Annotated in this window: 45 protein-coding genes and 2 pseudogenes (1 of these 47 running past the window's edge); 38 read left to right on the top strand and 9 right to left on the bottom strand. The window is 39.3% G+C overall.

Going from position 1 to position 57671, the window contains the following annotated elements; translation table 11 throughout:
- The 4 genes from KHB02_RS11655 to KHB02_RS11640 form a co-directional block, all read left to right on the top strand.
- Positions 1 to 626 carry the end of an MmgE/PrpD family protein gene (locus KHB02_RS11655; RefSeq protein ID WP_213140647.1) on the top strand. Its footprint begins 793 nt before the window's first position, so the window shows 626 of its 1419 coding nt (coding positions 794–1419); its start codon lies off the left edge, out of view; its stop codon occupies positions 624 to 626.
- 11 nt (positions 627 to 637) lie between these two features.
- Positions 638 to 1678, top strand: coding sequence for a TRAP transporter substrate-binding protein (locus KHB02_RS11650; protein ID WP_213140646.1), 1041 nt, complete (start codon positions 638 to 640; stop codon positions 1676 to 1678).
- A 94-nt stretch (positions 1679 to 1772) separates the two neighbouring features.
- Positions 1773 to 2279: a TRAP transporter small permease gene (locus tag KHB02_RS11645; RefSeq protein WP_213140645.1), complete on the top strand. Its 507-nt coding sequence runs from the start codon at positions 1773 to 1775 to the stop codon at positions 2277 to 2279.
- Position 2280: 1 nt separating this feature from the next.
- A complete protein-coding gene (locus KHB02_RS11640; protein WP_213140644.1) occupies positions 2281 to 3561 on the top strand; it encodes a TRAP transporter large permease in 1281 nt (426 codons plus the stop codon).
- A 93-nt stretch (positions 3562 to 3654) separates the two neighbouring features.
- Here KHB02_RS11640 and KHB02_RS11635 read toward each other — a convergent pair whose 3' ends face one another.
- Positions 3655 to 4557 (bottom strand): LysR family transcriptional regulator, encoded by a 903-nt coding sequence (locus KHB02_RS11635; RefSeq protein ID WP_213140643.1) that lies wholly within the window; start codon positions 4555 to 4557, stop codon positions 3655 to 3657.
- 308 nt (positions 4558 to 4865) lie between these two features.
- On the opposite strand from KHB02_RS11635, the gene KHB02_RS11630 reads away from it, so the two are divergent.
- The 7 genes from KHB02_RS11630 to KHB02_RS11600 all read left to right on the top strand — a co-directional run bounded on the left by KHB02_RS11630 (position 4866) and on the right by KHB02_RS11600 (position 17070).
- Positions 4866 to 6311, top strand: coding sequence for a DEAD/DEAH box helicase (locus KHB02_RS11630; RefSeq protein ID WP_213140642.1), 1446 nt, complete (start codon positions 4866 to 4868; stop codon positions 6309 to 6311).
- Between the two features lie 225 nt (positions 6312 to 6536).
- Complete coding sequence (locus KHB02_RS29910; RefSeq protein WP_213140641.1) at positions 6537 to 7610, top strand: Wadjet anti-phage system protein JetD domain-containing protein; 1074 nt, start codon at positions 6537 to 6539, stop codon at positions 7608 to 7610.
- Complete coding sequence (locus KHB02_RS11620; protein ID WP_241113825.1) at positions 7601 to 9115, top strand: hypothetical protein; 1515 nt, start codon at positions 7601 to 7603, stop codon at positions 9113 to 9115. The genes KHB02_RS29910 and KHB02_RS11620 overlap by 10 nt, the downstream gene beginning before the upstream one ends.
- Positions 9112 to 9858 (top strand): DUF6063 family protein, encoded by a 747-nt coding sequence (locus KHB02_RS11615; protein WP_213140639.1) that lies wholly within the window; start codon positions 9112 to 9114, stop codon positions 9856 to 9858. The genes KHB02_RS11620 and KHB02_RS11615 overlap by 4 nt, the downstream gene beginning before the upstream one ends.
- Complete coding sequence (locus KHB02_RS11610) at positions 9836 to 14305, top strand: coiled-coil domain-containing protein (RefSeq protein WP_213140638.1); 4470 nt, start codon at positions 9836 to 9838, stop codon at positions 14303 to 14305. Before KHB02_RS11615 ends, KHB02_RS11610 begins: the two co-directional genes overlap by 23 nt.
- Positions 14306 to 14438: 133 nt before the next feature.
- Positions 14439 to 14891, top strand: a complete 453-nt coding sequence (locus tag KHB02_RS11605) for a S1 domain-containing RNA-binding protein (protein WP_213140637.1) — start codon at positions 14439 to 14441, stop codon at positions 14889 to 14891.
- Between the two features lie 691 nt (positions 14892 to 15582).
- Positions 15583 to 17070: a class I adenylate-forming enzyme family protein gene (locus tag KHB02_RS11600; RefSeq protein ID WP_213140636.1), complete on the top strand. Its 1488-nt coding sequence runs from the start codon at positions 15583 to 15585 to the stop codon at positions 17068 to 17070.
- 150 nt (positions 17071 to 17220) lie between these two features.
- Here KHB02_RS11600 and KHB02_RS11595 read toward each other — a convergent pair.
- Positions 17221 to 17679: pseudogene (locus KHB02_RS11595) on the bottom strand (GNAT family N-acetyltransferase).
- A gap of 113 nt (positions 17680 to 17792) precedes the next feature.
- Between KHB02_RS11595 and KHB02_RS11590 the strand changes: the two are divergent.
- The 3 genes from KHB02_RS11590 (at position 17793) to KHB02_RS11580 (ending at position 19376) form a co-directional block, all read left to right on the top strand.
- Positions 17793 to 18245, top strand: a complete 453-nt coding sequence (locus KHB02_RS11590; RefSeq protein ID WP_213140635.1) for a MarR family winged helix-turn-helix transcriptional regulator — start codon at positions 17793 to 17795, stop codon at positions 18243 to 18245.
- A gap of 17 nt (positions 18246 to 18262) precedes the next feature.
- Positions 18263 to 18781, top strand: coding sequence for a spermidine/spermine N(1)-acetyltransferase (paiA, locus tag KHB02_RS11585; protein WP_213140634.1), 519 nt, complete (start codon positions 18263 to 18265; stop codon positions 18779 to 18781).
- Between the two features lie 160 nt (positions 18782 to 18941).
- Entirely contained in the window at positions 18942 to 19376 is a 435-nt protein-coding gene (locus KHB02_RS11580; protein WP_213140633.1) for a DMT family transporter, read from the top strand.
- 204 nt (positions 19377 to 19580) lie between these two features.
- Here KHB02_RS11580 and KHB02_RS29905 read toward each other — a convergent pair whose 3' ends face one another.
- Both KHB02_RS29905 and KHB02_RS11570 read right to left on the bottom strand, forming a co-directional pair.
- The gene (locus tag KHB02_RS29905) at positions 19581 to 20315 is read right to left on the bottom strand and encodes an SH3 domain-containing protein (RefSeq protein ID WP_213140632.1); all 735 of its coding nucleotides are present in this window, start codon (positions 20313 to 20315) and stop codon (positions 19581 to 19583) included.
- A gap of 5 nt (positions 20316 to 20320) precedes the next feature.
- Positions 20321 to 21241, bottom strand: coding sequence for a hypothetical protein (locus KHB02_RS11570; RefSeq protein WP_213140631.1), 921 nt, complete (start codon positions 21239 to 21241; stop codon positions 20321 to 20323).
- 457 nt (positions 21242 to 21698) lie between these two features.
- On the opposite strand from KHB02_RS11570, the gene KHB02_RS11565 reads away from it, so the two are divergent.
- The 18 genes and pseudogenes from KHB02_RS11565 (at position 21699) to KHB02_RS11480 (ending at position 43833) form a co-directional block, all read left to right on the top strand.
- Entirely contained in the window at positions 21699 to 22502 is an 804-nt protein-coding gene (locus tag KHB02_RS11565) for an enoyl-CoA hydratase/isomerase family protein (protein ID WP_213140630.1), read from the top strand.
- A gap of 177 nt (positions 22503 to 22679) precedes the next feature.
- Positions 22680 to 22772, top strand: a pseudogene (locus tag KHB02_RS11560) (DNA replication protein DnaD); the annotation flags it as partial.
- 313 nt (positions 22773 to 23085) lie between these two features.
- The gene (locus KHB02_RS11555) at positions 23086 to 24642 is read left to right on the top strand and encodes a spore germination protein (protein ID WP_213116181.1); all 1557 of its coding nucleotides are present in this window, start codon (positions 23086 to 23088) and stop codon (positions 24640 to 24642) included.
- On the top strand, positions 24635 to 25750 hold the full coding sequence (locus KHB02_RS11550; RefSeq protein WP_241113824.1) for a GerAB/ArcD/ProY family transporter: 1116 nt from the start codon (positions 24635 to 24637) through the stop codon (positions 25748 to 25750). The genes KHB02_RS11555 and KHB02_RS11550 overlap by 8 nt, the downstream gene beginning before the upstream one ends.
- Positions 25747 to 26814: a Ger(x)C family spore germination protein gene (locus KHB02_RS11545; RefSeq protein ID WP_213140629.1), complete on the top strand. Its 1068-nt coding sequence runs from the start codon at positions 25747 to 25749 to the stop codon at positions 26812 to 26814. Before KHB02_RS11550 ends, KHB02_RS11545 begins: the two co-directional genes overlap by 4 nt.
- Before the next feature lie 219 nt (positions 26815 to 27033).
- Entirely contained in the window at positions 27034 to 28362 is a 1329-nt protein-coding gene (locus KHB02_RS11540; RefSeq protein WP_213140628.1) for a nucleobase:cation symporter-2 family protein, read from the top strand.
- Between the two features lie 60 nt (positions 28363 to 28422).
- Positions 28423 to 29034, top strand: coding sequence for a nucleotidyltransferase family protein (locus tag KHB02_RS11535; RefSeq protein ID WP_213140627.1), 612 nt, complete (start codon positions 28423 to 28425; stop codon positions 29032 to 29034).
- A 99-nt stretch (positions 29035 to 29133) separates the two neighbouring features.
- Positions 29134 to 31272, top strand: a complete 2139-nt coding sequence (locus KHB02_RS11530) for a xanthine dehydrogenase family protein molybdopterin-binding subunit (protein WP_213140626.1) — start codon at positions 29134 to 29136, stop codon at positions 31270 to 31272.
- A 20-nt stretch (positions 31273 to 31292) separates the two neighbouring features.
- Positions 31293 to 31769: a (2Fe-2S)-binding protein gene (locus tag KHB02_RS11525; RefSeq protein ID WP_213140625.1), complete on the top strand. Its 477-nt coding sequence runs from the start codon at positions 31293 to 31295 to the stop codon at positions 31767 to 31769.
- A complete protein-coding gene (locus KHB02_RS11520; protein ID WP_213140624.1) occupies positions 31754 to 32623 on the top strand; it encodes an FAD binding domain-containing protein in 870 nt (289 codons plus the stop codon). The genes KHB02_RS11525 and KHB02_RS11520 overlap by 16 nt, the downstream gene beginning before the upstream one ends.
- Before the next feature lie 144 nt (positions 32624 to 32767).
- The gene (locus KHB02_RS11515) at positions 32768 to 33565 is read left to right on the top strand and encodes an XdhC family protein (protein WP_213140623.1); all 798 of its coding nucleotides are present in this window, start codon (positions 32768 to 32770) and stop codon (positions 33563 to 33565) included.
- A gap of 386 nt (positions 33566 to 33951) precedes the next feature.
- A complete protein-coding gene (locus tag KHB02_RS11510; RefSeq protein WP_213140622.1) occupies positions 33952 to 35187 on the top strand; it encodes an ABC transporter substrate-binding protein in 1236 nt (411 codons plus the stop codon).
- Between the two features lie 88 nt (positions 35188 to 35275).
- Positions 35276 to 36208: a carbohydrate ABC transporter permease gene (locus KHB02_RS11505; protein WP_213140621.1), complete on the top strand. Its 933-nt coding sequence runs from the start codon at positions 35276 to 35278 to the stop codon at positions 36206 to 36208.
- Positions 36205 to 37026, top strand: coding sequence for a carbohydrate ABC transporter permease (locus tag KHB02_RS11500; RefSeq protein ID WP_213140620.1), 822 nt, complete (start codon positions 36205 to 36207; stop codon positions 37024 to 37026). The genes KHB02_RS11505 and KHB02_RS11500 overlap by 4 nt, the downstream gene beginning before the upstream one ends.
- 59 nt (positions 37027 to 37085) lie before the next feature.
- Positions 37086 to 40145 carry a glycoside hydrolase family 2 TIM barrel-domain containing protein gene (locus tag KHB02_RS11495; protein WP_213140619.1) on the top strand — a complete coding sequence of 1020 codons (3060 nt, stop codon included), beginning with the start codon at positions 37086 to 37088 and terminating at the stop codon, positions 40143 to 40145.
- 49 nt (positions 40146 to 40194) lie between these two features.
- Positions 40195 to 41871: an amylo-alpha-1,6-glucosidase gene (locus KHB02_RS11490; RefSeq protein WP_213140618.1), complete on the top strand. Its 1677-nt coding sequence runs from the start codon at positions 40195 to 40197 to the stop codon at positions 41869 to 41871.
- Complete coding sequence (locus KHB02_RS11485; protein ID WP_213140617.1) at positions 41872 to 42753, top strand: DMT family transporter; 882 nt, start codon at positions 41872 to 41874, stop codon at positions 42751 to 42753. It begins immediately after the preceding gene.
- A gap of 81 nt (positions 42754 to 42834) precedes the next feature.
- Positions 42835 to 43833, top strand: a complete 999-nt coding sequence (locus KHB02_RS11480) for a LacI family DNA-binding transcriptional regulator (RefSeq protein WP_213140616.1) — start codon at positions 42835 to 42837, stop codon at positions 43831 to 43833.
- 104 nt (positions 43834 to 43937) lie between these two features.
- On the opposite strand, the gene katG is transcribed toward KHB02_RS11480, so the two are convergent.
- The 3 genes from katG to KHB02_RS11465 form a co-directional block, all read right to left on the bottom strand.
- A complete protein-coding gene (gene katG, locus KHB02_RS11475) occupies positions 43938 to 46154 on the bottom strand; it encodes a catalase/peroxidase HPI (protein ID WP_213140615.1) in 2217 nt (738 codons plus the stop codon).
- A gap of 578 nt (positions 46155 to 46732) precedes the next feature.
- Positions 46733 to 47404: a YjbE family putative metal transport protein gene (locus KHB02_RS11470; protein ID WP_213140614.1), complete on the bottom strand. Its 672-nt coding sequence runs from the start codon at positions 47402 to 47404 to the stop codon at positions 46733 to 46735.
- A 182-nt stretch (positions 47405 to 47586) separates the two neighbouring features.
- Entirely contained in the window at positions 47587 to 49002 is a 1416-nt protein-coding gene (locus KHB02_RS11465) for a PQQ-dependent sugar dehydrogenase (RefSeq protein ID WP_213140613.1), read from the bottom strand.
- A gap of 277 nt (positions 49003 to 49279) precedes the next feature.
- Here KHB02_RS11465 and KHB02_RS11460 point away from each other — a divergent pair, with 277 nt between their 5' ends.
- A complete protein-coding gene (locus tag KHB02_RS11460; RefSeq protein ID WP_241113823.1) occupies positions 49280 to 49921 on the top strand; it encodes a DNA-3-methyladenine glycosylase in 642 nt (213 codons plus the stop codon).
- Between the two features lie 139 nt (positions 49922 to 50060).
- On the opposite strand, the gene KHB02_RS11455 is transcribed toward KHB02_RS11460, so the two are convergent.
- A complete protein-coding gene (locus KHB02_RS11455) occupies positions 50061 to 50960 on the bottom strand; it encodes a DctP family TRAP transporter solute-binding subunit (protein ID WP_213140611.1) in 900 nt (299 codons plus the stop codon).
- Positions 50961 to 51857: 897 nt separating this feature from the next.
- Here KHB02_RS11455 and KHB02_RS11450 point away from each other — a divergent pair.
- From KHB02_RS11450 to KHB02_RS11435, 4 genes are all read left to right on the top strand, one after another.
- Positions 51858 to 52685 carry an electron transfer flavoprotein subunit beta/FixA family protein gene (locus KHB02_RS11450; protein ID WP_213140610.1) on the top strand — a complete coding sequence of 276 codons (828 nt, stop codon included), beginning with the start codon at positions 51858 to 51860 and terminating at the stop codon, positions 52683 to 52685.
- On the top strand, positions 52686 to 53717 hold the full coding sequence (locus KHB02_RS11445; protein ID WP_213140609.1) for an electron transfer flavoprotein subunit alpha/FixB family protein: 1032 nt from the start codon (positions 52686 to 52688) through the stop codon (positions 53715 to 53717).
- A gap of 157 nt (positions 53718 to 53874) precedes the next feature.
- On the top strand, positions 53875 to 55011 hold the full coding sequence (locus KHB02_RS11440; protein ID WP_213140608.1) for a GerMN domain-containing protein: 1137 nt from the start codon (positions 53875 to 53877) through the stop codon (positions 55009 to 55011).
- A 234-nt stretch (positions 55012 to 55245) separates the two neighbouring features.
- Positions 55246 to 55428 carry a Fur-regulated basic protein FbpA gene (locus KHB02_RS11435; RefSeq protein ID WP_213140607.1) on the top strand — a complete coding sequence of 61 codons (183 nt, stop codon included), beginning with the start codon at positions 55246 to 55248 and terminating at the stop codon, positions 55426 to 55428.
- Between the two features lie 63 nt (positions 55429 to 55491).
- On the opposite strand, the gene KHB02_RS11430 is transcribed toward KHB02_RS11435, so the two are convergent.
- Positions 55492 to 55923, bottom strand: a complete 432-nt coding sequence (locus tag KHB02_RS11430) for a MarR family winged helix-turn-helix transcriptional regulator (RefSeq protein ID WP_213140606.1) — start codon at positions 55921 to 55923, stop codon at positions 55492 to 55494.
- A gap of 140 nt (positions 55924 to 56063) precedes the next feature.
- On the opposite strand from KHB02_RS11430, the gene KHB02_RS11425 reads away from it, so the two are divergent.
- Positions 56064 to 57575 (top strand): MDR family MFS transporter, encoded by a 1512-nt coding sequence (locus KHB02_RS11425; RefSeq protein ID WP_241113822.1) that lies wholly within the window; start codon positions 56064 to 56066, stop codon positions 57573 to 57575.
- Positions 57576 to 57671 lie beyond the last annotated feature (96 nt).

The following is a 57671-nucleotide window of genomic DNA, read 5'->3' as shown; positions in this document are numbered from 1 at the left end:
TTTCTATTAAGAAGTTCCCATGCTGTTACCTCACACATCGAATGATTCAAGGGGCGTTGGATCTAAAGGATGAGTTTCAACTTGAATTAAGTGATGTAATGGGAATAAAAATTGTAACGCCGCCAGCCGGGCTGGTCGCATTAATACATCATCTCCCGAAAACAGGCTTGCAAGGAAAGTTTAGTGCTGAATATACCGTTTTAGCTGCAATCAGAGATGGTCATGTAGGATTATCTACGTTTGAAGATGATCATGTACAAACGCCTGAAATTCAACAACTTTTACCACAGGTTAAAGCCATCGAGGAGGAAGGTGAGATACTTCTAGGGCATGATTTAGAAAAAAATCCAATCCAGATTCTTGTCACAACGAAGAATGGAATATTGAAAAAAGACATTTTGCTTACACCAGGGTCTAAGGAAAGCCCGTTAAGTCAAGAGGATCTTCGTTTGAAATGGCAGGACTGTATCGCTCATTGGATAAAGAAATCAGGTATAGATAATTCCGCTTATCTGGGTGAAAGGGCTAGCAACCTATTTAATAAAGGTTTATTAATAGAGGATTATGATAAATTTGGTAGCTGGTTGAGAGAGTTGCGTGAATTTCATTTAATTAATAAAAAATAGGGAGGCTCAATATGATTAAATTTTGGAATAAAAGTATACTAATTGGTACGATTTTGCTTCTCATCCTTGCAGGATGCGGTAAATCCTCGGAAACCTCTTCAAAACAAAATGGGGACGCACAAAAAGAGATGGATGTACGAATTTCTTATAATTTGCCAGCCGAACATTCTACAGGGATTTATTTTGAAGAGCTAGCAAAGGAAATTAAGAAAAATACAGCAAATACCTCTATTAAATTGAATCCTCAAACCTTTCCAAACGGTCAGTTATATAATGACCAGCAATTACCAGATGCGGTAAGTAACGGAGCGGTTGAAATTGGACAATTAAACGTTGGTTTTCTTGCAGGGGAAGATGCAGAGCCTCTGCGTATTGTTGACTTACCTTTCCTATTTGATTCATGGGAAGCAGAGTGGGCAGCTGAGGATGGGGAATATGGAAAACTATTTGGTAAGCAGTTAGAAAAGTATAACATGAAAATGATTGGCTTTGCACAATACGGAACGGTGGAATTATATGCGAATAAGACAATAAAGTTACCTGAAAATCTAAAGGGATTAAAAATGAGGGCATTTGGCAAAGGGAACGCCCTTATGTTAGAAGAAATAGGGGCATCGCCCGTTAGTATGAGTTCCCAAGAAGTTTATCAGGCCATGCAGCAAGGGACCATAGATGGATACTCAACTGGACCATCATCTGTTGTAGACCGGGGACTTACCGAGGTAACAAAATATGGGACTGATATGCAAATACATTACCTTCCCTTCCAGTCGGTTGTAAATATGGATTGGTGGAATAAGCTTCCAGAGGATGTACAAAATGCAGTGCTAAAAGCTTCCGAGACAGCGCAGAAAGCTTCTCGCGAAAAGGCTAAAAGTGATGCTGAAGAGTATCTACAAAAACTTTCAGCTAAGGGATTGGAGCTTTATAAACCATCTGCGGAAGATCGGAAGAAATGGGTAGATTCAGTAAAGGGCCGTTATGATTATTATTTAAAAAAATCAGGAGATATGGGGAAACAGCTATATGATGCAGCTCAAAAGGCAAATTAACACGAATCAGTAAATTGCTACATTCATTGAATAATAGGTACGGGAGGATGGATCCTCCCGTACCAAAACTTTAAACAAGGAGGGTGAAAAGCAAATGCATATATTCTTAAAAATGATCTATAAGGTTCAACATACTTGCGTCTATATTTCAGCATCTTTAATGGCAATTTTAGCTATTTCTATTTTTTATGATGTAGTAGCAAGGTATATTTTTAATTCTCCTACAATCTGGGCAAATGAAGTTTCAACCTATATTTTACAATTTATTGTGTTTTTCACAATGGGTTGTATTCAAATGGAAGGAAAGCAGTTGCGTGTAACGTTTTTAATTGAAAGATTGAAGGGGACTCCACGAAAAATTTTGGAAGCCTTTTCAGCATTTCTAATACTTCCTTACTCCATTGTACTTGTAGTGTACGGATATCAATATACCAAAAATGCTTTTAGATTAGGTATGGGGTCACCTACCCTCCTTGAAATCCCTTTATGGATACCCTATTCATTTATCTGTATTGGTGGGGTTCTTCTTGTAATTGCAGCGGTATGTTCAGTAATCCAAGCCTGGATGCCAGAACAGCTTAAAACGGAAAGGGGTGTATAAAATGATATCTTTAACATCGATACTTATATTGCTAGCTGTTCTACTGATTTGTTTAATCTTAGGTGTACCTATTGGGTTTTCACTAGGACTGTCCGGTTTGTTAACGATTCTCTTCACGGTAGGCGATCAATTTATAATTCAAGTGCCTATGACTCTATACAAGTCATTATCTGAATTTGTTTTTGTAGCCATCCCACTATACATTCTGATGGGGGAGATTTTATATCAGGGTAAAAGTGGAGAACGTATATTTTGGGTAGCTAATTCATGGTTGCACCGAGTTCGTGGTGGAACCGGTGTTGCTACTGTTGCAGCTTATACCTTTTTTGCTGCCATTGTTGGATCGAGTATGACTTCCGTACTGACAATTGGAAAAATTGCTATTCCTGAAATGAAAAAACAAAAATATTCCAAGGGACTTACCTATGGTCTTTCGGCTATCGGTGGTTCTTTAGGTATCCTTATCCCGCCTAGTATTCCGCTTATTCTTTATGCATCATTGACTAATACATCACCGGGAAAGCTATTTATGGCGGGTATTATTCCTGGATTAATTTTAGCTTTCATTCTTTCCGTTTGGACGGCAATGAAAGCACCTCGGGGTCTCAATATTGATTCATCTCATTCGACAAGTGATCGACTGCGTAACACGCTTAAAGCTCTTCCTGATATGTTGCTGCCCGTGGTTGTTCTTGGTGGAATTTATAAAGGAATTTACACACCTACAGAAGCAGCTGCAGTTGGTGTGATTTATGCCTTAGTTTTAACAGTCTTTATTCATAAAAATTTAAGTATTAAGGACTTAGGGAATGTTCTAGTGGAATCTGTAAAAACTACGGCTATGCTTCTGAGCATCGTTGTTGGCGCACTCGTCTTTGGTGCCGCTCTAACTTTAGTGGGTCTTCCAAAGTATTTATCAGATGTACTAATTGGACTATCAGTAAGTCCAGTACTGGTCCTGCTCATTATGAATATCATCTGGATCATTATGGGTATGTTTTTAGAGGTGGTTTCTATATTATTAATTACGACACCTATCTTTTTTCCGATTGCAATGGCTATGGGATTTGATCCTGTTTGGTTCGGAATTATTATGGTATTAAATATGGAACTTGCTGTAATTACTCCACCCGTGGGGATGAACCTATTCGCTATCAAATCTATCATGCCCGAAGAACCTTTAGAATTAATCATGAAAAGTGTCTTACCATTCGCGTTATTTGCTGTACTAGTACTTGTTATTGTTTGGATTTTCCCTTCAGTAGCAATTGGTATTCTATAATGGTATAAAATATAATGTTCATACACTTTAATGTGGATAATTTCGAAGGGTCTTTCAAGAATATTATCCACATTTTTTTAATTTAGTCTTCTTTTAACCGGTGTATTTCGATTTGGTAACTCTTTTCATAATGTCGATAAAGGAACGCGCTGCTTTAGAAAGATACCTTCCATTCTTGTAGACAAACACGACTTTTCTCTTATGGTTGTTAGCCAAACGAACTGGCAAATAAACTAACGGTTGGGGAGCCGGCGTGTTTTTTATTACCATACCCGGGACGAAGGTAATTCCCATCCCTGTTGATACTAGAGAAAGACAAGTCAATATATTAATACTTTCGAATATAATCCTTGGTTCAAAACCAGCCTTTCTACATAGATTCTCCGTTTCTATTCTAAATGAAGACTCTTTTTTTAATAGGATAAAGAACTCATCTTGAAAATCATTCAAATTCACCTTTTTAGATTTGGCTAGAGGATGTGAAGGAGGAATGGCGAGATAAACATCGTCTTCTAGTATGGTTTCTATTTCAAGTTCTTTATGTGTTATGGGCATAGATTGTAAGCTAATTTCAACCAGCCCCCGTAACACCAGTAATTCTAGGTTGGGAGCATTATCTTCAAGTAGGACAAGTTCTATTCCAGGATATTTATTTTTAAATGCTGAAATGGCTTCAGGTAATAAGTATGCACCTGTTGTTGCCAAACTCCCAATACACAACTGACCTTTCTGCATATCGGTTACATCATCGATTTGTTTTTTTAACTGATTGAATTGATCATTTATTTTTAAGGCGTGTTCGACAAAAACTTTTCCTGTATAGGTCAGTTGGACTTCACCATGACCTCTATTGAATAATTGAGTACCAAGCTCATTTTCTAATTTCATAATTTGATAACTTAAGGAAGGCTGCGCCATATGAAGTTTTTCCGCCGCTTTTGAAAAATTTTTCTCATTTGCTAGCATAATCACATAGCGAAGGATTTTGGGTTCCAAGACTCTCACCCCACACCTATAGAATTTAGATATATATTAATCAAAATTTTATCTTAGACTCTATGGAAATACAATGAAATGAAATTAAATATTTATACAAATCAAAATATTTAATTTTTGTGGAATTTACTAAAGCCATTTTTGGGTTTTACTGCCCATTTTGAATCCCCCAGCTGCAACAGTGTTTTTCATTGTTCGTTTTTGCCCGCATTTCAAGTATAATGACTAATATTCAGATTATGCATATGATTTTTGTTCGAGAGAATCCTATAGATAAGCCGAATAATACATAAAAACGAGGTTAATACATGAGTGAAACTAGTTTTGAGGTTTATAATTTAAGCGATGAAATAAGAAGATCTTTAGAGGTATTAAAATATGAAGCTCCGACAGAGGTTCAGCGTAAGGTCATTCCGTTAGCATTGGCAAATCAAGATCTTGTTGTAAAATCTCAAACAGGCAGCGGTAAGACTGCGTCCTTTGGAATTCCTATTTGCGAACTGATTGAATGGGAAGAAAAAATGCCACAGGTCTTAATCCTTACACCAACCAGAGAACTGGCTGTTCAAGTTCGCGATGACATTACGAATATTGGAAGGTTTAAACGGATCAAAGCTATGGCTGTTTACGGAAAAGAACCTTTTACGAAACAAAAAGAAGAATTGAAACAAAAAAACCATGTAGTTGTTGGTACTCCAGGTCGTGTTATAGATCATATTGAAAGAGAAACTCTGATTCTTGATAAAATAAAGTATCTAATTATTGATGAAGCTGATGAAATGCTAAATATGGGTTTTATCGATGAAGTAGAATCAATTATCAATGAACTCCCTTTAAACAGAGTAACAATGGTATTTTCGGCAACATTACCTAAGGATGTTGAAAACCTCTGCCATAAGTATATGAAAAATCCTATTAATGTCGAGATTGAGGCTACCGGTGTCACGGCGGATACAATAGAACATCGTTTAATTGAAGTGACGGAAGATAAAAAAATTCCACTCTTGAAAGATGTTACCGTCGTTGAAAATCCAGACAGCTGCCTTATTTTTTGCCGAACAAAAGAACACGTTGATACTGTCTATACCGAATTGGAAGAATCCAATTATTCTTGTGAAAGACTCCATGGCGGATTAGAACAACAAGATCGGTTTGCTGTAATGGATGGTTTCAAAATGGGGAATTTCCGTTATTTAGTTGCCACCGACGTAGCAGCACGAGGGATTGATATTGATAATGTGACACTTGTTATCAACTTTGATGTTCCAATGGAAAAAGAGAGTTATGTCCATCGTACTGGCCGAACCGGCCGCGCGGGAAATGAAGGAAAAGCGATTACGTTTGTGACACCTTATGAAGGAAAATTGGTTAAAGCTATTGAACGGTATATTGGCTTTGAAATTCCAATAATGGATGCACCTAAGCCAAACGAAGTTGCTGATATGAAAGCTTCTTTCGAGGAAAAAATCAGCGGCCGACGAGTCGTCAGAAATAATAAAACCGCCAGAATTAACCAAGATATCATGAAACTATATTTTAGCGGTGGAAAAAAGAAGAAGCTTCGTGCGGTGGATTTTGTTGGAACGATTGCGAAAATTCCTGGAGTAACTGCCGATGATATTGGGATTATTACGATCCAGGATCAAATGTCCTATGTTGATATTCTGAATGGAAAAGGCTCTCTCGTTTTACAAGCCATGGAGAATACAACCATAAAAGGGAAGAAGCTAAAAGTTAGTAAAGCCCTAAAATAATTTCACACTGAATTCTAGTGCCTGACCCCCGACATTTAAAGCATTACAGCGCCGGGGGTCAGGCACTATTTTTCGGTGAATTTTTCACTGATTCGTTTTTTGTTTATTTCAATCTATTATTTTAGAAAAATTTCATTTACGAACAATCACGCAACTAGTTTATAATAAAAGGATGTCTAAAATATTAATAGGAGTCTTTTCATGACCCTAAGAAGATATAAGTAGGTGAGTACAATCGACATCATTGAAACAAGGGTAAGAGGGTTTATTAGCGATATTCAACACCCTAAGCAAAAAAAGAAAATTAATAGTAACGATTTAGAATTTCAGTTGCGTAAGTTAGTGGATGATTATTTTGAAATGGACGGATATTCGTTGTTTTATCGCGCGATCGAAACACTGCAGGCTGAGGGACAGCTAATCCCTATTCAAAATAATCAATACAATGGTAAAACACCAGCTCTTTCCTTATATTACTGGGTAAATATAAAAGTTCAGGCCGACAAATGGGATCGTCTTGAGATGATGAAATTAAGTGATCGGTTTGATTTTTCCTATTATGAGCGGCATCCCGAATGGCAGACGAAAGAAGAGTGGCAGCGAATCCAGAATGTATATACGTTTCTAAAGTCCAGCCAGGAACGGGAAATCGTATCATTCGAAGAAAGAAGCCTGGAGCTCTTTGGCCATGAAAAATTCTTATTGGATAGTGATGAATTTCCTGATGGAAAAGGATTTTTAACGAGAATAGGAATATCAGAGGACCAACTTAAAATGGTGAAGTATGGGGAGCCTTTTGTATTTTGGATGAAACAAGGGAAAGAAATAAAAGATATTCATAGAGTACTCATCATCGAAAATCTATCGTTCTTTCATACTTCTATTAAATTATTGGAAGCGAATCAACTCGATTATGAGCCAGAACTCATTATTTACGGGGAAGGCACGAAAATTGAACAGAGCTTTTCCTTTTTCTTTCGAATGTTTCCGCCCAAATCCTATCTATTCTACTACGCAGGTGATCTTGATGCGGCGGGGTACGGTATCCTCATCCGGCTGATCGAAAAATACCCGGATAACAGCATTCAGCCTGCCTTAAAAATTTATCGGAAAATGCTAGAATGTCGAGATCAAAAAAATGACCAGAAAATGGGGCAAACGCAAAACCTCAAATACCGTGATTTATTTTTTCAATGGTTTACAGATGAGGAGCAAGCATTATTACATCAATTATGGCAGGAAAAAAAGCGAATCCCGCAAGAGGTATTAACGATTGAAACATGGAGGAGATGGACTTGAACGAATCATGGGAAGGTTTTGCCCAGCGGATGCAACGATTAAATCCTCTGTTTGAGCTTGGCAGGGGAATGGAAGTAGGGGAGCTGAAGCCTTATGTCCAAACGATTCTCATGCAAGTGCTCCTGACCATCTTTTACCGGGAATTAAATGATGATGATCATAGACGCAAATCAGATATCAAGTATATGGTAGAGGACACCATTAAGCAAATGAAGCTGCTGGCAGATGATAAACAAATTGAACGGATTACAAGCGGGTTATTATATCAGGGAAAAGAAGAGTATAGCCAACCATTTGAAGCCTTATATTACGATGAAATAAAACAATCATGGGAAACTCAGGTTTTCCGTTATGTCACGATGGATGAAATCTATACGAATTTAGAGTTGGGCGGATCGATCGTTTATAAACTTACGGATGTCTCTCAGGAAATGATTTTTATGAGCAGGGAGATGGCCGAAGAATTCTCCATTACAATCGAACAACTCTATAGTATGCAGCTAATTAAGAACGGTAATTTTAGAAAAGCTACCCGAAACCTCGATCACCTTATTTCACGCGTAAATCGCTTAATGGCAAAGGAATTCACTTTCCAAAAGGAAATGATAAATAATCCCAAAATCTTGCTGATGGAAGAAGAATGGCAAAGGGCCGACAATCGGGTTGAAATTGAAAAGCAATTTGAGGAAGAAAAAAATCACTTCCGGACCATTACTAGGATGATAGAGAAATCGAAACGAAGAAATGAAGAGGACCATCCTATCCAAAAGGAATTGTTCCTGCTCCAAGAAAAAATTGGCCATACAAGGCAGCTGCATGACCGCTTTGCCAAGCTAGTCATCCAAAATATCTCCTATGAGATGAAATTAAAAGCGGAAAATCCCTCCTTGTTTTGGGAAACCAGTCTGGTTTCATTTCGCGAACAGTTTTATGAAAATTGGTTAATGATAGAAGGGGTCAACAGTTTCGAGGCGATCGAACGAGTCCTTTCTCCCTTATTTTCACCGAAGAATGAATTTATTCTGCCGCTTGATTGGATCTGGGGCGAACAAGAATTTGATGAAAATCAACTAACGGATCCTGTAATCGAAGAAGAATCAGAAGAAAGCATTACTCGAGTGCGAGTGACGAACTGGGATTCAGTTGTTAAGGCATGGAGTTATGTTTTTCAGCATTTACAAACATACGGGGAGTTTTCATTAGCTGATTTATCGACGCTTCCATTAGAAGTACAGGATTTATGGTTTGAAGAATCTGAATCAATTGATTTATGGATGATGTTTGATAAAAAGCCGCTGAAGGTTCAGGTGCTGCATCGGAAAGAAGAAACATTAAGTGACGAGCGGGAAATTCTTCTTTATAAACTAATGCAGGAATATCCACAATTTCAAGTGTTTGAAGGCTTGAAAATCTTCACCATGTTTGACCATCGGGCGGAGTCTTTTCTTTGGTATCAAACGAAAATTACCCCGTTTAAGATCTGTGTACTGGAGGAAAAAAGATGAATGCAGAATCTATAAAAAAAGCATCAGCTGTCTATTTTACTCTATTAAAAGAAAAAGTAATTGACGAAAATAGCGAACATTTCGAGACGTATTTTGATCCGGAAGTGAGACAGACGGTTCTTTTATTAGCAGACGAATCAGGTACATATATTATTGAATCGCCGAAACGGATCCATTTGGTTGTCCAGCCCACTGGCTCGATCTTTGCGACGAATTTTACGCATCTGAAAGATAAACATAAGCAAATCGAATCGAAAAAGCACTTTCATCTTGTTAGTATTGTCATCATGGCATTTTTAGCGGCCATTGACAGCAACCAAGCTGCTAAAATCCGTACGAAGCGGGAAGGAATTAGCTATTACGCATTAGAGCGTCTTGTCAACGATCTGATCATGAAATGGGATAGCATTCTTAAAGCGAACTCTGCCTTCGGAGAAGAGGAAAGAATTGATATGAAGGATGTTGTGACAACCTGGAAATACATGGAGGTTGAAACGGATGATTATGGGGCTAAAAAAGGCAATAGACGAACTAGAATCGGTTTAATAGCAAGCAGCATGCGCTTATTAGAGACGGAGGGACTGATCGTCATTCTGGACCGGGATGATATTCCAAAGGCAATCCCGAAACAGGAGCTGTTTGAGCGAATTGAATACCTCTATCACGATTATGATCGTTATGAATTATTCAAAAAATTAATGACTGCGGAGGTGGGGGAGCATGCCGAAAATCCATCGAATTAGAATTGTAGGCCTGAAGTATGATGGCATGCAAAAGCAATATAAAGATACCACCTTTCACTTTCATAATGGCGAGACATCCACAAATGGCCTTATTGCAATGATGAATGGGGGCGGGAAAGGAGTATTTCTGCAAACCATCTTCCAAATACTTAAACCTGGAACCTCATGGGGAAAACAAAACAATCGTTATTATCAGCAGTTCTTTTTTAATAATAAAGAGCAATTTATTCCTTATACCTTTCATGTTCTCATTCAATGGGAATTGGACGGTTCAGACCGCAGGCATCTGGTAACGGGAGGAATGTTCTCAGCCGAACAGCGGATTTCGATGAATGAAGAAAATGGCAATGATCGCAAAACCTTGGAACAGGAAGCCAAGATCATCCCTAATATTACGTTTTACACAAGAGAATTTGAACGGAAAGAAGAGGTATCGCTAGAGCATATTCCATTATTTGAAAATGATGAAGTTGCTGATACTGAAAGCCTGAAGGACTATTTAAAATGGAATGGCTACGATGTTTACCGAGATACCAAGAAACACTATCGCATTCTTGATACATACGGAATTAACCGTAAAGATTGGGATATTATGAAGGACATTAACAAGGATGAAGGCGGCGTTGGCAAATACTTTGAGGGGGCCGAGGATGATCATTCCCTATTCCAAAAACGAATCATTCCTACGGTTAGTCAAGTGTTGCACCGGACAGAAGAGCAAAAGAACGATCTTGTTGAGATTTTCAAGAGTCAGGCGAGTATCGCAAAGGATTTGCCTATTCTTCTAAAAAGAGAGCAGGCACATAAGGAATTTTTAGAAGACATTGTCCCTTTTGAAGAGAACTTGGCTAAAGGTGCCGAACATAAAGACATTGTGCAAGCAAGTATAAAGGAAGGAAGACAACTATTAGGTGCTTTGGAACATTTAAAGCAATCCGAAGAGGAAATGCTGCTTGTTTTAAAGGAAGACATTGAAAAATTAACGATAAGGCAAGCTGATTTACGCTATCAAAAAGACAATCTAGAATTTGCAAAAGCTCACCGAGAGGTACTGGATTGGGAGAAGAAATTAGGAGAAGAAAAGAATAAGCATACTTCCTTACAAGCAATTGTTCAGGAGAAACAAGAACGAAAAGAACAGCTAGCCTTTCAGGTATTATTAAAGGAGTGGAGTGAAAACGAGCAAAGTATTCGCGCTCTTTCACAGCAGATTGCTACATTAGAACAAAATAGCGGCCTAGAGCAAGTAAATCAACGAATGGATGAAATCAAAAAAGAAGCAGGTAAGCAATGGGATCAGTCTTATCTTTCCATTAAAGAAGCTGTTAAGCAGTATCTGGGCTATCAAAAGTTCTTGAAGAAAAAAGGAAACGACCTGTCGCAGCAGGAGAAACTAAAGACTGGTGAGATTGCTCGGCTTAGTACGGAAATTGATCTCCTATATACACAAATGCATACATTTGAGTCTAAGGAAGAAAACCTCATTAAAGAATTTGGTGACCGGATAACCTATGATTTAAAGGGCTTTATCGAGTTTCTTTCTAAACAAATTGACAACAAAAAGGTTTCGATAGAAGAGCTGCAAGCAAAAGATAAAGAATCTAGTGAAGCGCAAAACGAATTAGCCACTATACATGGTACGCTTGTCCAATCGATTCAGTTTTCGGAAGAAAAATGTGAAAAACTAAAGCAAGCAAATGAGGAGCAAACACAAAAAGAAGCAAAACTGTTGGATCGTCTTCGTGGATTGTTAGATGATGTCGCGGCACCACTAACTCATGCGCTTCTTTCGAAATATGTCATCCAAATTGAAGACATACTAGGCAATAATAGGGAACAAGCTGAACAAATTAAAAAAGATTTATGGGAAATTCAACTGGATCATTCCTTAAATGATGAGCACTTCTGGATTCCGAATAAAGATGTGAAAGAATTAAAAGAATGGATTGATGAAAAAACTGGCATCGATGTGTTTTATGGAACGCAATTTCTCCAATCTTTAAGTAAAGAAGAGCTTGCAAATCACCTTGAATCCTATCCGCTCCTTCCGTATGGGTTAGTTGTTAGCGGACAGCAATGGCAAAAAATTAATCAGCAGGTTCTTTCCGGAAGAATGTTCAAAAGTCCTGTTCCGATCTTTTTGCGTGAGGAAATGAACAGTGAAAATCACCAGCCAACCTTTGTGATAATTAACGGAACTGAGAAAGAGCTATTAACGGATAAAAATCAATTTACCAACTGGAAAATTAGTATTGCTAAGCAAATAGAAGAAAAGAAAGAAACACTTATTGAAATTGAAAAGACAGAAACTTCCTTGCGTCGTATTCTAAAAGAAATGGATCGATTTTTATCACACGAGCTCGCGGTGGATATCGAAAGAGAGCTTAATCAGGAACAGTATACTCTTCATTCTATGAAGACGAAATTACAGGAAATCACAACACAGCAGCAAAAAGAAAAAGAATTGCAGCTCCAGCTAAAAGAACAGATTGAGACGGCAAAAGTAAAAATTGAAACGCTGACAAAAGATGTAGAAACATTAACGGAATATGAGCGTGAAAAGCTAATTCATCAAGAAAATAAACGTTTGAAGTTAGAGAAAGAGAAACAAAAGGAAGCCGCGAGTTTAGCGCAGCAGGAAATAGGAAAAGAGCACCAACATATCATTGACCTGCAAACCAAGTGGCATCAAACGTATTTAGAATGGAAGGTTACAACCGAGCAAACGATTAAAGAGATTGGCGTCTTTATTGAAACAGCGGTATTTCCTCCTGATGAAAAAGTAGAGCAGTGTGAAGACATCCCACGGTTGTCAGCTCATTTATTAGAGGAGCTAAATGGCAGTATTGAAGAGTTAAAACAGCTCCAAAAATCAAAAGAAGAACAAGCAAGAGAATTGCTGGTTATTCAAGCAAAAAAAGAAACAGAACAAAAGCAGCAAAATAAATTAGAGAAAAAACTAGATACCTATAATAAGGAGTGGAAAGACGCTCCGGAACCAGATGAACCTATAAGCATATTAGAAAATATGCTGCAAACAGCCCAAAAGGAAGCGAAGACGGCGGAAAAAGAAGAACGGGAACAAGGAACGGCTGTAACCGTCGCAGAAACTTCCTTAAAGCATGCAATTGTTCAGCGTGATAAGTCAGGAAAGAAAGTGGCCAAACATGAAAAGCCGCCTGAAGAATGGGAAGAGCTTGACTTAGAAGTAAAGGGTGTAGAAATACAAGACCAAACGAAACAAACGCTAGAGGAAGTAAAGCAGGCTGAAAAGCGCCAAAAAGAAATAGACTCCAACATTGCGGGTTTCGAAGGGGATTTGTTAACATTATCCGTGGTCCTTAAGGAGGAAGCGGCAGCCTTTACTGATATGGATGTAGAAAAAATCAGGAGTCAAGGGAAAGCATGTATCATATCCTGGTGTGAAAAACATCAAGCGATTCAGGAAGAAGGCAAAGAGAAGCATGCGAAAATCGAACAATCCTTACGTAATGTAAAGCAGACGATTGAAGGAAAGGATTGGGAGATTCGTTTTAAAAATGAAGTATTAACAACATTAGACCATATGGATACAAGGCATTATTCGCATATTCAAAGCATCGTTAAAAATATGAAGCGCTTCTCACAAGGTGGTTTGGAACAATTAGAACGGGACAAAGAACGGGCAGAAAAGGCTCAAAACTTCTGGGCCAGCCGGGCAAGCATGAAGGTGATGAGTATTTCAGAGGCGATCCGTTCGATGATTGCAAAGATGAAGCTGAAAAATGAACGAGGATCCTTCCCGCTTGTGCAGCTAAAAGAAGATATTTTACCTAAAAAGCCCGAAGATATCGAGCCGCTGCTGAAGCAGCATTTTGTCGCTGCCATCAACAAAATTACCAAACAATTTGATACGATTGATCACAATAATCTTGCTGTAGACCAAGAAATAAAACAACTTATTAGTGATGAGCAGATTTTGTTTGTATCACTACGAAATAGATACCCGGAGCTTCTCGTCTATAACATGCGGACGGATAATGCCTTTATGTACGGAAAACCGCAAAGAGAACATTATTCAACCTGGCAGACCATTAATCAAGGTTCAAAGACGAAATCAGATGGCAGTGGAGGACAAAAGCTGTCTGCCCGAATGGTTATGATGATGATGTTATTGTCAGTTAAAAATGAGTCAGATCAAAGCTGGGTTCCGTTAGTCTGTGATAATCCGTTCGGACAAGCCGCATCAGCACATGTCCTCGACCCGATTTTCTCAGTCGCCGAAAAACTGAAGTTCCAATTCATCGTCGTCACTCCGCCCGAACTGGTGAAGACGGAAATCAGCCGAAGATTCGATGCCTATTATAAATTGGACTTCATTCGTGAAAAAGGAAAAGAAATTGTTTCCGACACAATTGTTCCAGCATATCGAATTTATCAGGGAACTGAAGCAGCTCAGGTAAGATGAAATATTGAAAAATACTTTGAAACCATTTATAATTAGTAGAATATTAACCAAGCAATCAATATCAATTGTTTCAGTTTGTTTAATTTGTTATAATTAAGTGTTTTTAACATTCTTGAGGGGGAAAACCATTAATATGTCAGTAGAAATTGGCAGCAAAGTACAAGGTAAAGTAACAGGCATTACTAATTTCGGAGCTTTTGTGGAATTACCGGATGGATCAACAGGTCTTGTGCATATCAGTGAAGTAGCGGATAGCTATGTTAAAGATGTAAATGACCATCTTAAAATAGGCGACCAAGTTGAAGTAAAAGTAATTAGTATGAAAGACGGGAAAACTTCCTTGTCCATTAAAAAGGCGGTTGATAAACCCGAAGGACAAAGCTCTTCTTATTCTCAACGCCCATCACGTCCGGGTGGTAGAGGGGATAACCGTTCCAAAGACTTTCGTTCAAAAGGTAATTTCAAGCCAAAGGAAAGTTTTGAAGATAAAATGGCTAAATTTTTAAAGACTAGTGAAGAAAATTTGTCTACCCTAAAACGCAACAGTACTGCAAAACAGGGCGGTAGAGGTGGAAGACGCGGATAAATTGCTGCGATTTTTATCTTTCATCATATAGGTAAAGAGGCTGATCCAAAAGGTTGTTGAAAGACGACACTTTTGGGTCAGCTTTTTATTTGGCTCTTTTCTAAATGAATGTTGCTTTTCGAATATAAAAAATGCTCTTGAGTTGAGGGTTAACGAGTAAAGTCTTGAGTTGGGCGAGTAAATCATGAAATTAGGCGAGTAAAAGTCAAAAGTTGACGAGTAAAACCCCAAATTCAGCGAGTAAATTTTAAAAAGGTATTATTAAGATCTCATATGTTACCTAAGCCAGGCTCTCCGCCTGGCTTTTTGGTGTGAATTCCCACCGGTAAAATAGTTTGGAAAGTAAATCAGGTATTCTGGAAAGTATTTGGCCAGAAAGTGTAAGTAAAATCGTAAAAATAGAAAGTAACTGCCCCCAATTGGAAAGTAACCACTCCAAATCGGAAAGTATATCCAAATATATGGTAATCACCCCAAAAAGGTAATTGAAAAGTTACCTTTTTGGGGAAAGTGATCCCGTTAATTACGAAAACAGCTTTTTATTTTTATTCTAATGTGACAAGAACGAATTAGATTCTGAGACTCGGCTGAAACCTGCGGGAATTTGTAGAATTTAGAGGAATTTTAGAAAATATAGAGAATTAATTAGTTTATTCGGAAAATTCTTAATTGAGAAGTGGGGTTGTATTAAATGTTTGTCTCAGAACAATTAGAAGAACATGTAAAGCTGCAGCCGGACAAGGTGATTACCGCTTATCAGGGCAGGGAGATGACCTACGGCCAATTATACCAGCAGGCGAAAAATTTAGCCGGGTATTTCCAGGAGAAGGGCTACCAAAAGGATGACATCATTGCGGTCTATCTGCCCAACTCTGATTATTTTGTAATCTGTTATTATGCCTGCCAGCTGGGCGGATTTTCGGTCATGCCCGTCAATACCAAATTAACTGCACCGGAAGTGGAGTATATTTTCAGCCATTCTGAAGCGAAAGCGATCATTTATGATGTAAGGTATGAAGCCCAACTGAATCAGATTTCCTTAGAGCAGTTTAAGGACCGTTTAGCAGTTGGCGGCGAGGATTCATTACTAGCAGTTTTAGCAGACGACAAAATCCCTTTTCAGCCTGTGAAGGTTGATGAGGATGATACAGCGGTTGTTTTTTACACATCCGGAACGACTGGCAAGCCCAAAGGGGTTATGTTATCAGCCGGAAATGTCCGTGCGACTGCTCAAATTTGGTCAGATGTAATGGAAATAACCGCAGCTGACCGCATGCATATCGTGACCCCGCTGTTCCACTGTGCTGCGAGTCATTGTTTTACTGTTCCTACTATTTATAAGGGCGGTACAGTGGTAATTGAGGAGGCTTTTTCACCGGAACAAACCTTGAGGACAATGGAAAAAGAAAAGGTGACCATTTTCTTTGGAGTCCCGGCCATCTATAGTATTCTATTAAATACTCCTAAAATGGCAGAAACTGATTTATCTAGGCTCCGTTTGTTCACGTACGGGGCGGCTCCTATGCCATATGAGCTGGTCCGTACGGTAAAGGAACGCTATCCTGATGTAAAAGTACAAAACTTATATGGCCAGACAGAAAATTCACCTGGAGCTACAACCTTAAAGGACCATTATGCACTGGACAAAGTCGGTTCTGTCGGCGAACCATTGCCAGGGCTCGAGGTGCAGGTGGTTGATGAGTTTGGCGAGCCAGTACCAACGGGGGAAGTAGGAGAAATCGTTGTTAAAGGGCCGCTTGTGATGAAGGGTTACTTAAAAAATGAAGAAGCCACAAGGCAGGCTTTAAAAAATGGCTGGTTATACAGCGGAGATTTAGGCCGATTTGACCAGGATGGACTGTTATATATCGTAGACCGAAAAAAGGATATGATTAACCGTGGCGGCGAAAACGTTTATCCCGTCGAGGTCGAAGAAGTCCTATATCAAATTCCGGAAATCTTGGAGGCTGCTGTTGTCGGCGTCCCGCATCCTATTTACGGTGAAGTCCCAAAAGCGTTTGTGGTACCTAAAGAAGGAAGAACGCTTACAGAAGATGATGTCCTCACCTATTGCAAAACAAAACTGGCTAAATACAAACTGCCCGTGGAACTAGACTTTCTCGATACATTACCACGTAATGCGAGTGGAAAAGTCCTGAAACACGTTTTACGGGGATAAGCATGGAGGAAGCAGAAGAATAGTTTTCTGCTTCCTTTCTACTGTATAGCAATTTTAATTGAATTATATGGACGATTATTAGCCCAATTACATTATTTAACGAGAGTATGCTGTTCGATTTCTTTTAGCGGCAGATTAGTGTAGTCAGGGTTACTTGGTGTCATTATCATTTTTAGTAGATAATTCTTTGAGCATGAGAATATGTGGGATTCCATCTTCCATAAAGATTGCCGAAGAAGTTCGGTAACCAATTTTTTTATAAAATCCTTCTGCCTGCATTTGCCCATGTAATTTAACCTGCGAGGCTCCCCGTTCTTCAGCGATTTCTTCTAACGCTTTTATAATGTTTTTTCCAATACCAAATTTACGGTAAGGTTCAAGGATGCAGATTCTCTCCAATTTACCTACTCCATTAATAAAGCTTATCCTTCCCGTTCCGACGGGTTGTTTATTGTAGTGGACTAATACGTGTTCGCAAGTTCCCTCAAGTGTATCAAATTGATCAAATTAGTCTTCTAATGGAACGCCTTGTTCTTTTACAAATACTTGTTTCCGAATAGCAAAAGCTGCCCTTAAATCTTCATCAGCCGTTATTCTTTTTGTATACATTTTTCAGTCCTTTTACAAAGAAATTTTGTTGCAAATGCAACAAAGATAAGTTAAATTTAATCTATATCATTTTTATTGCATTTGCAACAAAAATATGTGTAAAGGAGTTAATAATGAAGGAAATTCTTCGTGAGATTGGTATGATTGCAAGGGCGTTAGATTCGATAAGTAATATAGAATTTAAAGAATATGACCTTACAAAAGGGCAATATTTGTACCTAGTGCGAATATGTGAAAATCCAGGAATCATTCAAGAAAAGTTAGCTGAGATGATAAAAGTAGATCGAACAACAGCAGCTCGTGCGATAAAAAAACTTGAGATGAATGGTTTTATAGAAAAGAAAGACGATCAACATAACAAAAAAATTAAAAAACTCTTTCCAACAGAGAAAGGGAAAAATGTTTATCCTTTTATAAGACGTGAAAATGATTATTCCAACACCGTAGCATTAGAGGGATTTTCCGAAAGAGAAGTAGAAACCATTTTCAATCTTCTTCAAAGAGTAAGAAAAAATGTAGAAAAAGACTGGGAATTTGTCAAAAAGGGAAACAAGAGATTTTATTAAAGGAGCGAAATATAAAAATGACTATAAATATAAAAAAATGCACCCTTGAAGATTTACACACCCTTCAAGAAATTAGTTATGAAACATTTAATGAGACATTTAAGGATCAGAATTCATCCGAAAATATGATTGCCTATTTGGAAAGGGCATTTAATTTAAATCAATTAGAAATAGAATTATCTAATCTTTCATCGCAATTCTTTTTCATTTATTTTAATAATGACGTGGCTGGATATTTAAAGGTCAATATCAATGATGCTCAGTCCGAAGAAATGGGTGAGGAATCGCTTGAAGTTGAAAGGATTTACATAAAGAAAGAATTCCAAAAACATGGGCTTGGTAAAGACCTGCTAAATAAAGCGCTGGAAATTGCCATGGAACGTAATAAAAAGAAAATCTGGCTAGGTGTATGGGAAAAGAATGAAAATGCTATTGCTTTTTATAAAAAAATGGGGTTTGTTCAAACGGGGACGCACTCTTTTTATATGGGGGATGAAGAACAAACGGACTTTATAATGGCCAAGATACTGATATAACTTTTTTGGAAAGGTGGATTTTATGTATATTCCTAAATATTTTAAGGTCCGATGCTGCACTTCCTCACTTCCTTTTTCTGTTATAATGGCTTGTGGACAAATCGATAAAAGGAAGTGTTTTCTTACTTCTTGACTTATCTAAAAAATATGGAGGCGCACTATGAATTGGATTATGACCCTTCTCGCTGTTATAGCAGGTATATCTATAGGTACTCAAGCGGGAATTAATGGAGGTTTTGGAAAGAAAATAGGGGTAATTGAGGGTGCTTTTGTTTCGTTTGCTATTGGTACATTAATCTTATTAGTGTGTACTATTTTTCTAGGTAAGGGGAACCTATTAAACGTTTTCTCAGTTCCAAAATGGCAATTAACAGGCGGATTGTTAGGAGCTATATATGTGCTTATTATGGTATTAGCTGTACCGAAAATCGGAGTAGCTACAACAATTGTATCTGTTATATTAGGCCAAGTATTAATAAGTGGAGTAATTGATCATTTCGGTCTTTTTGGCGGAAAACAAATTCCTTTTGATTGGCAAAGAGGTGTTGCCGCACTTTTACTAGGAATATCATTATTTCTTATGTACAAAAAATAACGATTTTCTTAACAATCATATTCTTTTATTTCATCATCTTTTCTATGCTCTTTTTTAAATGGGAGAGAACTTTCTGTTTTTAGTTTGAGATTCACAGTTTGATAAAGTTGGAAAGAGCTTTAAATAAGGAGAGTGGACTATTCCCATTGGAGTCTACTCTCCTATTTTAGGTTGTTCTATGAATTGGAAAAAGGATCAAATTTATTATTTTTCCCTGACAATCAAGGCCGAAATCCAGCCTTCGACCCCGTTTGCGGTTTCAACTTTTAGCCACTTAATTCCTTTGGAATCTACTTGTTCTTCATTCAAAAAGTGGATGATTTCTCCGTTTGTAATCGTGTAAAGACGTGGTGCGGTTAGTGTGGGAGCTTCACGAATATTTCCTCCGTCTTCATATTGCTTATTTAAAATAAATTCTTTTTGAACAGGGGAAGCCACGGTTGTTTGTACGTGTACAGGTTCTTGGTTTAACCAAGCTTCAGCTTTCTTCCATTTTTCTGTATACCACTTATTTGGATTGCTGATGATTGCCGCTGTCAGCAAAATTACTAATGTGGTGGCAGAGTAGAAGGTCCATCTTTTCAACCTTGTCCTATTCCTTTTCCGTTTCATGAAAAGCTGAATGATTTTGTTGAAAAAACCTTCGAGCAAGGAAAACATTCCTTCAATAAACTCAATCCAAACAGGTATGCCAGCTTCTCCTGCTTCTCTCCGTCTTCTTTGCATCGTGCAAACGAATGTCATGATTGGATAGGAAATGAGATACAGCATTTTTTTCAACAAAAGGGCCAACAAGTTTAAAAAAGGCGGAACAAGGTACAACAACATCAGCCTTACAAGCTGCAATAGAACAAAGAGAACCAAAAAAATACGCAACCATTCCGGCAGGGCAGAGATAGGTGACCAAATCCAAAACAGCTGTTTTAAAATGGATTCCACAATCGCTAATCTCCTTTATTTAGATAGGATTGAAGTTCTTTCCTTGGACTATCAATCTGTTTTTTTCTATTGCTGTTTTCCAGATTAACAGGGAGATAGGGGAACAGTTTTTTTAGCTTGGCCAATCTTTGTTCTGCCTCAAACTGGTCAATAGAGTGATCGTTGATCAAGTTTAAAAGTTGTTTGTTTACCTCATATTTAAAGGCTCGATTTTGGCTAAACTCAGATTCCACTAACCGTTTTGCCATTTCATTCTTTTCTCCAAGTTTCCCTGCCGTGATAAAATCACCCGCTTGAAGGGCTTCTTTAATAGAGGCCGAAATCCGGCGCGCTTCCTCCAAGTCGAGAGCCTCTTGATAGGCAGATAGTTCTGCGTTCCGGTCTAAATCGGCAATCGCCTCATCATGGTGCTGGTCCCGAATACCTTGCCGGGTCAAAACACGAACATTTCGAACCACAATTCCAGCCTCTCGTAACACCTTAACCAATCTTGATGTTTGAAAAAATTCTTCAATATGCCGGGCAAAACTCAGTTCCTCTTCTATAGGATAAAATCTTGCTTCCGATTCCACCCAGAAGGGCAGATGATTGTTGAAGATCTGGCCAATTTCCCCTGCATTTTGTTGAACTAACAGTTCGGGGTGGTCAACGGCAATATCGATAGATAAATTGACAGAAAAGCTTCTTCCTCTTGTGGCCGAGGGAACTTCCTCATTGTAGGTGAAGGTTTGCTGCTGCATATTGACGGTATAAACTCTTTTATATTTGCCAATCCGCAATTCACTGCGTGTCAAACGCTCTCCATTTTTAACTGCAAAGTGTTCGTTGTCATTATTAACATAAACAAAGGCATAAGACATAGACGACGCCGGCGGTTTTTCCAAAAAGCTAAATTTCACGTCTTTAATGTCTTCAATAAAATTCATTAGGTATCTCCTCCCGGTTAAGGTCACTTATACTTGTCTACATTCTATGCAGATAATCTGCAGAAAAGCCCCTATATCTTTGTTATAGGAAAAAGGTACCCCATACCAAATGATAAACTGACTGTTCCATTATTCTTATTTTTGACAAGCGAGTTCAGCATCTATTTTTTAATCCGCATTTGGACATAGCTGAACTAGTATATAACTTTCACTTGCCTATTATCAGAAAATTATGTATATTCTACTTGAAGTATTTTGAAACCTCCCAATCCTACTAGATATGAATTTTCTGATATCCTTACTCAAAAAATGGGATTGATTTAAGGATTGATGGTGGTTTTAACTCTATGTAATTATGTGCCCGATGTATCACAATGGTTACACATGCCAAAAATTGTTTCAAAAGTAAAGGAGTATATGAATATGTAATACTATTAGAATAAGGGGTGTTCAGGCAATGATAAATGAAACAGCACGTTTTGAGACGATTACATGGGAGAAGAAGGGGGAAATAGGTTTATTGACCTTTAACAGGCCTGAAAGATACAATGCCATTTCGTATCAGCTCATGGATGAAGTGGCAACTGTGTTGGACAGTTTAAAGTACGACACGGACTGTAGGGTTTTGGTGCTTACGGGTGCGGGTAAGGCATTTTGTTCAGGGACTGATTTAAAAGAACAGCGGCAATTTGAAGGAAACATAAAAGAAAGAGCGCCACAGCTTTTTGATTCACAAAAAAGGTTGTCCGATTTAATTGTAAGGTTTAGACAAATTCCGCAACCGGTAATAGCTGCGGTAAACGGGGTTGCAGCAGGTGGTGGGATGTGCTTTGCTTTAGCTTCCGATGTGAGAATAGCCGGTCCAAATACCAGGTTTATCGCCTCCTTCGTGAACGTGGGTCTTTCCGGTGGTGAATTGGGTGCCAGCTATTTTTTACCCCGTTTGGTCGGAATGTCACGGGCCTCAGAACTGCTGTTAACAGGGCGAGAAGTTTTAGCTGAAGAAGCACTGCAAATCGGTTTAGTATCTCGGCTAACTGGAGAGGGTGGGGTTCTTCCTGCCGCCTTTGAAATTGCCAATTTGATGTTGGAAAAATCGGCACTTGGTTTGAAAATGACAAAAGAAATATTAAACACAACTCTTGAACACGACCTCGAGGCTAGTCTTCAAGTCGAGAACAGATCGCAAGTGTTGTGTGTCTTAAGCGGAACATTCGAAGATGCCATAAAACGGTTTGAGAACCGAAAAAACAAAAAGTAAACAGAATATTGTAAAGCCATGCATATGTAAAATCGAAAACTATCAATCTAAATTTTAATAAAAAAGAGGGTATTAGCTAGTTTAGGGCTGTCGACAATGTTGACAGCTATTTTTTTTACAATAAATCTTTTTTGTTTTCGTACAGACTTCTGTTTCAATCCGATTGTTTTGGAAGGGATGACCCCGGAGGACAGGTATTTTTATCTCTATCTCCTTACCAATCCACAAACAACACAAATTGGAATCTATAAAATTACGAAAATGAAAATGATACATATATCGATGAGGAATACGAAGCGATAGACGATACGTTCACGCATTGTTTTCCGATACGTGGACAAAAAGAAAAAGAAAATAAAAAAGAAAAACAAAAACAAAAAGCTTTGCATCTCACTCCACATACAGCGAATAATCAAAAAACAGATGATGTCAAAGAAAAGAAGGAGCACCTTAACAGATTCGGTTACTCTTGCAAAATGGACCCGTGAAAAACAAGGAATATAAAATGTGGTTTTTCAGTTAATGCAGGATATTCTAGCCAATTTAGGAAAGTATAAGAGAAAAACTTCCAAATGGTGCTAATATGGCTAATCTTTTTAAATCAATTAAACACATTATTAACAAAAAAAATATACCAACTAACCAAAAAGACCACCAAAGCAGCCTGGTAAAACGTGAATATAGCAAGGACCAAACCGAAGACTGGGAAAAGGAACTTACTAAATCAAAGGATTATCAAAAGAGCTATTACTTTAATCAAAAGTCAGGAAAGAAATTTACACTCACATACTTTTCTACACTTGTTGAAGAAAAGGTGATGGATAATAATGCTGTTCCCCCTCTACTCGAGGGTGAGTTTTACACAATTGCCGATGTTAAAAAGCTTCTTCCTATAGCAGATGTAGAACTATCGAACAGCTCTAATGATATCCCGGAAATGTTGATGAAAGGTTTTGTCATGCTTACCTTAGAAGGGGAAAAGGAGTTTGCCTTCATCTCCTCACCTAAACAAGTTGTCCGGTCGGTTTCTGCACCAGAGATTGAATTTAGTGTTGTAGGTCCTAAAGAAGCCTTTGTAGAAGCCATTGACCAAAACATAAATATGATCCGAAAGCGTTTGCCAATTAAGGAACTCATCGCGGAACAATTTATAGTTGGAAAATTATCGTTAACCAAGGTATGTGTCCTGTATATCAAAGGGATTACGAATAAGGAAATCATTAATACGGTCAAACAGCGGATTAGCGATCTTGAAAAGGATGAAATCGCTGACAGTTCCTATTTTACTCAGATTATTTCAGATAATGGGAATTCTCCTTTCCCACAGCTGCTTGATACAGAAAGGCCTGACCGGGTGACCTCCAGTTTGGCTGAGGGGAAAGTGATTATTTTAGTTGATGGCTCACCGCATGCCTTGATTGGGCCAACCTCTTTGACAGAGTTCTTTAACTCTTTCGAAGATTATTTTCTTAACTGGATTCTTGCAACCTTTATTCGATTAATACGTTTATTTTCCGTTATCTTCTCGATTATGGTTACACCTCTTTATGTGGCAGTGGTGACTTACCATTATCAAATGATTCCAAAAGACTTATTAATTACCTTAGTTACCTCAAGGCGTGTTGTGCCTTTCCCGCCCATTCTTGAGGTATTGTTTTTAGAAGTAACGATTGAACTTCTAAGGGAAGCAGGGGCAAGGCTTCCAACCAAGGTCGGCCAGACAATCGGTATCGTAGGCGGTATTGTCTTGGGGACAGCATCAGTGGAAGCCGGGCTTACAAGTAATGTTCTGTTAATTTTAATTGCCCTTGCTGCACTAGCTTCCTTTACCACACCTGTCTATCAAATGAGCAATACCATCCGGATTCTGCGTTTTCCGTTTCTGATCATGGCTGAAATATGGGGGTTAGTAGGGATTACGATTGCTTTTTGTTTTTTGCTTACACATTTGCTGCGGCTTACATCGTTGGGCTTCCCCTTTATGGAACCAGTCTTTCCGCTTAGAGTGAAGGATTTTAAAGATGCTTTATTCCGTCTGCCTTTCAAAAGTCAGGCGAAACGTCCACAGTTTCTAAGGACCAAAGACTCCACCCGGTTTAGCAAGGAGAAGGCTAATAAAAAGAAGGACATTGATGAATAAGGAAGGAAGAGGAGTAATGATTCAGGGACCCGTCCAGGAGAGACTCCAAATATCACCATTTATGGCCGCCTATGTCATCATTTCGATGCAGATTGGAATAGGAGTTCTTGGTTTTCAGCGCATTATTGCCAAAGATGCTGGCACTGATGCCTGGATATCGGTTATTGGGGCAGGATTAACCATCCACATCATCGTGTGGATTATGTATAAGATTTGTGAGACTGTAAATGGGGATGTACTGGATGCCAATGTTTATTTATTTGGAAAAATAATCGGCAACAGTATAAATACCCTCTTTATTTTTTATTATACAGTTACTTGTGCAGCGGTACTTGGCGGCCTGTTTGAAATTATTCGTACTTGGATGTTTCAAAGTTTAAGCTCGTTTTGGTTCGCAGCTGTATATTTACTTTTAGGAATCTATATCGTATACGGAGGCTTTCGGACCGTAGCCGGAATCTCCTTTTTTGGACTAGTTATTCCTTTTTATTTACTTTTTTCTTTCGGATTTGCCTTACAGTATGGGGATTTTACCAATCTATTGCCAATATTTGATCATTCCTTTATTCAACTAGTAAAAAGCGGCTACCATATGTCACTGAGTTACCTTGGCTATGGCATTTTATTGTTTTTTTATCCTTTCATTAAGAAACCTGAGCAATCAAAAAAATTTGTTCATATCGGGCTTTTGGCAACCACTTTTATTTATGCTGCTTTAGCAGTTATTACCTTTGCCTATTTTCCTCTTGGTCTGCTTGAAAAATCGATTTGGGCAACATTGGAAATGTGGAAAATTGTCCGGCTTCCGATTCTAGAAAGGTTTGAGTATTTGGGAATTGCCAATTGGGCTTTGATTTTACTCCCAAATATTGCCCTTTCTTTATGGGTAGCCAGCAGAGTGACCAAACGCATTTTTCATATTAGTCAAAAAAAATCGGTTATTTTTATTGCGTTGGCATGTCTGATTATTGTGGTGCTCATTTCTACTAGAGAAAGACTGAACGTTCTTTTCGACTATACGGCACTTGTTGGCTTTGCCTTAGCTTATGTTTACACACCGCTGCTATATTTTTCACTACTGATTAAAAAGAAGGTGAAAGCGAAGTGAAAAAGAGCCACTTTATCGTTGCGGTATTGTTTTGCATGACAATCCTGTCTGGATGCGTGGATAGAAAAGTGATTGATGATGTAAATATTGCCACTGGGATCGGGATTGATAAAAGTGGTAACCAGTTCCTTGGAAGTATCATGATCCCCGTGTTTAAGCCAGACAAGTCATTCGGGAATTTTACGTTTGTCTCCAAAGGAAATGTTATCCGGGATTTGGTATCTGAAATGCAGAAAAAGGCATCACAGCCAATTGTCAGTGGAAGTCTTGATATTGCCCTTTTTGGCGAGGATGTCGCACGTGAGGGACTAATTAAAACTCTAGACGTCTTTTTACGGGATCCAAGCGTGGGAGCAAGGGTTCAGTTGGCTGTAGTAGATGGGAAAGCGATTGATATTTTTAAAGGAAGATATGGGGACCGCGGGAATTCCCAATACCTGACACAGTTACTAGAACATAATATGAATCAACAAAATTTGCCTATAACCAATCTTCATCGTTTTTTAGCCAATTTTTACAAGAGAGGGCAGGATCCATATTTACCAATGCTTAAGAAGAGTAATCATAGTTTAGTGACCATAACTGGATTAGCCCTTTTTAAAGATGAAAAGGTTGTCGATATTCTCCATGAGAATAAAATGTTTTACTTCAAACTCCTTGTTGACAATCACATATTGGGGGCAGTTAAAGTAAAGGAGGCTCATGGTGAATCTACTGTCAAAAGTATTGGGTTAAAGAAAAAAATGAGGCTGATAAGAAGGGACCCCTATACATTCTCGATCAAGATTAAATTGAAAGGAGATCTCACCGAACACCAGGAAAAGATGCTTAAGGAAGGCGAGATTCAAAAAGTTGAGAACCAATTGGCGAAACAAATCGCTCGGGAATGCAAAATGTTAATTGAAGATTTTCAAAGAAAGGGCATTGACCCAGTCGGCTTTGGCCACTTTGCAAAGTCTAGGACACGAAATTTTGATTTTAAAAAGTGGAATACGGAATATAAAAATGCCAAATTTAAGGTTACCGCAGATGTTCATTTGATTGGACACGGTGTAGTTGAGTAACAAATATTTGATAGGTTCCTTATTTTAGTTAAATGCTCATTGTTAATCTTAATGTTGTAGAACGGTATAACTATTATTATCAGAAATATAATTTAAAGAAAAAATTATTAAAAATCTTTTGAAAAGGGGGAGCACAGCAATAGGAAAGATTTAAAGAGTATGATCATACGTCTGAAAATTATTTCTGCTCAAAAAGTCGTTACCAAGGGAGGCAAAATAATGGAAAAGTTAACTCCATGGAAAATTGGGACTTTAGGTCTTCAACATGTATTGGCCATGTATGCTGGGGCCGTTATCGTTCCCCTTATTGTTGGACCTGCGGTAGGTATGACCCCGGAGCAATTGTCTTTCCTTATTTCTATCGACCTGTTTACCTGCGGAATTGCCTCATTACTTCAAGTAGTGGGAGGAAAGTATTTTGGAATTAAGCTTCCAGTTATATTAGGGTGTACTTTTACGGCAGTTGGACCGATGATTGCAATTGGGAAACTTCAGGGTATAACCGCTATTTATGGTGCCATCATCGTCTCCGGGATCATTGTCATGATACTTGCTCAATTTATGAGTAAAGTAATGAGGTATTTTCCGCCTGTCGTAACAGGATCTGTTGTAACAATTATTGGGATATCACTCATTCCTGTAGCGATGAACAACGTTGCAGGAGGAGTAGGGGCACCTGATTTTGGGAGCATAAGAAATTTATTACTGGCGGCATTGACCCTAGCCCTCATTATTTTTATTAATCGCTACCTATCAGGCTACATGAGAGCTGTTTCTGTTCTAATTTCCATGATCTTAGGTACTCTGGTTGCGATGGGGATGGGAATGGTGAATTTATCATCAGTTAGCCAGGCTTCCTGGTTTCATATGGTGCAGCCGTTTTACTTCGGGATTCCCACTTTCCATATAACTGCTATCTTAACGATGATTCTCGTCGCCATCGTAAGCATGATTGAATCAACAGGTGTATTTTTGGCATTGGGGGATGTCTGCGAGAAGAAACTGGAATCGTCTGATATCAAAAAAGGATTGAGGGCAGAAGGTTTGGCTAGTTTTATTGGAGGAATCTTTAACGCTTTTCCATACACGACATTTTCCCAAAATGTGGGGTTGGTCGCCCTTACGAGAATAAAAACACGCAATGTCGTCATTGCCGCCGGTGTGATTCTGATGATATTAGGATTGGTGCCAAAAGTGGCAGCGCTTACAATGATTATCCCAAATCCTGTTCTTGGGGGAGCAATGATTGCGATGTTTGGTATGGTTATTTCTTCTGGTATCAAAATGCTTTCCCGTGTTGATTTCCAAAGAAATGAAAATCTGCTGATTATAGCGATTTCGGTAGGAATTGGGTTGGGAGCCGCAGTTATCCCTGATGCATTTGCTAAATTGCCCGAGGGATTGCGTTTGCTTTTCCAAAACGGGATAGTAATTGGAAGTTTTACCGCTATTGTGCTTAACCTATTTTTAAATAAAAGGGAAGAACAAAAGAATAATGATATATTAGAAGATCTCAAATCGGATCATTCGGCAGACGCAAGTATTTGAATAAATAAATCCGAAGGATCACTGTTCATTTTTGTGATCCTTTACGTTTTATTCTAGGAGGTGACCAATATAGAAGCTATCATCCTAGCAGCTGGATATTCCAGCCGGGCGAATGCCTATAAAATGACTCTGCCACTAGGGCATATGACCGTATTGGAGCAAACGATTTCTAAATTTGAAGGAATAATTAGCAGGGCTATCGTTGTAGCGGGGTTTCAGGCGGAAATCATCCTGGAGGAAATAGTAAAAATCAGCAGTAAAAATGCCTATTCATTCGAGATGAAGTTTGTTTATAATGAAAACTTTAACCAAGGAATGTTTAGTTCCATCCAAAAGGGCTGCTCTGAAGTAAATGCCCAAACCATCTTACTAACTCCGGGAGATTGTCCGCTTGTTAAAAAAGAGACCGTTCAGCTAATCGCAAAACACAAAGAGGATGTAGTTATTCCCAGCTTTAATTATAAAGGTGGTCACCCTATTAAATTATCAAGTGATGTGAAACGGAAAATTCTTGAAACCGATCCAAAAAGTAATTTACGGATGGTCCTCGCTAATTACGATAAGAATTATCTGAATGTAAATGATCCGGGTGTTTTAATGGATGTCGATACGCCGGAGGATTACCAAGAAGCCATGGATTATTTTAAAACTAAAATGGCTTATACAACGTAATGGTGCAAAAATGAATCATAAAATATCATTCTTATTTATAAAATTGTAGGAAGAGGTTTCTATTAATAAATAATGAGTCGAAGGGTGTTGTTGTATGTAATGAGTCTCAAAGACATAAGCACCGCAGTGCCCAAAAAGGACCATAGTGGTAAAGTGTCGGGCCAGTTGGCTTATATTAGCGACGTGAAAGTGGAAAACATGGTTTATGGCGTTTTGGTTCGTTCGCCCATTGCTTATGGAAAAATCAAATCCATTCAATTGCCAAAATTTCCTGAAGGGTATGAAGCGGTTGGGGCAGAGCAGATCCCCGGTCCGAATGTTGTGAAAATCATCCAAGAAGATCAGCCCATTTTTGCCAATGACTGGGTTAATTATATTGGGGAACCGATTCTTATGCTCGTTGGAAAAGAGCTGGATATCCTGTACCGTTTGCTAAATGAAGTGAAGATTGAATTTGAAGAACATCAGGCTATTTACACATTGGATGATGCCATCCAACAAAAATCAGCACACGGGGTTACAATGGCAAGCTATGAATTTGGAGAAAGCTTAGATGCGATTAGGACGATTGAGCAGGGAGCCCACCAAATCATTGAAGAAGAATATGCTACGGGTTATCAGGAGCATGTCTACCTAGAGCCACAAGGAATGTTAGGTATCTATAAGGATGATGAAATTGTCGTCCAAGGCTCGATGCAATGCCTTTATTATATAAAAAATGCGTTAATAAGCGCTTTAGCCTGCGGTGATGATGAAGTTAGAGTGGTTCAAAGCCCAACCGGCGGAGGTTTTGGCGGCAAAGAAGAATTTCCTTCGATGATGGCGTGTCATGTCGCGGTTGCGGCAAATGCCGTCAAGAAATCGGTGATGCTCGTGTTCGATCGCTCTGAAGATATGGTGGTAACCACGAAAAGGCATCCGGCCAAATTCAAATATCGAACGGCTATTGATGAAGAAGGAAATATCTTGAGCATGTGTGTGGATGTCTTTCTTGATGGCGGAGCAAATGCTGGATTAAGCTCAGTCGTGCTGCAGCGTGCCTTATTAAACAGCGCAGGCGTTTATAAAATTCCACATTTTCATGCAAAAGGATACGTCTTAAAGACCCATACCGTTCCAAATGGGGCCTTCAGAGGGTTTGGAGCTCCGCAAAGTTTTGCCGGAATCGAAAGTCATATGGGCCATCTTAGTAAACTAGCAAACATCGAACCACTTGAATATAAACGAAAATACCTCGTCAAACAAGGAGACCCCACCATTACCAAAGGCCAATTCCGCGACCCAATCTTAATGGAAGACATGATTGAGGATTTGCTTAATGCGTCAGATTTTAAAAAGAAAAAAGGGGAGTTCCAGCGTTTCAATCAACAAAATCTTCGCTATAGAAAAGGCATCGGAACTTCGCTGTTCCTACACGGCTGTGGATTTACAGGCAGCGGCGAAAGGGATCATATTAAAGCAACGGTAAAGCTAGTTAAATCAAAGGATGACAAAGTTATATTAAAGATCTCCAATTCTGATATGGGACAAGGAATTTATACGACGCTAAGTAAAATTGTCGCCCAAGCAATCGACCTCCCATTCGATAGAGTTTTGTACCCTGACCCCGATACAAAAGAGGTTCCTGACTCCGGTCCAACTGTAGCCTCCCGGACGACGATGATTGTCGGGAAATTGCTTGAACGCGCCGCCAAAAAACTGAAGACTCAGTGGAAGGCAGGGGTGGAGCAGGAAGTAGTGGAGAACTATGTTCACCGTGAAATGATTCCGTGGGATGAGAAGACCTTTACGGGGGATGCCTACCCGGCTTATTCCTGGGGCGTTAATATCGTAGAAGTGGAAGTGGATACGTTAACAGGAAATGTAAAGCTGGAAAAAGTATACGGCAGTTATGAAGTGGGGAAAGCCATTGATAACCGGATTTTGAAAGGCCAAATTGACGGCGGCTTGGCCCAAGGATTGGCGTACGGGTATTTAGAAAAGATGACGTCAAAGGAAGGAAGAATCCAGCAAAAAAGCATTTCAGATTACGGTCCACCGACTTCAATGGACGTGGTTTCCATCGAAAGCAAGGTCTTTGATAATCCCTATGCCGATGGTCCATACGGGGCGAAGGGCGCAGGTGAATTGACGTTAATCGGCGGTGCCCCAGCTGTCCAAGCGGCGATCGAGGATGCACTGCAAACGTCTTTTCAGCAAATTCCCATTACACCGGAAGTCATAATCGAAAGTCTATGAATGAGAGCAGGTGAACATGGTTGATAAAATTTACTCTTAATGGAAGATTGGTAGAAACGGATGCCCCTCCCACAGCAAGATTACTAGATTTTATTAGAGATGAGTTTGCGTTAATCGGAACAAAGGAAGGCTGCGGTGAAGGAGAATGCGGAGCCTGCAGCGTGTTTGTCAATAATCTTCTGCAAAACAGCTGCCTTATTCCGATTGGATCGATTGATGGGGCTGACATTGTAACGATAGAGGGGATTATGGATACAGAACAATTTAAGATTTTGGATGAGAGCTATTCCAGTGCCGGAGGCGTGCAATGCGGTTACTGTATTCCGGGGATGGTCATGGCTAGTGCCGCTTTATTATCCAAAAACCCTCATCCTTCGGAGGCTGAAATTCGGGAAGGGATTTCCGGAAATCTGTGCCGGTGTACGGGCTACAATATGATTGTGGATGCGATCAACCTGGCAGCGAAAAAAGGGGACGGCTTATGGCAGAAAAAATAACCGCATATCGCTTCGATCGTTTAGACCAAACGTTGAGCCAATTGAATAAAGAAAACTGTACTATCATTGCCGGAGGAACCGATGTTATGGTCCTTCACAAAAGTCGAAGGGGAGTCCCCCCGAAAATTCCAAACCCAGTTGTTTTTATTGACCAACTATCCGAACTTAAGCGTGTGTATCAAAATCAAAAGGACCTCCATATCGGTGCCTGCTGTACCTATAGCGAATTACTTGAAGAACCGTTAATTCCTATTCCGTTAAAGAACGCAATCAAAACGATTGCTGCACCGGCCATTCGAAACAGAGGGACATTGGGAGGGAATATTTGCAACGCTTCTCCGGCTGGTGACACACTGCCACTGTTATATGTGTACAATGCCAAGCTTTTGCTGCGGTCCGTTAATGGTGATCGGGTCGTTGCGATTAGCGATTTTATACAAGGGGTGCGAAGGGTTGGGCGTCAACACAATGAAATTTTGGCTGAAATTATCTTGCCGTCCGTGCTCGAAGAAGGTTCACATGTTGTGTTTGAGAAGGTCGGCAACCGCAACGCAGATGCCATTGCTAAAGTAGGGTTTGCAGGACTTATCCGGGTCAATGATTCTCGAGTCGAGGATGTCCGCTTTGCATTTGGGGCGGTTGGCCCTACGATGGTCCGTTCCATTGATATTGAGAAGAAGTTGCTTGGAAAAACCATACCTTTAGCAGATTCAGACATCGCCGAGGTTGTCGCAGCCTTCGATAAGATTATTCGGCCAATCGACGATCAGCGCTCCACTGCTATCTATAGAAAAAAAGTAGCTTTAAATCTATTACGTTATTTTCTTAGTTTGAAGCAATATCAACCGAATTAAATCCAGCACTTTTATTTGCGTTTTTACGAGTGTTATTTGCGAAATCAACCCTTTTATTTGCGATATTGCAATTTTTATTTGCGAATACTCATTATCAACAATCTTTTAGAAAAGAGCCTTTCAAAAAAGGGGGGAGCTTTATTCATGCTACTGATGGAAAAAGTGGCCATGCTGAACAGTCAAAACGAAACCTTTGCACTCGCTATGATAATTGAATCAAAGGGCTCGACTCCCAGGCATGTTGGAAAAATGATTGTATACCGTGATGGGACGATTGAAGGCACTGTCGGCGGGGGATTGGCCGAACACTATATCATCGAGGAGAGTGTAAAGGCGCTCGAAAAGGGTCAATCGAAAATCGTTGAATACAAATTGAACAGACATGCAAAAGATGGGATTCAAATGAGCTGCGGCGGTACGTTGCGGGTGTTTATTGAAGTGTATAAAAGCAGGCCAGAACTCGTTTTGGCTGGTGCCGGTCATCTGGCGCATGCGCTGGCAACGCTCGCTGACTTCCTTGAAATTCCATATAGCGTTGTGGATGACCGGGTTGGTTATGCGACAAAGGAACGCTTTCCTAATGCAACCAACATCTTTGTACATGAGGATATTGGAGAGGCTTTGCGCCAATCAAGCCCAAATGAAAAGTCTTATGTGGTAATAGTAACAAAAGATGGTGATGATATTGTATTAAATACGGCACTAAAATATCCGATTGCCTATGTTGGCATGGTCGCCAGCAAGCGTAAAACCATCACCATACTTCAAAAACTAAAAAATGAAGGGGTCAGCGAAGAACTATTAGAGCAGGTCCATTCTCCAATCGGATTGGATATTAGCTCGGAAACAACACAAGAAATTGCCATCAGTATTATCGGGGAAATCATCAAAGTAAGTAAGGAGGCGACAAAGCCTATAAAAGTGAAACAATTAAATAGATAGGAAAAGCTTTAAGGATTTTTAAGTAGGGGTATTCGATTCAACGTGCCCTACTAATGAGTATTTCAGAAAAAATAACCGCCGTCGGTGTGACGGCGGTTACTTTTTTAAGCTTACCTACCTGTTAAAGGAGCTTTCTTAAGGTCAAACCACTCCACGCACGTCTTCGTTTTTACTAAAAATCCCCAGTGTGAAAAATCCTTTTTACTTAAATAGGCTTTATTAAATTATCTATTCCTAAACCCTAGTAAAAATTGTAAATACTTCCTTTATTAATGACGAAATCAAATTCATCCAGTAAAAATATTTAGTAAAAATGATAATAAAACCGTTTACATTTAGTAAAACTGAGATTATAATCAAAATGTCAGAATAAAAGGAGGACCACTATGAAGCTAGTAAAATCAATTTTATCTTTATTCATTGTATCAGCATTGCTTTTAGCAGGCTGCAGTTCAACGTCTAGCAAAAACGACGGCGATAAAACTGCAGACGGAAAAGTCAAAATTCGATTTGCCACATGGGATGTTGGCGACGATGTTAAATTACAGCAAGGTTTGATTGATAAGTTTAATGAAACTCATAAAAATATAAAAGTTGTTTTAGAAGCTTACGGAAGTGATTATGATACAAAAATCACGGCTGGTATGGGTGCGAAGGATGCACCAGACGTTATGTATATGTGGAATTACCCGCAATATAAAGATGCATTGGAACCTCTAGATTCTTATATTGAAAAAGAGGGTGCAGAGTACAAAGATAATTTCTATGAAACTCTTTGGAACTACAATTCAGCAGATGGAAAAGTCCTTGGATTGCCAGTTGGATACACAACTCATGTAGTTTACTATAACAAAGCCCTTTTTGATAAGGCTGGAGTTGAATATCCAAAAGCGGGTTGGACCTGGGAAGATCTGCAAGAAACAGCTAAAAAGCTGACAAACAAAGATACGAAAGAAACGGGATTTGCTTTTTCAGGCAAGCCGGATCCATATGATTTTGAAATGTACTTATGGGGCAACAATGCTTCCTATGTTGATAAGGATGGAAAATTAAAAGGAAACCTGGATTCAAAGAAATCAGTTGAAGTATTTAAAATGTTCCAGAACATGGCGAAGAATGGCACCGCCATTACAACTGAAGGTTCAGGGGATACAGAAATGAAATCTGGTAAAGTGGCCATGTTTGTTTATGGAGCATGGGGAATTAACCCATTAAAAGATGCGGGCATTGACTACGGTGTGGTTGAATTACCGAAGTTTAAAGATGGAAAAAGTGTAAGTATTTTAAGCTCTTCAGGTATTTCTGTTTCGAAAGATTCCAAACACAAAAAAGAAGCATTTGAGTTTATTAAATTCTGGACTAGCGAAGAAGCGAATAAAGCGAGAATTGATTTCGAGCTTCCAGTTCTAAAATCTGTGGTAAAAAGTGAACAGCTTGAGCAAGATGAAATTAGAAGTGTGTTCTACTCAATGCTGGAAAAGAGTGACGGTTACACGCCTTCTTCCTTCATCGTTGATGATTGGAGTCAGGTATCTGAAAATCTAAATCTTGCATTCGAGGAAATCTTTAACCCTAGTACAATGATGGATCCAAAAGAAGCATTAAGCAGTGTTGTGGAGTAAAACATAAGTACGTTATGAGGTAAAGCACTTCACATGAAAATGTTGGGTGCTTTCCTCCATTTTAATCTGAACTTTAAGGGGTCATCTTATGTTTAGTAAATCGAAGAAGGCGAATAGCTATCAGCTGGTAAGTAGGAAAGTGCCCTATTTATTTATTTCACCGTGGATTATTGGGTTTTTGGTGTTTACCTTGGGACCATTGGCGTTTTCTTTAATCATGAGCTTTTATGATTGGCCCATTACAAGTGACCCGACATTTATTGGAATCGACAACTATAAAAATATGTTTACAAACGATCAGCAATTTTATAAATCCTTAGGTATAACCTTGAAATTTGCCGCTATTTTCGTTCCGTTAAATTTGGTTATAGCCTTAATTCTTGCACTTCTTATTACGCAGCCTGTAAAAGGAATTAAACTATTCCGTACAATTTTCTATTTGCCCGCTGTTGTTTCCGGTGTAGCGATTTCTATTATTTGGGGATGGATTTTCAACTCTCAATACGGAATTTTAAACTATATTTTATCCTTAATTGGGGTTGAAGGGCCAAAATGGCTTGTCGATCCAAAGTGGGCCATCCTCACAATCGTAATTGCAAGTGCCTGGGGCGTAGGTACCATGATGCTGATTTTCTATACAGATATTAAGGGGATTCCAGCAGAAATATATGAAGCGGCAGCGATTGATGGTGCGAGCCCGCTTCGTCAGTTCATTAGCATCACAATCCCATGTATAACGCCAACGATTCTTTTTAACGTTATTACATCTGTTATTGCGGCCTTACAGCAATTAACATTGGTTCTCCTGCTGACTGGCGGCGGTCCGTTAAAATCAACATATTTCTACGGTCTGTATGTATTTAATAACGCATTTAAGCACCATCATTTAGGATATGCAAGTGCAAACGCATGGTTCATGTTCATCATTATTTTACTTTTAACAATGTTAATTTTTAAATCATCGTCCACATGGGTGTTTTATGAGAATGAAGTGAAAAAAGAAGGGAAGAAGAAAAAATGAAGATGTCAAAGAAGCATAAAACAATCGTATACATCCTTCTCGGGTTATTTTCACTTTATTTCTTATTACCGTTTGTGTGGGTCATCCTTTCCGCTTTAAAAACGGAAGCCGAAGTTTTCAGCTTTCCGCCAAAGATTTTTCCAGATGTTCTTCAGTGGGGCAACTTTATTGATGCCTGGAAAAGCCAGCCTTTTGGAACTTATTTTATAAACTCGGTAATTGTTACTGTGATGACTACTTTAGGACAATTGATTTCATGTTCCTTGGTCGCTTATGGGTTTGCAAGATATGATTTTAAATATAAAAATATCCTATTCATTTTATTGCTAGCAACGATGATGATTCCATGGGATGTTACGATGATTCCTTTATACATGGAATTTAAAATGTTCGGTTGGATTAACACCTTAAAGCCCTTAATTATCCCAGCGTTTTTTGGGTCTGCTTATTATATCTTTTTACTAAGACAGTTCCTTATGAATATTCCCAAGGATCTTGAAAATGCAGCGAGAATTGATGGAGCAAATGAATTTCAAATCTTCTTTAAAATATTCCTCCCGATTATGAAGGCGCCACTTATCTTAATCGCGGTATTAAATATTTTATTGGTTTGGAATGACTACCTTGGTCCATTAATTTATCTTCAGGACCAATCAAAATATACGTTGGCACTGGGACTTGCAGCGTTTAAGGGAATTCATAACCTGCAAATTTTACCGATTATGTCTATTACATTAATCATGATTGTTCCGCCAGTATTAGTCTTCTTGTTTGCACAGAAGTACATTGTGGAAGGAATTAGTGGTTCAATCAAGTAGTTTTCGTAAAGGTAAAAAATGCCCGGATTTCAACTAAGATTCATACGGAGGAAGAGATTATGCAACGTGAAATGAAAAGATGGGAAAATATCCATCTGACTGGGATCAATAGACTCCCCGCACACACGAATTTTTATCGATATTATAATAGAGAGAATGCAACTACCTTTAATCGAGAAAAAAGTATCGGATATCGATTGCTCGATGGAGTTTGGAAGTTTCTATATGTAGAGGCACCGGAGCTTTCACCAAAGGGCTTCGAGACAGAGGAGTTTGCGATTGAGAAATTGGAATATATTGAGGTACCGTCCAGTTGGCAAATGAAGGGCTATGGCCACATGCATTATACCGATGTGTTATACCCTTTCGCGATCAACCCCCCATTTGTACCGCAGGAAAACCCAACTGGGATCTATTTTCGAGAGCTCGTGATCGACGAACTTTCAGATGAAGAAGTGCTTATTATAAAATTTAATGGTGTGGATTCCGCGTTTGATTTATATGTAAATGGACAGCATGCTGGTTTCAGTAAGGTTTCAAGATTGCCTTCTGAATTTGATATTACGAATTTTGTGAAAAAAGGAAGCAATCGCATAACAGTTAGAGTCTATCAATTTTCTGACGGGACCTATTTAGAGGATCAGGATATGTGGTGGCTCTCCGGAATTTTTAGAAGCGTTGAGTTATTTACGATCAATAAGGATACGCTGCAGGATGTGTTTGTAGAAACATTGCCTGGTGAAAACTATAAAAATTTCACAATGAAAATTTGCGGAGCATTTTTTACCAATTGCGTAAAAAATCTTAGAGGGACTCTTCGATATAGAAATGAAAAAGTGGATGAATTTGAGATTAATGTAGTTGAGGGTATCTTTGAATTTAGCAGATTAGTAGAAAATCCTCTTTTATGGAATGCCGAGGAGCCTAATCTTTACACACTTGAGTTCGAATATGAATTGCCAACCGGTGAAACAGAGATTGTACCGCTCAGAATTGGTTTTCGTTCCATTGAAATCATTGAGAACGAAATTCGCGTCAACGGAAAGCGCATTTTCTTTAACGGTGTGAACAGACATGATGCCAATCCAAAGACTGGACGAACGGTAAGCTATGAGGATATGCTCAAGGATGTCAAATTGATGAAGCAACACAATATTAATGCTGTTCGGACTGCCCACTATCCCAATAATGATGTGTTCTATGATTTGTGTGACGAGTACGGTTTATATGTGATTGATGAGGCCGATCTGGAGTGCCACGGCTTTGAAAATACAGGCAACTACAATTGGATTTCCGATAATGAGCTATGGGAAAAACAATATGTTGACCGCGCCGTCCGCATGGTGAAAAGAGACCGCAACCACCCAAGTGTTATCATGTGGTCACTGGGAAATGAATCAGGTGCAGGACGGAACTTCACTGCTATGTACAATGCGATCAAGACCATTGATTCAACTAGATTGGTACATTACGAGGGTGACAGAGTTGCAGCCTACAGCGACGTATACACAACGATGTACACTCGATTGAAGCCGCTCGAAGAAATCGGAAGGGATGCTGAAGGCAAGAAGCCTCATATTCTATGTGAATATGGCCACGCAATGGGGAATGGCCCTGGCGGCTTAACCGAATATCAACAGGTCATGCGAAAGTATCCGAGATTACAAGGCGGCTTCATTTGGGAATGGTGTGATCACGGTATTGAAACCACCAATGAAAATGGTGAAACCATCTATCTTTACGGTGGCGACTTCGGAGACTTCCCGACAAACGGAAACTTCTGTATTGATGGGCTTGTGTTCCCTGACAAAACACCATCACCTGGACTCCTTGAGTATAAAAAGGTGATTGAGCCGATTGTAACAGAGGAAGCCAATTTACAAGAAGGCAAGATTCGCGTGAAGAACCTGTACGATTTTAGGAATCTGTGTGGAATCGATCTTCTCATTACGGTAAAATCTTTCGATACTCTCATTGAAGAAAAAATAATCAAATTACCAAGCATCGATGCACAGGAAGAAGTGGAGCTTGTTTTACCGGTCGATTTAGCGAAAGCGGCTCAGTATGACGATGCTCGGATCTATCTAAGCTATCAGGAATCCGAAAATACCCTCTATGCAGAAAAAGGTCATGAGATTACGAAGGAAAGCTTTTTGCTTTCTTCTACTAAAGTTAAGAAAACAGTAAAAGCAGCCGTCTCTAACGGTTCTGATTTTAGTATTGAGGACGAAGCGGCTTGGCTTACAATAGAATCCAATAAGATCAAGGCTGTTTTTTCAAAGGTATTTGGTACGCTGAAATCGTTCACAGTAGAAGGGGAAAAAATGATCCATAAAGGCCCTGAGGTAACACTTTGGAGAGCAATCATCGATAACGATATGTATAAAAAGGATGACTGGATTAACAAGTACTTCCTGAAGAATACAAAAGAACAGATGGGAACAGTTAATTACGAAATGGCTGAAGATTATATAGATATTGAAATCACCAAATATTTATCAACCGTAAACCAAGCGTGGGGTTTCCACCTGACTTATAACTACCGCATCACGAAAAATGGTGCCCTAAACATAGACCTTAAAGGCAGAAAAGTACTAAGAGGGAAGGAAATTCCCGAAATGCTGCCGCGAATCGGAGTCACAATAAATCTTAACCAGGATTATAACCATGTAACTTGGTATGGACGAGGCGATTCTGAATCGTACCAAGACACAAAACGCAGTCAACAGATAGGGTTATACAGTAAGACAGTTGAAGAAATGCATACTGATTATGTGTATCCACAGGAAAATGGCTCACGCTGTGATACTTCTTTCTTGGCAGTAGCAAAGGGTGAAGACATGTACTTATTCAATTTTAAAGGGGAATATGATTTCACCATCCATGATTATGAAACAAGTGCTCTGGAAGAAGCGAAGCATCGAGGCAATATCAAAAAGTCATCTTACAATGTGTTAACGATTGATTATAAGCAAAGTGGGGTTGGAAGCAATAGCTGCGGCGAAGAACAGCTTCCTCTATATCGGGTTGGAGTCGAGGATTTCCACCTTCAATTTGAAATGAGAAAGATCGGTAAGGGCAACATGGTGGAAGAAAGCAAATTCTTTACGGCACGTTAACAGTGAGCAGGGGAAACCCTGCTTATGATATAAAAGGAGAAAGAAATCCATGAAACTTGATATTAGAGAAATTCCTTTTTCCAGATTTGGTTCGTATTTTTGCGTATCACAGGAAAAGGATTCTGAGGAAATTTATATACGAGATGTACACGGTGGAGATGACGCCCCGTCAAAGCTGTTTAAACTGGATATTTTACATGACGACGTTGAAAAAGGGTTGGATATTCTCGCAACGGAAACGGCTATACGCTTCCAATTAACAGGAAATGAAGAGAAGTATGCGGAAATTATTATTCCAGAGGAGGATGAACTTCATATTCAAACAAGCGGAGTTGAGGTCCGTTTGCAGGCTAGTAAAGTGAAGTACGATACCTTGCATGAATATGAGGATGGAATGTATGAATATCATATCTATCCGAAGGAATTAAAGCTTATGATCAGCAAGTTGTCAGGAGAATTCTCGGTTGAGGCGCCATGGAATGTGATCGGAAATGATTTTATCGACATTCGTATGAAAAATGGCCATTTTGTTATTGAAAGCTATCGCACCGTTTATAAACAAAAGCAATACGCAAGCTTTGAAGCAGGCAAGGAAAAGGTCGAAACGCTATATCGAGAATGGAAGGCGAACATTACAAAGAGCAATGAGGTTTACCAATCTTCGATTGATCGGGCTACCTATATTACTTGGTCAAGCGTGGTCCACCCTCATGGCATCCTTAAAGATTATGCAATGTATATGTCAAAGCTTTGGATGTACAATATTTGGTCATGGGATAACTGTTTTAATGCGCTGCACTTAGGTGCAAAGTATCCGGAGATGGCTTATTCGCAGTTGAAAATCTTTATTGATGCTCAGGACGAATCAGGGACATATCCTGATTTTGTCAATGATAAATTTGTATCTTATAACTGCATTAAACCGCCGATTTTTATGTATGTTTATGAAAAGCTGATGGATAAGAATGACTATTTTAAAGATGAAAATCGACTGCGGGAGATTTATGACTCTTCAAAAAAAGTTTTGCAGTATTATGATTTATACAGAACCTATGAAGATAGGATTGCTCATTACAAGCATGGAAATGATTCTGGCTGGGATAATGCGTCTTTGTTCCATCAAGGAATGCCGGTTGAAGCACCAGATTTAGCAAGCTTTTTAATCAGATCATATGATAGTTTATCTCGCTTTGCGGGGATGCTTGGAGAAGATTCAGAAGCCAAACAATTTACTAAAAAGGCAGATTCTCTATTTGGGTTACTGATGGAGCGGCTGCATGACGAAAATGGTTTCTTTGGACGGGTTGGTAAAGATGCGGAAAAGATAGAAATCCGATCAAGTTTGATATTACGATTGCCTGTTATAATTGGCTATCGTTTGGATAAAGCGGTGATGGATCAGCTTGTTGCCGATCTTGTGGGAAACTTTGAAACTCAATATGGTTTCGCAACCGAAATGCTATCAAGCCCGTATTATAAAGAAAATGGCTATTGGCTTGGATCGATTTGGGCGCCAGTTACTTATCTTTTAGTTGATTCTTTACTAAATTTTGGCTACAGTGAGATTGGAAAGAGAATCAGAGACAAGTTTTTAAATCTTACGTTAGTAGGCGGTATGGCAGAGAATTTTGACCCGATCTCTGGGAAGGGACTCGTCGATACCTCCTTTACGTGGACTTCCAGTGTCTTTCTCGAACTGGTAGAGAAAAAATTAGAGGTTGATTAAATGCGTAAATACATTGGGGAAATTAGTCTTACCATTGTAGCGATTATTTGGGGAAGCGGATTTGTGGCAAGTGCGGTTTCACTGGAGCATTATACACCGTACCAGATTTTAGCTATTCGGTTTTTGATAGGTGTACTTTTATTAAGTCTTGTATTTTTTAAGAAATTAAAAAGGATTAAAAAGATTACAATTATAAAAGGCTCCATTATTGGAATCTTTTTATACTTGGCATTTGCCCTGCAAACAGTGGGATTGCAATATACAACACCATCAAAAAATGCTTTTCTTACTGCGGTAAATGTGGTGATTGTTCCATTTATTGCCTTTTTTATTTATAAGCGAAAAATGGATAAGTTTGAGCTTTTTGGGGCAATCCTGGCGATTACGGGGGTTGGCGTTATTTCTCTCAAGCTTACGGCTGAATTAAATATCGGGGATCTTCTTACTTTGTTGTGTGCGGTTGGATTTGCTTTCCATATTTTCTACACAGCAAAGTTTGTAAAGGATGAGGATCCCGTTCTATTAACCATTATTCAGATGGCAACCGCAACGATTTTAGGATTTATTGTCGTCTTTTTCAAGGGAGAAACAAGCTTTTCGATGAATGTCGAAGGGGTTTCCAATGTGTTGTATTTGGGCGTTTTCTCCACTACAATTGCGTTTTTGATGCAGACATTTGCGCAAAAATATACGACAGAAACAAATGCGGCCATCATTTTATCAACCGAAGCTTTATGGGGCATGGTATTCTCTATCATCCTGTTAAGTGAGGTTATCACTATGAAAATGATTATTGGGGCAGTCCTGATTCTTTGTGCCATTATCATTTCTGAAACGAAGCTCAACTTTTTCAAAAAAGAAACCATTGAGGAAGCCGCATAGATAGGGATATTATTTCAAAAACAGATGTATATTGCTTGAAATAATAGAAGTATATAAATAAAAGTTAAGTGGGTATGCACAATGGCAACGATTAAAGATATAGCTGATTTAGCACAGGTTTCAATGGCGACAGTATCCAGAGTGTTAAATTATGATGAAACATTGAATGTTTCACCGGAGACGAGAAAGCGGATTTTTGAGGCGGCTGAGGAATTAAATTACGTCATTACCCCGAAAAAGAAGAAAACAAAAAAGAAGGGACTCATCGGCCTTTACTACTCCTATTCGCTTGAAGAGGAATTGATTGACACATACTATTTGTCCATTCGTGTGGCTTTGGAAAAGAAGCTTGAGAATATGGGGATGGAGTTATATAAAATTAGCAAAGAGGATACAAAGAAAAGCGTTTCGAAACTAGACGGCATCATCTGCCTTGGAACGTTTAAGAAGGCAGATATTGAGTTAATTAAGAGTTTAGATAGGCTGTCCGTGTTTGTCGATGCGAACCCTGATGAGAATTATTTTGATTCTGTCGTCATTGATTTCAATTCCGCTACGAAAAATGCACTCAATTATTTAATTGAATTGGGTCATCAAAACATCGGATTTATTGGTGGGGTTGAAACCGATATGTACGGGAACCGGTTCAAAGATTTGCGACAGGATGTTTTTGAGTCCTATTTAAAGGAAAAGGGTATTTTTAAAGAGGATTTCGTCAAAATCGGCGGCTACAATCCAAAGGATGGATATTTGATATTAAAGGAATTGTTAAGCGGGGACGTTAGACCAACTGCCGTGTTTGTCGCAAACGATTCAATTGCAGTCGGCTGTTATAAAGCAGCGTATGAATTAGGAGTCAAAATTCCTAATGAACTCAGCATCGTTGGTTTTAATGATGTATCATCCGCGCAATACATGGTTCCGCCGCTAACAACAGTAAAACTATACACCGAAATAATGGGGGAAACCGCCGTCGACCTCCTATTAGAAAGAATCGCAACCAAACGCGAAATATGCAAAAAAGTAACAATCCACACCAAACTAATCATACGAGGCAGCGCAGCCACAGTAAAATCTTAGTGCCTGCATTCCGAAATTTCTTGTAAGGTTGCGTTAGTCTAGTATTGTTGTTTTCTTTCCACACAAAAACCGCCATCAGTTTGACGGCGGTTTCTTTATTATACTTACTTCGCTGCTAATTGACCTTTCTTAAGCTCAGCCGACTTAAGATCGTAGCGGTCTGCATTCATGACCTTGACCCAGGCTGCGACAAAGTCATTCACAAACTTTGCCTTGTTATCATCTTGAGCATAAACTTCAGCAATAGCACGTAGAACGGAGTTGGAACCAAACACTAGGTCCACTCTAGTTGCTGTACGGACTACTTCACCTGTTTGACGGTCACGTCCTTCATAGACGTTGGCTCCTACAGGCTTCCACTGCACTCCCATATCAAGCAAGTTAACAAAGAAGTCATTCGTGAGTTGGCCTACACGCTCAGTGAATACACCATGCTGTGTGCCGCCGTAGTTTGTACCTAGAACACGCAAGCCGCCAATTAGGGCAGTCATTTCTGGAGCAGTTAGGTTTAGTAGTTGTGCCTTGTCTACTAGAAGCTCTTCTGGGCTTACAGTAAAATGTCCTTTTTGATAGTTGCGGAAACCATCAGAAATAGGCTCTAGTACCGCAAAGCTTTCTACATCTGTTTGCTCTTGTGTGGCATCACCGCGTCCCGGAGCAAAAGGAACTGTTACATCAAAGCCTGCATCTTGTGCAGCTTTTTCGATTGCGGCACTACCGCCTAATACAATCAAATCGGCCAAGCTGACTGGCTTATCTAACTCTTTTTGAATGCCTTCAAGTACTTGTAGCACTTGTGCTAGTTGTTCCGGCTGATTCACTTCCCAATCCTTCTGTGGAGCAAGACGGATGCGTGCACCATTAGCACCGCCGCGATGGTCTGATCCACGGTAGGTACTAGCAGAAGCCCAAGCAGTTGTTACCAGCTTGCTGATTGTAAGACCTGAGTCTAAGATTTTTGCTTTAATCTCAGCTATATCAGCATCTGTTAAATCATAATTGCCAACAGGTACAGGATCTTGCCAGATTAGTTCTTCTTCTGGAACTTCCGGGCCAAGATATCTTGAAGCAGGACCCATGTCACGGTGTGTTAGTTTGAACCAAGCACGGGCAAATGCATCTGCAAACTCTGCTGGATTCTCATGGAAACGACGAGAAATTTTTTCATAGATTGGATCATAACGCAATGCCATATCTGAAGTGAACATCACTGTCGGTACACGCTTTGATGAATCCTCTGCATCTGGAGCAAGGTGTTCCTCGGCAGGATCTACAGCAAGCCACTGATAGGCACCTGCAGGACTCTTTGTAAGCCACCATGTATATCCAAATAATAGATCAAAGTAACCATTATCCCACTGTGTTGGGTTAGCAGTCCAAGAACCTTCAAGACCGCTGGTGATGGTGTCACGGCCTTTACCGCTGCCGTATGTACTTAACCAGCCTAAACCTTGTGCTTCAATAGGAGCAGCTTCTGGTTCTGGACCAACATGTGAAGCATCGCCTGCACCATGTGCCTTACCAAAAGTATGTCCGCCAGCAATTAGTGCTACTGTTTCTTCGTCGTTCATTCCCATACGGGCAAAGGTTTCACGGATGTCGTGAGCCGATGCAAGCGGATCTGGTTTGCCGTTTGGACCTTCTGGGTTAACATAGATAAGTCCCATTTGAACAGCAGCAAGTGGATTTTCAAGATCACGTTCGCCTGTGTAACGATTATCACCTAGCCATTCCTTTTCATTTCCCCAATAGATATCTTCTTCTGGATGCCAAATGTCTGCGCGGCCGCCTCCAAAACCAAATGTCTTGCCGCCCATTGATTCAATCGCTACATTACCTGCCAAAATCATTAAGTCGCCCCAAGAGATCTTGTTCCCATACTTCTGCTTAATAGGCCATAGCAGGCGACGTGCTTTATCAAGGTTACCGTTATCAGGCCAGCTGTTAAGTGGAGCGAAACGCTGGTTGCCAGTTCCGCCGCCACCACGGCCGTCACCAGTACGATAAGAACCTGCAGAGTGCCAAGCCATACGGATAAAGAATGGACCATAATGTCCATAGTCAGCAGGCCACCAATCTTGGCTGTCTGTCATTAGAGTCTGAAGATCCTGCTTAAGAGTAGCGTAGTCTAATTTATTAAATTCTTCTACATAATCAAATTCTTCACCCATTGGGTTAGATTTTCTGTCATGCTGATGGAGAATATTCAAATTTAACGCATTTGGCCACCAGTCTCGAGTTGACGTACCACTTGATTTGACACTTGTAGCACCGCCGTGAAAAGGGCATCCTTGGCCAGTTCCATTGTTTTTAGCATCCATGTTATTAATCTCTCCTTTTGTATAAGTTTAGAAGTATTATAATTATATATCTAGTTTTAAACTAGAATTATAATAATTATTATGTAATCATTATAATAAAACATAAAACAAATTGAAAGCAAATAATGAATAAAATTTAAAGAAAATTTAGAATTAATTTTAATAATATAAATCTAGCAAATAAGGAAAAATATATTACGGCAACAAGAAACTTCTCGTAATTATGAAAAGGTGTACTAAATAATGAAGTTTCATAGGTAATGTAAGTAAAGTCTAAGTTTGATTTGTGAAATTCATGATAAAGAGGAAAAATTAAATATTTGAGAAATACTAAAATCCTGATCCAGGGCACCCGGACTATTATAATAGCTGTTCAAAAAAAAGTAGAGGAGAATGAAAATAATAATTGTAAATGAGAATGTAAAAGAGCTCTTAGAAGAATTATTGCAGTGATAATTGCATTGAATAAAAGGTTTTTAAGAAATTATATATTTTCCTATATTACCATTATAATGAAATGGAATGATATTAGGCAAGTCAAAGCATTGAAAAAGCACCGAATTGAACGGTGCTTTTCATTATAATATAGTGGCTTTTGCTTCTTTTGCCAAGTTGTTCTTTAAAAACACTGCTACTACCAAAATAATCGCCATCGCAATTGGCACAACTAAATGGAGTGAATCCGGAATTAAGATGTGGAACTTTTCTAATCCTTTATCTTCAACCATCATTTTACCCGCAGCATAGGTTAATAATCCTGCACCTGCATAAACGATGATTGGATATCTCTCCATTAAGCTCGTTAATAATTTGCTGCCAAAAATAATGATTGGGATAGAAATGGCAATGCCAATTGCGATCGGCAGAATTCCTTCCGCAACGCTTGATAATGCGATCACATTATCAATAGACATGGCGAAATCGGCAATCGCAATCGTTTTGATTGCACCCCAAACTTTATCTGATGGTTTGATATTCGGGTCATCTTCTTCTTTATGTGCGATTAAATTGTAACTGATCCGTAACAAGATTAAACCACCCACTAATTGCACAAACGGTAAATCTAAAAATTGAATTAAAACTGTTGCTGCTACAATCCTTAACACAATAGCCATTAATGTCCCGCCGAAAATAGCACGATTTCTCAACTGAGGTGGTACTTTGCTGGCAGCTAATGCGATAACAACTGCATTATCACCCGATAACAAAATATCGATTCCTATTAAACTTAAAATTTGTAGAACCGTCATGTCGTTTGATTCCCCCGTGTTTATGTATATTTTTTGAACTTCTATGATATTGGTATATCATATCTTTTTGGATTTAGGTAGAAAACATTATGAACTAAATATGGAAGATTTTTTCCAAATCTATATTATAGACAACGATTAAACAAAAAAATAACCCGGCAGCAGCTGGGTTATTCTTTGTTTCATGTAACGATTTCAAAAACACTACCTTGGTTAAAATCAGTGACTTTCATAGAGCCATTAACCCCTAAATATAGTCTGGTTTGGTCCAGATTCGTTCCCAAACTAACGTAGTAGGCAGATTGAGGACCAAAATTATAATCGGTTTCAATAACACTAAAATCATTTAGTTTACCATCTATTCTTACCCTAGTATAAGCTAAAACTCCTCTAACCGGAGGTTGAGATTCTGGCCTTCGGGCAAGGTCGGTAAACACGACGCTTCCCGTTAAATTGGGGATGGCATTTCCCAAATAGGGCTGGACTCCCGTCAAAGAAGTCCCTCCAAACTTATCGGGGCGGGGATCTTCATGATAATAACTAGTTAAAGGTGGAAGACGCCTTACTGAAGTTTTTACTGCTTCATCGTAATAAGCAATTGTTTTCTCGTCCAGGTCCGGATTTCCAGAGCAGCTCGTAATAATGGAAGTAGGAAATGCACCTTCCCAGCCTCGCCAGCCAAAGTTAATAAATCCTTCTTGGTCTGGTTCGGTGTTTCTTAAAGCAGTTTGAACAAGTTGAGTAACCGGTATTGGTTTATAATAAACGAATGTAAAAATCGACTCTACCAGGTCCTGCCCGACATTTCCAACATATTTGATATATTGATTATAAAACCTTTGAAATTGAATGCCAGGTATATTGCGAACCCCTTTCGCAATGACCGTAAGTGTTTCCTGAATAGATACGGGAAGTTCATCAAAACGTGTGACTACAGGTGGATTATCGATAAATGTATTCTTAACTATGTCAATTTCTATGATTTTTCCGGCTATTTCCATATTATTCTGGCTTAAATTAAATGGATCATAGCCCGCTCCGCCATCTCCGGTTGTTAAAACTAGTTTTCCTGTTTCAGGTGAAAAGTTTAAGCTATTGACGCCATTATGATTGAAAAATGGTCTTCTTACGTTAAGTAATGTCCGTCGTTTTTGAGGTTGCCTATTTGATTGTACAATCCATTCTTCGACTGTATCAATATGATCATATTGAGTTTCTCTATTGATCCACTTTAGGTTTAAGGTTGCGGGATCACATGGGTTAGGACTAAAATGTTTAGAAAGAGCCCCTGGGCCTTGTGTTTCAGCTACTGAATAGTGGAGATAAAACAGACCGTTATAATAAAATTGCGGATGAAAAGCAAGCCCCAGCAAACCCCGTTCATCATAGCCGCCTCTAGAAGCACCTAGTTTTATAATTCTTGAGCGAATATCTAAAAAAGTCCTGATAGCACCATTTCCTATGTAAAAGATCTCTCCTACCTGGGTTGCAATAAATAAGCTTTCTGTTGAGTCACCCGGGAGCATAGCTGTTTTCAAAACAGTGGGCAAATTGATTTTACTTACAATCGGCTGTAAACGAATCTTAACTTTTTTCACCCAAATATACACTCCTTTCTAATTGTTCCTTTTATAAAAATATGATTAGAGTGTTTCTGATAGTACCAATTAAGGCTGGGGAATCAGATAAGGATCGTTCCATTTTCCGCGTAAGCGCCTGCTTCTGGTGCCGAACTTTTTGAAATGCTAAAAAACACTAGTTATTAAAAGGTTTCCTGAAACTGAATCATATAATTATACAAATAAGAAATGCTTTTTAAGTCTATAATTTTAAGGAATGAAAGGAAAAGGAAAATCTTTTAAGGAGGCATACAAATTGGAGGAATTTGATAAAGGGATCGTCCCATTACCCGAGGCATTTTATGAACAGCCTACTCTTGAACTGGCAAAGGCTTTGCTCGGATGCATCCTAGTAAAAGAAACAAATGAAGGTATTGCGGCAGGATTCATTGTAGAAACAGAAGCTTACATGGGTCCTAGTGATAGGGCTGCGCATAGCTATAACAACAGACGCACTCCAAGAACAGAGGTGATGTTCCAACGATCCGGCCTTGCCTATACGTATTTAATGCATACACACTGCCTTTTCAATGTAGTCAGCGGAAGTGAAGAAAAACCTGAAGCAGTTTTGATTCGTGCACTGGAACCTATTTATGGCATCGGGCTTATGATAAAGAGGCGAGGCATTGAAGATCAGTCCAAACTGACAAACGGACCCGGAAAACTTACAAAATCATTAGGGATTTCAATGGAGGACTATGGCCGTCCGCTAACGATTCCCCCTTTATATGTGGCCCAAGGGTTCTGCCCGGAAAGTATATCAGCTGGAAAAAGGATTGGCATTGAAAATTCTGGCGATGCTAAAGACTATCCTTGGCGCTTCTGGGTTACTAATAATAAGTTTGTTTCGAGGCATCAATCGGCTATACATGTATTCTATAACTCTACAGACATATGAAAACTCGGGATGCCAGGTCTGGTCGGTTCGCTACACTTCAAAAGCAGTCCCGCCCAACTGGATTAAAATCAAGTGAGAGTCCCAAGCGCATGTCAATAGAACTGCGTTACATAAAACTAAAAAAGGGCTTGCAAGAATCCTACAAGGCCCGAATTTTTCTGGGAATTGATTTGTATGGTTCGCCCAGCTGAGTATAAACTTTTTTTGAAGTACGCACAAAAGCCGGGAAATCAATATCTGTCTCCGTGAGAATATGCATTTCATTTTGATGGGCTATTTGCAAATAAATCGGATTATTTCTTCTTAAAAAGTCCCTTTCAAAGTCACGAGCAATTCTTGATGCATCGGAGATTTTTATCTTTATATCCAAAGAAAAGTGATCATATTTTCCTTTGTTCATTACAAATAAAGCAGGATTGTAAATGTGTCCAGTTAACGTTAATTCACGCTGAACCTCGTAGAACCTATTCGGAACAATGTTTCCCAAAGAATTCTCCTGGCCATCCACGGTTCCATTCCTTAAAGCCTCATAAAGCTGAGGATAAGGGACAGAAACAGGGTTGGCTCCCCAAACGTGAAATAGTGTGCGGTGAATTTGATTATCCATGGTCCTGATTTTCAGCCCACGTAGATTCTCCGGTTCAATAATGGGTGTCTCAGCCGTCGTAATATGGAGATATCCGTTTTCCCACCAGGCCAAATTTTTTAACCCAACGAGGTCAATTTCTTCATTTACAAAATCACCGATTTCACCATCCAATACCCGGTAAGCATGTTCATGGCTTCGAAATAAATAAGGAAAATCGAACGCATTCACTATAGGTACAAGATTTCCTAAACTGCTCGAAGACGTGATGCCGATATCGTATTCTCCTGTCTGCACCGCACGAATTAATTCAATGCCACTTAGGTTAAGGCCAGAAATTATTCTTACTTTTATTTGTCCATCTGTCATTCTTTCTAAGATTTGTTTGAACACCTTGGCCCCCTGATCGTAGGCTGAACCAGGAGGGTTCAAATGGCCGATGGTGATTTGCATAGAGTCACTCTCCTTAAAATTAATAGATTAATAGGATATTGAAATTGATTTCTTTAGAGCGTAAAAACCAAAACATTAGCCGTTGTCGTAAGGTGTGCAAATTACAGTGCAATTACCTGCATCGTCACAAACTATATCGCAATGAATTACTTCTCCTTCATTAAAGGATATTCATGAAGGGGGACAAGGGTTCGGTTGATAATCGAGGGAATTAAGGAAATGGGTAAGTGTAATTCTCAAATTATTTCTTTATATGGAGGATTAATTTAAATTAGTTAGGCAAGCCCCAGAACCGGTCTATTAGTACCATATTAGGGCTGACCAAAAAAGGCTTGCTGACCGCCTTTTTTTGGCCACTGTTGAGATTTTTTTCTGGACATGAATATTCTATATTACGCTCCAGTCAAATCTTTCGAAAGGGTGATATTGTTGGCAAAAAAATCAAACAACAACAAAAAGCAGAACAATGCAACATCTAAAAATAGCAATAACAAAAATAATAATTCCAAAAAATCAAACCAAAAGAATAAGAATAAATGAATGATAAATACTTTTATTTTATAAAGAATTGAAGAAGGGGTTTTGTTTAATAGGCTCTTTTTTACAATATTTATGAAAACAGCAAATAAATATTTAGAATGATAGCTTGGCAGGAGATGGATTTCTCCTGCCGTTTTTTTGATTTAAGAATATTAAGAGCCTTGAAATTTGCAAGACATCCTGGAATCCAAAAATTAGCGAGGAATATTAAGATATTTATCCGAAAATTCGAATGTTAGGACATCTCTGTTAATAAAGTAATGGTAACGGGCGAAAAGCTTTTTAGAACCGAGAGTTTCATATAGAAGGTTAAGTAATGGCACCGCCATTTGCTTTTACAATAAAAGGAGGGATTAAATGCTGCACATTGTAGCCTGTATTAAGCAAGTACCTGACACCAAAATTATCAAGATGAATCCAAAAACAAACACGATGGACCGGAGGACGGCGCCTGCAATCTTGAATCCGTATGATGCCCATGCGGTTGAAGAGGCGGTTCGTATAAAGAATAGGTATGGAGGACACGTTTCCGTTGTGACGATGGGGCCGCCTCCCGCGGTTAACGCGATTAAAACGTGCATTGAAATAGGCGCTGATGAAGGTTATTTAATCACGGACCGCCGGTTTGCGGGGGCAGATACATTGGCAACGAGTTATGCCGTAACAAAGGCGATTGAAAAAATTTCAAAAACGAAGCCGGTAGATCTGATTATTTGCGGAAAAATGTCCATCGATGGAGATACCGGGCAAGTCGGACCTGGAATAGCAAGAAGGCTTGATATTCCACCGCTGACTTCGGTGAACAAGGTAGAGGAAATCAATCAAGAAGAAGGATATGCCATTGTCCATCGCAAGTTGGAGGATGGCTATGAAGTCGTGAAGTCGACCTTGCCGTGCTTGTTTTCTGTTGAGAAAACAATCAATGAAGTGCCGTACTCTCCGCTTCCCAACATGCTAAAGGCTGCTAGATATAAACCGCATATCTGGTCGGTTGATGACTTGGAGGATGTAGATATTAAGCAGCTTGGTTTAAAGGGATCGCCAACAATTGTCTCCAAAGTATGGGCTCCGCAAAAACCATCTGGGGGAACGTTATTTGAAGGTAACCCAACGGCACAAGTAGAGCAATTGCTCTCTGTCCTCTTTGAAAAGAAAGAACTCTTTGAAACAAAGGAGGGGCTGTAATTGGATTTCCAAGATTACAAAGGCGTTTGGGTATTCATAGAACAAAAAGATGGAGCGGTTGCATCCGTATCCCTTGAACTTTTGGGTGCCGGAAGAAAGCTGGCAGACAAACGGGGAGTAGAATTAGCGGGTATTTTAATCGGAGAAAATGTTAAGCATTTAACAAACACAGTATTTGAATACGGGGCAGATACCGTGTATGTCTATGACCAACCCATCTTTAAACATTACCGGACAGAATCTTATATGAAGGCACTGCTAGAATGCAGCGATAAACATAAACCAGAAATTATCCTGTTTGGGGCCACGTCGACCGGAAAAGACCTGGCAAGCGCGGTAGCCACCGACCTGCCGACAGGTTTGACGGCGGATACGACGGAACTCGATGTGGAAGAGGAAACAGGGTTGCTATTGGCGAGCAGGCCAGCTTTCGGTGGAAATATCATGGCAACCATTCTTTGTAAAAAATACCGGCCGCAAATGGCGACGGTTCGCTCCAAAGTCATGAAGGCGCTGCCTCCACAGCTAGGGAGAACAGGTAAGATAGTGGAAGAGACCATAGCTTTAAAGGAAGAAGATATTCGCACGAAAGTCTTGGAGATTGTTAAGGCAACGGTAAAGAAAGTAAGAATCGACGAAGCGGATATCATTGTTGCGGGCGGAAAAGGGTTAGGTAGTTACGAAGGATTTCAGTTAATCCACCAATTGGCGGAAACGCTAGGAGGCGCGGTTGGTGCGAGCCGCGATGTAGTAGAAGCGGGCTGGATTGACCACGCCCATCAAGTCGGGCAAACTGGTGTGACGGTAACGCCAAAGATTTATTTTGCGATTGGAATTTCCGGTGCGATTCAACATATCGTCGGAATGAAAAACTCCGGGTTAATCATTGCCATCAATAAAGACAAAGAAGCCCCGATTTTCCAGAACTGTCATTATGGCATTGTCGGCGACGCCTTTGAAATCGTTCCAATCCTAATCGAGCAATTTAAACAAGCTTTATCAAAAGAGAAGGTAACCAACACCAGTGGCTGAGACGCGGGGACGGTTCTCATGCATCATTTTATTGATGCACGAGAACCGTCCCTTTGCTTTATCCCAAAAGGCTTATATTTGAAAGCAAAATTGAATACTTTAAAGAAAGGGGGATTTGTAATATGGCTCTTCTAGAAATAGAAAAGGGGATATTGATATGAAAAAGATGATTGTCTTCTTTGCCTTCGTCATTTTGATTGGAAACCTTGCTGGTTGCGGTATTCAAATCGGAAACAACAACGCCGAAAATAACAACAGCAAGAACAATAGCACCGCCAACAATAATGATAAGAACAATAATGGCACTTCCGACAATAATAAGGGTGATAAAGAACCAACGACAAATTCAGAAACCATTAATGATTATTATCCTATGAAGAAAAATACTCGATATATATATGAAGGAACAGGAAACGAATTTGCCTCTTATGATGTTTACAATGATTATATTTTGGAAGGGAAGGTCCAACAAAGAATCGATAATGGCGGTACCGTTTTGGTCAATATATTGGAACTTAAGGATGGCAAGCTTACTAAAGTCTTCTCAAGAGGAGAAACCTACTACAGAGAAAATCTGTTAAAAGCTAACAATGATGAAAAAGAAGTCATTTTGATGACCCCATTAACAAAGGGGACTACTTGGACATTAAAGGATGGAAGAGTGAGAACAATCACGAATACAGCAGTAGATATTACAACGCCAACAGGGAACTATAAAGCAATCGAAGTTACCACAAAAAATACAAAAGATAAAACCATTGATTATTATGCTAAAAACGTTGGTTTAGTTAAATCTATTTTTGTATCTGGCGGTACTGAAATATCCTCCACACTAACTAAAATAGAGGATAATGTGCCATTGGTGCAGAACATCAACTTTTTTTACCCGAATATTGATGACGGAAAGCTTTATATTAAAAGCAAGCAATCAAAGCTTTATACCAATGACATTACGAGGAAAGTTTTGGCGCAGGCATACAAGGAGCCAATAAACAATCAATTGGGAGTTGTTTTTTCGAAAAATACGGAGATTAACAGCTTATATTTAAACCAAGATGGAATTGTGTATATCGATTTGAATCAGGCCTTTAGGGATGAAATGTCAGCTGGAGCAGCATATGAAGAAATGCTTCTTCAAAGCGTTGTCAATACAGTAGGTCAATATTATCAAACGGCAAAAGTATATCTCACCATTGACAATAAGCCCTATGAATCAGGCCATATCAGCATGAAAAAAGGAGAGTACTTTAAGGTACAAACTCAGAACACCATTGAGATGAAGGATTCTCACTAATCCACTTTATAAAAAGACCGGTACATGATCTGCCCCCCTAAGGTTGGACTATTAGTCCAACCTTAGGGGGGCAGATCAACACCCGGTCTTTTATTTGGTGCAACGCCAGAACGGTGGTGCCTTTCTTAAACAAATTTTCAATTCATACTTTACAGATAGGAATTATCAGTTTATAATGAAATTATCAACCAACGGCTATTGTAAGCTTTTTGTAAAATCAAAGGAGTGTTTCTAATGAGAAATAACGACGAAAAAAAGCGACGAAAACTTATTAATAAACTAATTTTCCTTAACGTATATAATAAAGAAGATCAAAACCTTTATGGAATGACACTAAGAAAGCTAGAATCTGAATACAGAAGATATAAATTAGTAAACCATCCTCACGGTGAGTTCGGCTCTATTCAAATAATATAGGTTTTAAATTTTTTAGACTGTATGGTGTTTCTGCACCTGCGGTCTTTTTTTATTCAGGCTCTATTAATCCTCTTTCAAATGCTCCACGAGCCGGCCAAGCAAATCGCTTAACACCACGATTTCTTGGTCATTGTAAATATGATAAGTCTGGGCATTAAAATCATTTCGTAACGAACTCAATTGCTCATAGACTCGGTGTCCTTCCTCAGTGATATTCACACGAGTTCGTCTTTTATCTTCAGGGTCTTGATATAGTGTTACTAAATTGGATTGCTGCAGGCGGTTGATCATCCCTGTCATATTTTGTTTCGTGACAAGCATTTCTTCTTTTAAATCACCGATGGAAATACTTCCCTTTTGAATGATTGTTCTCAGAATCACCCATTGCTGGATGCTGGTCAATCCAACATCGGCGACCATTTTTGCTCCATATCTGCTTAAAAGATTAGATATTCTCATAAAGTCTAAAGTAATGTTTGTTTTTAAATTTTCCATATAAACCTCCGTATAATTGATTATCTATAATTTTAGTCAAGTTGTTGACTAAAATACAATGATAACTTAAAATAATTTAGTCAATTACTTGATAAATATAGGGATTGCCCTGATTTAAGCAAATATAAGGAGATAAAAACATGCCAAAAACAACTACGAATCGTAAAATGGTTACTGTTGCGATGCTGGTTGCGATTTTACTCGTCGCCATTGATGTCACGGTTGTCAGTACCGCTATGCCGCGGATTGTCAGTGACCTTAGCGGGTTAAAATTGATCAGCTGGGTGTTTGCCATCTATACTCTCACCACTTCTGTAACAACACCGATTTATGGAAAATTAGCTGACTTATTCGGCCGAAAGAAAGTTTTTATGACAGGGGTTATTTTGTTTGTAGCTGGCTCGATGTTGTCAGGCGCTGCTCAGACGATGCATCAATTAATTTGGTTCCGTGCTTTTCAAGGAATTGGAGCAGGGGCGGTCATGCCGTTAACCTTTACGATTATCGGTGACCTTTACCCAGGTGAACAGCGTGCAAAAATGCAGGGAGTGTTTAGCTCAATTTGGGGAATTGCGGGACTTCTCGGTCCATTGGTAGGCGGCTTCTTCGTTGACCAAATCAGCTGGCGGTGGATTTTCTACATTAATTTACCGGTTGGGTTAGTGTCCATAATCTTAATCACCTTCTTCTTCCACGAAACAGTTGAATTGAAAAAGGAACGTAAAGTTGATTATCTTGGAGCCGTTACGTTTACAATCGGGATTTCAACTCTTTTATATGCATTACTAAATGCGGGCCCAGGGCAAAAATATGCATGGAATTCAGCTACAATTTATATGCTGTTTGCTGTTGCGGTGATCTTTATTGTGCTGTTTGGCTATATTGAAACCAAGGTGAAGGAACCGATGCTTCCGCCATCGTTATTCAAGATTCCAGTCATTCTTGTTTCAAATTTTATCGGTTTTCTGGCAAGTGCTGTACTTATAGGAGTGAACGTTTATTTGCCAATGTGGATTCAAACCATTCTTGGACATAGTGCGACAAGCTCAGGGCTTACGCTGATGCCAATGTCGATTGCATGGCCTTTAGGTGCCACTTTTGCCGGACGTTATATGTACAAAATCGGTTCAAAGTTAACTGCCGTCATTGGTGCTGTTTTGATTGCCCTTGGCGGAACATGGTTACTGGCAGTGGAACTTGACTCCCCGTATTGGTATTTTGTGGGAATTATGATTGTGATCGGTCTTGGGATGGGGTACGCGACAACCCCGACAACTGTACTTGTTCAAGCTGCAGTAGGCTGGCAAATGCGTGGGGCGGCAACCGCTTCTAACTCATTTACCAGGTCAATCGGACAAACGGTGGGAATTGCTGTGTTTGGAACTATTTTTAACAACTCACTGATTCAGTTTGGAAAAGAACATTCAAACGGAGCATGGAGCGGAGGCGGCAATATTAACAATCTCTTAAGCTCAGACGCTGTTAATAAACTTCCTGCAAACGTCATGACGTTGATTCAAGAGGCTCTCGCTCATGGTATGCACCTTGTGTTTATTCTCGTGTTCTTTATCGCAATCGCAAACTTACTGGCTACGTTCCTCCTTCCTTCACACAAGAAGGTAATGGAGCAGCAAAAGCAGGTTCAACACTAAAATGTAAAGCCGCCATTTGTGAACTGCACCAAAATTGTTAGACACAAAACTAACAATGGAGGTGCAGTTTTTTATATGGCTAAATTTACATTCGAG

Origin of the sequence: Neobacillus citreus (genome assembly GCF_018343545.2) — a bacterium.
GTDB lineage: Bacteria > Bacillota > Bacilli > Bacillales > Cytobacillaceae > Neobacillus > Neobacillus citreus.
The sequence above is the reverse complement of the archived record's forward strand: the minus strand, read 5'-3'. Positions and strand labels throughout refer to the sequence as shown.

What these genes read in the sequence shown, in the direction of transcription:
- KHB02_RS11650 (WP_213140646.1), top strand. Translation starts at nt 638, where the DNA reads ATGATTAAATTTTGGAATAAAAGTATACTAATTGGTACGATTTTGCTT.
- KHB02_RS11645 (WP_213140645.1), top strand. Translation starts at nt 1,773, where the DNA reads ATGCATATATTCTTAAAAATGATCTATAAGGTTCAACATACTTGCGTC.
- KHB02_RS11640 (WP_213140644.1), top strand. Translation starts at nt 2,281, where the DNA reads ATGATATCTTTAACATCGATACTTATATTGCTAGCTGTTCTACTGATT.
- KHB02_RS11630 (WP_213140642.1), top strand. Translation starts at nt 4,866, where the DNA reads ATGAGTGAAACTAGTTTTGAGGTTTATAATTTAAGCGATGAAATAAGA.
- KHB02_RS11620 (WP_241113825.1), top strand. Translation starts at nt 7,601, where the DNA reads ATGGACTTGAACGAATCATGGGAAGGTTTTGCCCAGCGGATGCAACGA.
- KHB02_RS11615 (WP_213140639.1), top strand. Translation starts at nt 9,112, where the DNA reads ATGAATGCAGAATCTATAAAAAAAGCATCAGCTGTCTATTTTACTCTA.
- KHB02_RS11610 (WP_213140638.1), top strand. Translation starts at nt 9,836, where the DNA reads ATGCCGAAAATCCATCGAATTAGAATTGTAGGCCTGAAGTATGATGGC.
- KHB02_RS11605 (WP_213140637.1), top strand. Translation starts at nt 14,439, where the DNA reads ATGTCAGTAGAAATTGGCAGCAAAGTACAAGGTAAAGTAACAGGCATT.
- KHB02_RS11600 (WP_213140636.1), top strand. Translation starts at nt 15,583, where the DNA reads ATGTTTGTCTCAGAACAATTAGAAGAACATGTAAAGCTGCAGCCGGAC.
- KHB02_RS11590 (WP_213140635.1), top strand. Translation starts at nt 17,793, where the DNA reads ATGAAGGAAATTCTTCGTGAGATTGGTATGATTGCAAGGGCGTTAGAT.
- paiA (WP_213140634.1), top strand. Translation starts at nt 18,263, where the DNA reads ATGACTATAAATATAAAAAAATGCACCCTTGAAGATTTACACACCCTT.
- KHB02_RS11580 (WP_213140633.1), top strand. Translation starts at nt 18,942, where the DNA reads ATGAATTGGATTATGACCCTTCTCGCTGTTATAGCAGGTATATCTATA.
- KHB02_RS11570 (WP_213140631.1), bottom strand. Translation starts at nt 21,241, where the DNA reads ATGAATTTTATTGAAGACATTAAAGACGTGAAATTTAGCTTTTTGGAA.
- KHB02_RS11565 (WP_213140630.1), top strand. Translation starts at nt 21,699, where the DNA reads ATGATAAATGAAACAGCACGTTTTGAGACGATTACATGGGAGAAGAAG.
- KHB02_RS11555 (WP_213116181.1), top strand. Translation starts at nt 23,086, where the DNA reads ATGGCTAATCTTTTTAAATCAATTAAACACATTATTAACAAAAAAAAT.
- KHB02_RS11550 (WP_241113824.1), top strand. Translation starts at nt 24,635, where the DNA reads ATGAATAAGGAAGGAAGAGGAGTAATGATTCAGGGACCCGTCCAGGAG.
- KHB02_RS11540 (WP_213140628.1), top strand. Translation starts at nt 27,034, where the DNA reads ATGGAAAAGTTAACTCCATGGAAAATTGGGACTTTAGGTCTTCAACAT.
- KHB02_RS11530 (WP_213140626.1), top strand. Translation starts at nt 29,134, where the DNA reads ATGAGTCTCAAAGACATAAGCACCGCAGTGCCCAAAAAGGACCATAGT.
- KHB02_RS11520 (WP_213140624.1), top strand. Translation starts at nt 31,754, where the DNA reads ATGGCAGAAAAAATAACCGCATATCGCTTCGATCGTTTAGACCAAACG.
- KHB02_RS11515 (WP_213140623.1), top strand. Translation starts at nt 32,768, where the DNA reads ATGCTACTGATGGAAAAAGTGGCCATGCTGAACAGTCAAAACGAAACC.
- KHB02_RS11510 (WP_213140622.1), top strand. Translation starts at nt 33,952, where the DNA reads ATGAAGCTAGTAAAATCAATTTTATCTTTATTCATTGTATCAGCATTG.
- KHB02_RS11505 (WP_213140621.1), top strand. Translation starts at nt 35,276, where the DNA reads ATGTTTAGTAAATCGAAGAAGGCGAATAGCTATCAGCTGGTAAGTAGG.
- KHB02_RS11500 (WP_213140620.1), top strand. Translation starts at nt 36,205, where the DNA reads ATGAAGATGTCAAAGAAGCATAAAACAATCGTATACATCCTTCTCGGG.
- KHB02_RS11495 (WP_213140619.1), top strand. Translation starts at nt 37,086, where the DNA reads ATGCAACGTGAAATGAAAAGATGGGAAAATATCCATCTGACTGGGATC.
- KHB02_RS11490 (WP_213140618.1), top strand. Translation starts at nt 40,195, where the DNA reads ATGAAACTTGATATTAGAGAAATTCCTTTTTCCAGATTTGGTTCGTAT.
- KHB02_RS11485 (WP_213140617.1), top strand. Translation starts at nt 41,872, where the DNA reads ATGCGTAAATACATTGGGGAAATTAGTCTTACCATTGTAGCGATTATT.
- KHB02_RS11480 (WP_213140616.1), top strand. Translation starts at nt 42,835, where the DNA reads ATGGCAACGATTAAAGATATAGCTGATTTAGCACAGGTTTCAATGGCG.
- katG (WP_213140615.1), bottom strand. Translation starts at nt 46,154, where the DNA reads ATGGATGCTAAAAACAATGGAACTGGCCAAGGATGCCCTTTTCACGGC.
- KHB02_RS11470 (WP_213140614.1), bottom strand. Translation starts at nt 47,404, where the DNA reads ATGACGGTTCTACAAATTTTAAGTTTAATAGGAATCGATATTTTGTTA.
- KHB02_RS11455 (WP_213140611.1), bottom strand. Translation starts at nt 50,960, where the DNA reads ATGCAAATCACCATCGGCCATTTGAACCCTCCTGGTTCAGCCTACGAT.
- KHB02_RS11450 (WP_213140610.1), top strand. Translation starts at nt 51,858, where the DNA reads ATGCTGCACATTGTAGCCTGTATTAAGCAAGTACCTGACACCAAAATT.
- KHB02_RS11440 (WP_213140608.1), top strand. Translation starts at nt 53,875, where the DNA reads ATGAAAAAGATGATTGTCTTCTTTGCCTTCGTCATTTTGATTGGAAAC.
- KHB02_RS11435 (WP_213140607.1), top strand. Translation starts at nt 55,246, where the DNA reads ATGAGAAATAACGACGAAAAAAAGCGACGAAAACTTATTAATAAACTA.
- KHB02_RS11430 (WP_213140606.1), bottom strand. Translation starts at nt 55,923, where the DNA reads ATGGAAAATTTAAAAACAAACATTACTTTAGACTTTATGAGAATATCT.
- KHB02_RS11425 (WP_241113822.1), top strand. Translation starts at nt 56,064, where the DNA reads ATGCCAAAAACAACTACGAATCGTAAAATGGTTACTGTTGCGATGCTG.